Below are 56,403 nucleotides of genomic sequence, written 5' to 3' on the forward strand. Positions count from 1 at the left end.
GGTGCGGTGCCGGGGCCGCCGAGGGGCTGGGGGTCCATCAGGTATTCGATGCCGGCGCCGGTGGTCCAGCTGGCGCCCTTGGCGCCGTCGGGTCCGTCGGACAGGTGCCAGATGGTGTGGTTGTGGGTCTGGTCTTCTTCGTCGAGGAGGGCGCCGGGGGCGATGTCGCCTTCGAGGCCGTCGGCTTGGAGTTCTTCGATGGCGGCGAGCCATTGTTTCTGGTGGACGGTGTCGCGGGCGAGGTTGAACTGGAGCATGGCTTTGACGCCGGGGTCGTCGGTCATGTTGTAGAGGCGGGCGGTTTGGAGGCGGCCTTGGGCTTCGGCGGCGGCGTTGGCGCGGAAGTCGGCGAGGAGGTTGCCGGAGGCGACGATGTATTTGCCGTTCCAGGGGGTGCCGTTGCTGTCGGCGGGCAGGGCGCCGCCGCCGGCGACGATGGCTTGCTGGACGTCCATGCCGCCGATCATGGCGGCCATGACGGGGTCTTTGACGGCGTCGGCGGTGACGGTGGCGGGGGCGCCTTCGAGGAGGCGGGCGACCATGGTGGCGAGCATTTCGACGTGGCCGATTTCTTCGGTCGCGGTGTCCATGATGAGGTCTTTGTACTTGCCTTCGATGCGGCAGTTCCAGCCTTGGAAGAGGTATTGCATGGTGACGGTCATTTCGCCGAAGGCGCCGCCGATGAGTTCTTGGAGTTTGCGGGCGTAGACGGGGTCGGGCTTTTCGGGCTTGGCTTCGAACTGCAGCAGCTTCGTGTGACGGAACACGACATTCCCTCCGTCGTCCGGGGTGGTCCCCAGCGGGGGACCGACGGTCGGAGGGGGCTTTCCCGGTTAGCGGAGGGTTAACCACGTCGATCGGAACGGTCTTTGCCGGGGCAACCGCTCAGCCGAGCTGCTCGCCCGGCGGCATGCTCGCGGACGACGTGGCTCGCCGCGGCGATCACCGACGCCGTCGCCCGCGGCGGGTGAGGATCGACAACGTTGCCTCCACTGTGATAGTTGAACGCGGAACGTTCGAAGGCGAGTGGAGCGATACGTGAGCGATCACCAGGAGCGGGTGCCGGCCTGCCGGCGGTACCAGTGCGACGAGCCGGCCCTCTGGCGGAGGATGTGCGCGGCTCACTGGGCTCGCTGGCAGAACGGGACCGACCCGCTCGAGCAGCCCGGTGACGACGGGCAGGCGCCCGAGGCCAGCGTGTGGCAGCCGCCGTTGCGGGAGACCAGTGTTTCGCAGCGGAAGCCGCCCGGCCGGCCGCTCTGACGGCTCCCGGGCGGCTCCGGCGGCGGTCAGCCGGCGATCTCGGCCACCGTCACGCCGATCGGGGTGCCCGGCCGGCCGGTGCGGGTGCGCAGGTTGCCCGTCGTCTCGGCGAGCAGGCCGTCGCGGATGTCGGCGTCGATCGCCACCAGCATGCCCACCACCGGCTCCGGCAGGCCCGCGCCGGTCAGGGCCTTGGCGTGCTCGTCGGCCGGCAGGTCGACGTAGCCGACCTCGCGGCCGGCCGCCTCGGCGATCTCGGCGGCGAGGTCCGCGTTCGACCACGTCACGTCGCCGGCGCTGCCCACGAAGCTGCCCGTCGCGGCCGCCTGCATGATCGTCTCGGCGTAGTTCTCGTTGTACCAGTTGTTGCGCAGGATCGTGGCGGGCAGGCCGGCCGCCTCGATGACCGCCTGGTGCCGGGCGACCCGTTGCCCGACCTCGCCGCCCGAAACCAGCAGCACCTTTTCGGCGCCCTTGAACGCGGTGACCAGGCTTTCCGGGTCGGTGTAGTCCGCGCGCCGGACCTCCACGCCGCGGGCGGCCAGGCCGGCGGCCTTCTCCGGGGTGCGGACCGCGGCGACGACCCGGTCGGCGGGCACGAGGCCCTGATCGCCGACGTGTTCAGCCCCGCCTGCGCGTCCCGGGCCGTGCTCGAACACGTCACCGGCCGGTGGGTGTGCTCGCCCTCGTCGCGCTCGACGACGGCGTCTTCCGGTTCAACGCGCTGCGCCGCCGCGTGCAGGGGGTCAGCGAGAAGATGCTCGCCCAGACGCTGCGGGCGCTCGAGCGCGACGGCTTCGTCCACCGGGATGCGCGGCCGACGGTCCCGCCGCACGGGGAGTACAGCCTCACGCCCGCCGGGCAGGAGGTCGCCCGGCGGCTGCTGGCGCTGGTCGAGGTGCTCGAAGCCGGGGTGCCCGCCGTCCTGGCGGCGCAGGCGCGCTACGACGAGGCGAAAGCCGGCTGAATCCCGTTGCGGGGCAAAGGGTCTCCGCCGGACATCGAAAGCGTCGAAATAACTCCGGTGCGCGGTTCGCCCGTTGCCTTGGGTCGGTCCCGGAGTTATGTTAGCGCTCACAATCGCTCCGCTTGTGCCGTTCCAGCGTGTCGGTGATCGAGGAGGAGGTTGGCACCGTCGCCGGCCCGCGCACTTGTCGATACGACGATTTCCGCACTGCACCAGGAGATCACCCATGGCACGACAGCCGAGAACTCCCCGCGCCATCGCCTCCGCCGTCCTCGCGGCCGGCACGCTCGTCACCGGCCTGCTCGTCGGTAGCGGCACGTCCCAGGCGGCGACGCAGGGTCCCTGCGACATCTACGCGGCCGGCGGCACGCCGTGCGTGGCCGCGCATTCGACGACCCGCGCGTTGTACGGCGCCTACACCGGCCCGCTGTACCAGGTCCGGCGCGCGTCGGACAGCACCACGCGTGACATCGCGCCGTTGAGCGCGGGCGGGGTCGCCAACGCCGCCACGCAGGATTCGTTCTGCGCCGGGACCACCTGCCTGATCACGGTCATCTACGACCAGTCCGGCCGCAACAACCGCCTCACCCAGGCGCCACCGGGCGGGTTCCAGGGACCGGCCGCGGGCGGGTACGACAACCTCGCCAACGCCACCGCGGCGCCGATCAGCGTCGGCGGTCACAAGGCCTACGGCGTCTACGTGGCGCCCGGTACCGGCTACCGCAACAACAACACCAACGGCGTCGCGACCGGTGACCAGCCCGAGGGCATGTACGCGATCTTCGACGGCACGCACTACAACGGCGGCTGCTGCTTCGACTACGGCAACGCCGAACGCAACAGCCGCGACAACGGCAACGGCACCATGGAGGCCATCTACTTCGGCAACATCAGGGTCTGGGGCTACGGCGCCGGCAACGGCCCGTGGATCATGGCCGACCTGGAGAACGGCCTGTTCTCCGGGGTCAACCAGCACTACAACGCCAACGACCCGAGCATCAGCCACCGCTTCCTGACCGCCATCGTCAAGGGCGGCCCCAACCACTGGGCCATCCGGGGCGGCAACGCCCAATCCGGTGGCGTGTCGACCTTCTACGACGGGGTGCGGCCCAACGTTTCGGGTTACAACCCGATGAAGAAGGAAGGCGCCATCATCCTGGGCATCGGCGGCGACAACAGCGTCGGCGCCCGCGGCACCTTCTACGAAGGCGTGATGACGTCCGGTTATCCCTCCGACGCCACGGAAAGCGCCGTGCAGGCCAACATCACCGCGGCCGGCTACGCGACGAGTTCCTCGGGCACCGGCCTGACGCCGGGGACGTCCGTCTCGCTGCGCGCCACCACCGCGTGCTGCACCGATCGCTACATCCACCACACCGGTTCCACAGTGGACACCGCGGTGATCGGCAGCGGGAGTTCGGCCACCGAAAAGGGCAATGCGTCCTGGACCGTCCGAACCGGACTCGGCAGCGGCTCGTGCGTGTCGTTCGAGTCGAAGAACGTGCCCGGGCAGTACCTGCGGCACCAGAACTACCAGCTGTACCTGCAGGCCAACGACGGGAGTTCGCTGTTCGCCCAGGACGCGACCTTCTGCCCGGAGGCCGGCCGCAACGGGCAGGGTGCCTCGCTGAGGTCGCTCAACTTCTCCGACCGGTACGTGCGGCACTACGCCAACATCGTCTACATCGCGGCCAACGGCGGGTCGAACACCTTCGACAACGCCACTGCCTACAACGACGACGTGAGCTGGCTCGTCAGCTCTCCCTGGGCTTCCTGATCGCCGGCGGGTGGTCGTGCGTCACCCCGGTGGTGACGCACGGCCGCCCGCCCGGCCCCTTCGTGCCGATGGAGGCACCATGACGGCCCCGCGAAAGTCGGTTTTCTTTGCTCTGACCGTATTGCTGGCCGCGGCGCTCACCGCGCCGGCCGCCGCCGCGGCCACCTACCCCAACCCCGGCCGCGTCACCGGCGACGTCGGCGTGCACGACCCGAGCGTGGTGAAGCGCCCGGACGGCAGCTACCTGGTGGCGTATTCGGGGGACGGCGTCGCGCTGAAGACCTCCACCGACCGCACCGCCTTCTCGGGCGCCGGTTCGGTCTTCCCGGGCGGCGCGCCGTGGACCACGTCCTACACCGCGGGCGGGCGCAGCCTGTGGGCGCCGGACATCTCCTACCGCAACGGCCGGTACTACCTGTACTACGCGGCCTCCACGTTCGGCTCCAACCACTCGGCGATCTTCCTGGCCACCAGCGCGTCCGGCGCCTCGGGCACGTGGACGAACCAGGGGCTGGTCGTCGAATCCCGGGCCGGCGACGGCTTCAACGCGATCGACCCGAACCTGGTGGTCGACGACCAGGGCCGGTGGTGGCTGGCCTTCGGCTCGTTCTGGTCGGGCATCGAGCTGATCCGGCTGGATCCGGCGACGGGCCTGCGCCAGGGCACCGGCATCACCGCGATCGCCGGGCGCGGCGGTGGGGCGATCGAGGCGCCCTTCATCGTCGAACGCGGCCAGTACTACTACCAGTACGTGTCGTTCGACCTGTGCTGCCGCGGGGCGTCGAGCACCTACCGGGTGATGGTCGGGCGGTCCACCAGCGTCACCGGGCCCTACGCCGACCGCAACGGCGTGCCGATGACCTCGGGTGGCGGTACCGAAGTCCTGGCCGGCCACGGCAGCATCCACGGGCCGGGCCACGAGGCCGTGCTCGCCGACAACGACGGCGATCTGCTGCTCTACCACTACTACGCCGACAACGGCGCGGCGCTGCTCGGCATCAACCGCCTGACCTACGACGCGGCCGGCTGGCCGGTCGTCACCTGATCCGCACCTCGACGAGAGGACGCCCCGGATGCGCCTTCGCAGAACCGCTGTCGTCCTGGCCGTTGCCGCGTCGCTGCTGAGCCCGGCGGTGGCGGACGCCGCGTCGGCCGACGGCGTCCTGCCGGGGTCGGTCACGCTGACGGAGTCGGCGCTCCAGGGCGTGCACGGCGTCTCGCCCGACGTCACGGTCCGCAACGTGCTCACCGTGACCGCGAGCGGGACGGCCCTGCGCGTCCGGCTGGGCAATCCCTTCGGTGCCACCGCATTGCGGGTGCGGTCGGTGTGGGTCGGGCGGCAGCCGTCGACGGGTTCGCCCGCGCTGGCGCCCGGGTCGAACCGCCGGGCGACGTTCGGTTTCCGGCACGCGGTGACGATCCCGCCGGGCGCGAGCGTGTGGACCGACCCGCTGCCGCTGTCCGTGCGGCGGGGGGATCACGTCGCGGTGAGCGTGTACGCGCCGGGGTCGCCGGTCGACGACCACACGTTCCCGCCGCCGGAGACCGGCACACCGGGGTCGTTCGCCTCGGCCGCGCCGGGTGACGCCGGGTCCGACGAGTCGGGAGGGGCGTACGGCGCCTTCGCGCCGGGCGTCCTGTGGTGGGCGGACGCGATCAGCGCGGTGTCGCCGGCCCGCGGCACGATCGTCGCGCTGGGGGACTCGATCACCGACGGCTACAACGCGTTCGGCGGCGGCCCGCGCTGGACCGACGTGCTCGCCGAGCGCATCGCGACCCGCCCGCCCGCGCGGCGGCTGTCGGTGGCGAACGCCGGGATCAGCGGCAACACCGTCAGCGTGCAGCCGAACCCGTACGACCCGACCGGCCAGTGCTGCGGGCCGCCGGCGCCGGTCCGGCTCGACCGGGACGTGCTGTCCCTGCCCGGCGTGCGGTACGTGCTGCTGCTGGAGGGCACGAACGACCTCGGCGGCGGCGACAACGCGCCCCCGGCGCCGGCCGCGCAGGTCATCGACGCGATGAAGACCATCGCCGGGCGGGTGCACGCGGCGGGCCGCCGGATCGTCGGCGCGACCATCCTGCCGATGTGCAACGCGGCGGGCGGGCCGAAGGAGCAGGCCCGGCTGGCGGTGAACGCGTGGATCCGCACGTCGGGCACGTTCGACGCGGTGCTCGACTTCGACGCGGTGCTGCGCGACCCGGCCGACCCGACGGTGATCCGCGCGGACTGGCGCACGGACTGCTACCACCCCAACGCCGCCGGCGACCGCCTCCTGGGCGACTCGATCGACCTCCGGGTGTTCGGGCTGTGAAGGGTTCAGTGCCGGTCGGTTTTCGGCCGCCGCGGGTCGCGGACGGGCCCCGGCGCGGACCGCGGATCGTGGGCACGCGCCCGGCGCGCACCGAGGACGGTGATGATCAGGTGGTCGTTGGGCGACATCGGAGCCTCTCAGCAACGAGCGATCGAACCGGTTCGATCATAAACCTTAGGATACGCCGGGGGTCGGCGGCACCGGCCGAACCGGAGAAGAGGTTCGGCCGGTAGGGGCAACCTGGGGCGGGCGGCGGGTTCGCGTGAGCCGGCTGTGGTCGGCCGCGCAGCTCGCGCGTGCCGAACACGGCCCCCGCTAGCCGCGAGGGCGGGCCCCCGTGCTCGACCGCAGCGAAATCGGCGGCTCCAGCAGTGCGTGCCGCGGCTCCGCGCCGCCGTCCGCGATCTGCGCCAGGAGGAGGTCCACCGCCAGGCGGCCCAGGTCGACCGCCGGGACGTCGGCCGCCGTCAGCGGGGGGTGGAAGTCCTCCGCCAGCCGCTCCGCGATCACGCCCGTCAGCGAAAAGTCGCGCGGTACCTCCAAGCCCGCCCGGTGCAACGCGCGCTGCACCCCCGGCAGGGCCGCCTCGTTGATCGTGACCGCCGCCGTCACCGCGGGCCACTGCGTCCGGATCTGCTCGAAGCACGCCAGCCCCGCCGCCGCCTCGTCCGCGCAGCACACCGTGCGTGCGGTGAGGCCCCGGGCGGCGGTGGCCTCCAGGAAACCCGTCGCCGAGCGGAGGGCCGGCCCGTACCCGGCCGCGACGAGCTCCGCCGACCGGTTGATCAGCACCACCTCCTCGTGCCCGAGGTCGGCGAGGTGGTGGACGCAGCGGGTGATCAGCCCGCCGTAGTCGACGTCGACCCACCAGGACGCGCCCGGGTGCTCGACGTGGCCGATCGTCACGAACGGCAGGCTCGCCTGGCTCAGCCGCTCCACCCGCGAGTCCTCCAGGAGGATCTCCATCAGGATCACGCCGTCGACGCGCCGGCCCGTCACGATGCGCTCGAACGACCGGTCGTGGTCGCCGCCGCTGGGGGAGAGCAGGACGTCGAGGTCGTGGGCCGCGGCCGCGTCGACGACGCTGCCGACGAACCCCAGCTGGACGTCGGTCAGGCGGCGGCTGGCCGGCGGGACCACCAGGCCCAGCGTGCGCGTGCGGCCCTCGGCCAGGGCGCGGGCGCTCGCGTTGGGCCGGTAGCCGAGCTCGGCGATGACGTCGTTGATGCGCTGCACCGTGGCCGCCGACACCGGGCGCTTGCCGCTGAGCGCGTACGACACCGTGCTGCGTGACACGCCCGCGCGCCGCGCGATCTCCCCGATGTTCATGCCACTCCCGAACGGTCGTCCAGAACCGGTTCGATCGTAGTACACGCAGTATTGCGCAGGAGCGCTCGCGGGGTTTACGGTGACGCGGCCTCGGTCATCGAACCGGTTCGACGACGAATCGACCGTCCTCAGCTCGTCGAAGGTGCCGACAGGAAGGACCCCTCATGCAGCGTCACCCGATCCTCCGGCTGCTGTCGGCGGCCGTCGCCGCGACGACACTGGCCGCGTGCTCCTCGGCGACGGCCCCCGCCGCCGCGGGCCCGTTCGCGGTCTGGGACCCCTACCCCCAGTTCGACGCGAGCTCCGCGTGGGCGAAGGTCGTCGACAAGTGCGGTGCCGAAGCCGGGGTGAAGATCGCGCGGCAGGCGTTCGACACGACCGACCTCACGAACAAGGTGCTGCTCGCCGCCCAGCAGAACACCGCGCCGAACGTCCTGGTCGTGGACAACCCGGTGGTCTCGACCCTGGCCGAGGGCGGGGTGCTCAAGTCCACTGCGGACACCGGGCTGGACACCGCCCAGGTCGCCCCGAACCTGCTCGCCGCCGGCGACGTCAAGGGCCAGGCCTACGGCGTGCCGATCGGCGCGAACACGCTCGCCCTCTACTACAACAAAAACGTGCTGACCGCCGCCGGCGTCGACCCGGCGTCCGTGCGGGACTGGGCGTCGCTCGAAGCCGCGCTGGCCAAGGTGCACGCCGCCGGCAAGAAGGGCATCACGTTCTCCGCCATCGGCACCGAAGAAGGCAGCTTCCAGTTCCTTCCCTGGTTCTGGGGCTCCGGCGCGAACCTGACCGACCTCGCCTCGGCCGACGCGGTGTCCGCGCTCGCGCAGTGGAAGGCGTGGCTGGACAAGGGGTACGCGCCGAACTCGGTGATCGGCAACACGCAGACCACCAGCTGGCAGGAGTTCGCGACCGGGGAGTACGCCTTCGCCGAAAACGGCACCTGGCAGCTGCAGAACGCCAAGAAGGCCGGCTTCCCGTACGGCGTGCTCGCCATCCCGGCCCGCGCCGGGGGACCGGCCCCGGCGCCGACCGGCGGCGAGTTCGTCACCGTGCCCGCGCAGAGCAGCCCGGACGCCGAGCAGACCGCGGGCCGGATCGCGTCCTGCCTGACCAGCCCGGCCAACGTCCTCGACTCCGACACCGCGCTGACCTACGTGTCCGCCGTGCCCTCGGTGCAGGACAAGCAGGTCGCCGCGCAGCCCGAGCTGAAGGTGTGGGCCGACGCGGTGAAGGTCGCGAAGGGCCGCACCGGCGACAACCTCGGTACCCGCTACCCGCGGATCTCGGAGCCGCTCTGGGGCGCCGTGCAGGCCGCGCTCACCGGCGCGAAGGCCCCTGACGCCGCCCTCGCGGCCGCGCAGGCGACCGCCGCGTCGGCGAAGTAGGCGTGCTCGTGCCGGACATCCGGGAGCCGGTCACCGTCCGCCCGGCCGCGCGAGCGCCCGGACGGACGAGGCGACGGCGGCCGCAGCTGCTCGCGTGGGCGTTCCTGCTGCCGCTCGTCGCCTACCTCGTCCTCTGCTACGGCTATCCGCTCGCCACGAACATCGACCTGAGCCTGCGCAGCTACACGGTCCGCACGTTCGTCCACGGCGGGGCGCCGCTGGTCTGGTTCGACAACTACGCCGGGGTGTTCGCCGAGCCGACCTTCCGCACGGCGCTGCTCAACACGCTCGTCTTCACGGCCGCGTCGCTGCTCTTCCAGTACGGCATCGGCCTGGCCATGGCGGTCTTCTTCGCCCGCCACTTCCGCTTGGGCCCGACGCTTCGGGCGCTGTTCCTGGTGCCGTGGCTGCTGCCGCTGATCGTCTCCGGCTCGACCTGGGCGTGGCTGCTCAACAGTGAGTCCGGGGTGGTCAACGCCGTGCTGGGCTGGTTCGGCGCCGGCCGGATCGACTGGCTGACGTCGCCGTCCTGGGCGCTGGTCTCGGTGATCGTGGCCAACATCTGGATCGGCGTGCCGTTCAACCTCGTCGTGCTGCACAGCGGCCTGCAGACCATCCCGGCCGAGGTGTACGAGGCGGCGTCGCTCGACGGCGCCGGGGCGTGGCAGCGGTTCCGGCACATCACGTTCCCGCTCCTGCGCCCGGTCTCGGCGATCACCCTGCTGCTGGGACTGGTCTACACGCTGAAGGTGTTCGACGTCATCTGGATCATGACCAGGGGCGGGCCCGGCGGGGCGTCGACCACCCTGGCCACCTGGTCCTACCAGCTCGGCTTCGGCAGCCTGCTGCCGCGGTTCGGGCCCAGCGCGGCCGTGGGCAACGTGCTCATCCTCTTGGCCCTGGTCGCGGGCCTGCGCTACATCCGCGCGCAGCGCAGGCAGGAGGCCGCGTGATCCGCCGCTGGCGCACCGCGGTGGGGCTGCTCCTCACCGCCGTGATGCTGTTCCCGGTCTACTGGATGGTCAACGTGTCGCTGACCCCGGCCGGGCGGATGCGCAAGTCGCCGCCCGACTGGTTCCCGGCGGCGCCGACGTTCGAGGGCTACGAGCGGGTCCTGCACGAGCAACTCCCGTACTTCGCCACGAGCCTCTTCGTCGCGCTGGGCACCGTTGCGTTGACGCTGGCCTTGGCGGCGCCGTCGGCGTACGCGCTGGCGAAGCTCCGCCCGCGTGGCCACCGGGCGCTGGGGTTCGTGCTGCTCGTCGCCCAGATGATCCCCGGCATCATCATGGCGCTGGGGTTCTACGGCATTTACGTCACCCTCGGCATCACCAACACCGCCTGGGGGCTGGTCCTCGCCGATTCGACGATCGCGGTGCCGTTCGCCGTGCTCATCCTGACCTCCTTCATGGCTTCCGTGCCGGACGAGCTCGTCCAGGCGGCCACGATCGACGGGGCCGGCGCGGTGCGCACGTTCTGGTCGGTGGTGCTGCCCGCCAGCCGCAACGGGGTCGTCACGGCCGGGCTGTTTTCGTTCCTGTGGGCCTGGTCGGACTTCGTCTTCGCGGCGACGCTCGACGGCGGCGGCTCGCTGCGGCCGCTGACCCTGGGCATCTACCGCTACATCGGCAACAACAACCAGGAGTGGAACTCCATCATGGCGACGGCGGTGGTGGCCTCGGTGCCGGCCGCCGTGCTCCTCGTGCTGGCCCAGCGGTTCGTCGCCGCGGGCGTCACCGCGGGCGCCGTGAAGGACTGACCCCCCTCGAAAGGACGGCTTCTGTGCCCACGGGCGAGTTTTCGCTGCGGGAAATCCCGTTCAGCCACCCGGGATCGTGGTTCGACGTCTCCCCGGTGGTGGCCCAGGCCACCTACACCGACGACCTGCACCTGGTGTCCCACCGCCACGGCATGCACGCCGTGCTGGCGCTCGTCCCCGAATCCGGCGGGACGCGCGCGGAGGTCCCGGCCGGCGCCACGCCGGCCGCCCTCACCTGGGGCGCCGGCGACCGGCGGATCACGGCGGCGTACGCGGCCCCGGACGCGCTCCGGATCGCCGGCCGCGGTCTGGACCTGCGGATCCGCGCGGCGGAGCCCACGCTGACGCCGTTCACCGGCACGTACTTCTTCGCCGATCCGGTCGGTGGTGCCGCCGTGTTCACCTCCTACGAAACCGGGCACCGCTACCGCGTCACCGTCCTTTCCGGACACGCGCGGCACGTCGGCGCCGAAGCGCTCGGCACGGCCGAGCGGGCCGTCGTGGTGAGCGGGCAGGTGTGGGAGGTGGTGATCGAGGAACTCCCCGGCGCCCGGGAGCCGTACGTGCCGCCGGCGACGTTCGACGCCGTGGTCGCCGCCGCCGGGGCCGGGTTCACCGCGTTCGCCGATGCGGTGGCGCCGTGGCGCGGCGAGCGGACCCCGGCCGCCGAACTCGCCTGTTACGTGCTCTGGTCGGCCGTCGTGGCGCCCTCGGGGTTCGTCGGCCGTCCGGCCGTGCTGATGTCCAAGCACTGGATGGACAAGGTGTGGAGCTGGGACCACTGCTTCAACGCGCTCGCGCTGGCCGCGGGCCGGCCGGAGCTGGCCTGGCACCAGTTCCAGGTGGTGTTCGACCACCAGGACGACCGGGGCGCGCTGCCCGACTCGGTCACCCACGCCGAGGTGCTGCGCAACTTCGTCAAGCCGCCGATCCACGGCTGGGCGCTGAGCCGCCTGCGCGGCCGGCTGCCCGGCGGCCTGCCGGAACCCGGGCGGGCCTACCGGCAGCTGGCGGCGTGGACGACGTTCTGGCTCGAGCACCGCCGCGTACCCGGCCGGCCGGTCGCCCACTACGAACACGGCAACGACAGCGGCTGGGACAACGCGACGCCGTTCGCCCGGGAGCGGCTCGTGCAGACGCCCGACCTGGCGGCGTTCCTGGTGCTGCAGCTGACCGAGCTGGCCGCGCTGGCCGCCGAACTCGGCGAGGCGGCCGCGGCCGAGCGCTGGCGGGCCGAAGCGGACGGGATGCTGGCGGCGTTGCTGGCCGAACTCTGGGACGGCACCCGGTTCGTCAGCCGCTCGGCGGCGACCGGTGCGGTGCAGGGCGGCGAGAGCCTGCTCGAACTCATGCCGATCGTCCTCGGCGAACACCTGCCGGCCGACGTCCGGGAGAGCCTCGTGGCCGGGCTCGAGGAGCACCTCACCGACATCGGGCTGGCGACCGAGCGGCCGGCGTCGGCGTTCTACGAGGCCGACGGCTACTGGCGCGGGCCGGTGTGGGCGCCCGTCACGGTGCTCGTCGAGGACGGTCTCCGCCGCGCCGGTGCGGTGGACCTCGCCGACCGGGTCAGCGCGCGGTTCCGCGCGGTGTGCGAGAAATCCGGGTTCGCGGAGAACTTCGACGCGCTGACCGGGGACGGCCTGCGCGACCGCGCGTACACGTGGACGGCCGCGGCCTACCTGCTGCTGGCCGGGGCCGCCGAAGCGCGGGAAACGCTTTCCGATTCGTAATAATCGCGTTTGTTCGACCGCATCGACGACCGGTCACCATTGAAATCATCGATGCGATTTGCCGGCGTCGTCGATTGCCGGAGAATCACCCATCGAATCTTGACCGGCGCACAACGTGCCTGCAATAGTCGTCACGTCTCCGGTTCGATTCCCGGGAAAGGACCATTCCCATGCACAACGTCGTGCGTTCCTTGCTCGTTTCGCTGACCGCGGCCGCCGTGGTGGCCACCACCGCCGGGGTGGCCGAAGCGGCCGCCTGGTCGTCTTCGGACCAATGGGGGACATGGTCCACCGGGGGGTACACCGTCCGCAACGACGTCTGGGGCAGCGGCGCCGGTCCGCAGACGATCTGGGCGAACTCCTACAGCAACTGGGGCGTGTGGGCGAACCACCCGAACACCGGCGGCGTCAAGTCGTACCCGCATTCGGCGAAGAACGTCGGCCGCACGCTCAGCTCGCTGCGCCAGGTTTCCAGCAGTTTCAACGTGACCCGCCCCGGCAGCGGGGCGTACGAAACGGCGTATGACATCTGGGCGAACAACAACGCCTACGAGATCATGCTGTGGGTCAACAAGCAGGGCGCGGTCGGCCCGCTGGGCAGCAAACAGACGACGGTGAGCGTCGGCGGCCACACCTGGGACGTCTACAAGGGATCGAACGGCTCGAACGCGGTGTTCTCGTTCCTGCGCACGTCGAACACGAACGCGGGCACGATCGACGTCCTCGCGGTGCTGAACTGGATCAAGGCCCGCGGCTGGTTCGGCGACGTGGCACTGGGCGAGGTGCAGTTCGGGTTCGAAATCACTTCGTCGTCGGGCGGGTTGAACTTCACCTCGAACAGCTATTCCGTTTCCGCCTCCTGACCCCACGCCGGCTGGGCCACTCCGCGGGCGGCGCCGGCGCCCTCCTCGGCTTCCGGCCGGCGGCACCACCCGGGGAACCGGCCACAGATGGCCGGTCGGTGACCTGGTCCGGCCGCGCGGGCGGCGCGACGATGGCCTTCCACAGGCAATCCGGGAGGACCACCGATGAAGAAGCTGCTCACCGCATTCGCCGCTCTCGTGGCCGGCGCCGCTGTCCTGGCCGCGGGCGGGGGCGTGGCCGCCGCCGCGCCGATCCACCCGGACGGGGTGTACCCGTACGACAGCGCACCGGCGGGCACGTACCCCTTCGACAGCGCACCGGCGGGGGCGTACCCCAAGGACAGCGCGCCGGCGGGGACGTATCCATACGACAGCGCGCCGGCCGGGACGTACCCCTTCGACAGCGCGCCGGCCGGGGCATATCCCGTCGACAGCGCGCCGGCGACGCCGGCGTCCTGACCCGCGAACCTTGATACTGGTGCCGGAGCTGCGGGTGACCGGGGCGATGCCGGCATAGGCGGCCAGGTGCCCGGACGAGGCGAAGTGGGAGGCGTCGCCGACCTCGAGCAGTGCACAGGGGCCGGAGCACGCCACATCAGGTTCAGGAAGGGGTACTCCAGCGGCGAACTGGCCGTGCTGCCCGTCCGCGCCCACCTCGCGGCCGGCGAAACCGATGCGGCCGAAGCGGTGTTGCGGGTCACGGCGTCGGCGCCTTCGCTGCTGCCCGCCACCCCGGTCGACCGCTGCCCGGCCGAAACGGCGCCGGCACTGCGTTCGCACCGGCGGACCAAGGCGCTGCACGCCCTCGACCGCGCGCTCGCCCTCGACCGCCCGAACGGGCTGGTGCGGCCGTTCGCCCTCGCCGATGCGCGGGTCGGGGACCCGCTGATCGACCACTCCGGCGAATTCGGTTCCCTGAACCGGTTCGCACAGGCGGTCCGCGGCCGGATCGTGCCGCACGCCCCGCCCAGCGGCCTGACCGACCGCGACACGGTGACGCACGTGCGGGCCAGCTACGGGAAGCGTCGCGGGGACGGCGAGCACTGCGCCGAGCGGGCCCAGCAGCCAGGTCCAGAACACCAGCGCCAGCACGGTGACCGAAGTGGACAGACCGACCGAGCCGGTGACGAACCGGGGCTGGATCAGCGACTGCACCACGAAGTTCAGTGCGGCGTAGACCACGAGCACCACGAGCAGGCTGCGCCGGCCGCCGTCGAGCAGCGCGATCACCGCGGGCGGCGCGAAGCCGATCACGAGGAGGCCGCCGAAGACGGTCGTCACGAGCAGGTGGCTCCGGGTGCCGGTGGCGAAACCTTCTAGCGAAGCGGAAATCCACGGCCGGTCGCGGGCGATCCGGCTGAGCCGTTGTCCCGCCCAGGCCGTCTCGGCGCAGAGGAACAGCAGCAGGGCGAACAGGAACGCGAGGTTGGTGACCAGCCCGCCGACCCCGGCGAGCAGCGAACCCGGCCAGGCCGACCAGCTTCCCGGTGTCGAGGGACGACAGGATGGCGCGCAGCTCGGGTTCGCCGACGCCGAACCGGCCGAGGTAGACGGTGACGACTCGGCCGGCGGCGGTCAGCCGGCGCGGCCGGCGGCGGGTGCGCACCACCACCGCCGAACCGGTCGGCGAGTCCCCGGAAGGGACGACGCACGTTCCGGTTCCCGGCCGCGCCCCGGTGCCGCCGGGGCTTGCGGAACCGGTGGGCCGGGAAATCGGTGAGGGAAGCTCGCACCATGCTGACTCTTCCGGAGACGGTCGGCGGCGGGTGCCACGGTGCCGCGTGGGAGCGCTCGGTCGTCACCCGGCACGGGCGGATGGTGCTTCGGCGGGCTGCCCGGTTCGGATGGACGGGTCCGGTGCGGCATGGGTGTTCGGCCCGGCCCGATGGCCGCGGACGTTCCGGACGGCCTGCGGCTCGAGCGGAACGGGCTAAGGTGGCCGGGTGATCCGGCCGGCGCACGGGCGACCCGCGGTGCTCGTCGAGCTGGGCTTCCTGCTGCTCTGGTTCCTGCTGTTCGCGCGGCTCGACGCCGCGGTCGGCCAGGACCTCTCGGCGGCCGACGCGCACGCGCTGGCCCTGCAGACCGCCGAACACGCGGTGCACATCGACATCGAGCGCAGCGCGAACACCTGGCTGGCCGGGAACCCGGCTCTCGCCCGGTTCGCGGTCGCCGTGTACCGGCTGTACTACGTGGTGGTCGCCGGCGTCCTGCTGTGGGTGTTCGTCCGGCACGCCGGGGTCTACCGCCGGGTCCGCGCGACGATGGTCGCGATGACGGCCCTGGTCCTGCCGGTCTACTGGGCGGTGCCGATGTCGCCACCGCGGTCCGCGCTGCCCGGCGCGGTCGACGTCGTGGCGCGGTACGACATCGTGGACAGTGCGAGCTGGACGCACCCCGGCCACTACACGGCCATGCCCAGCATGCACGTGGGCTGGTCGCTGTGGTGCGCGTATGCCGTGTGGACCGTGCTCCGGGACACCCGTCCCCGGTGGGCGCCGGTGCCGTGGGCGTTCCCGCTGCTCATGGTGGCGGTCGTGCTCACCACCGCGAACCACTACGTGCTCGACGTCGTGGGCAGTGTCGTGCTGCTGGCCGTCTCCATCGGTGCCGCGGCGCTGTGGGGCCGCGTCGTGGCGCGCGGCCGGCCCGGCGGTCCTTGACCGTCCGAAACGCACCGGACGGCCGGAAGGTTGCCCTGCCGCGTTCGCGGAACGTTCCGGCCTCCCCGAACGTCCGGCCCGGTCCTAGATTCGCTGCACAACCACAAGGGGGAAGAAAACCATGCCTACTGGCAGATTCGCGCGGGCCGCCGGTGTGCTCGCCGCGGCACTCGTCATGGCGGGGCTGGCCGCCGCGCCCGCGTCGGCCGCCTCCGGCCCGAACCTCAAGGTCACCGCCGTCGCGCAGCAGGGCAATTGGCTGTCCGGCGACACCGTCGCGCTCGACGTGACGGTGGCCAACATCGGGGACGCCGTCGCCTTCGGCGCGTTCGGGACCGCGTACTCGGAGTCCGGGACGGACTTCTGGACCGACCGGAACCAATGGGGCGACCTCTCCGACGGCGGCAGCGGCGCGAACATCGCGCAGGGGGAGACCCGGACGGTCCACCTGACCGGGCAGCTGGGCACGTTCAACGGCGACTCGATCGTGCACATCGAGGTCTACGCCGGCAACGACGTCGACTACAGCGACAACGTCCTGCGGATCACGCTGCCGATGGCGCGGGGCACCGAGCGCGTCGCGGGCGTGCTGTACGGCGACGCGAACGGCGACGGCAAGCCGTCCCCGGGCGAGGCGCTGGCCGGGGCCGAGGCGCACTTCATCGGCGTCGGGACGACGAACGACCTGGTTTCGGTCACCGATGCGACCGGCCACTTCCACTTCGACAACCTCCCGCTGAGCCGCAACGCCTACGTGTCCTTCCAGAAGGTGCCCGGCGGCTGGGTCGACCAGCCGGTGGGGACGCTGCGGCTGGACGGCCGCGGGGCCTACACGGCGCTCGAGGTCCGGGCCGTCCGCCCGCTGTCCGACGTGCTGCACGAGACGATCGCGCTGGACAGGACGAGCTACGCCGCCGGCGACACCGCCAAGGTGACGGTCACGCTGTCGAACTCCGGCACCAAGGCGCTCACCGGCCTCTACGTCGGCTGCGACGCGGGCGGCTTCGGCTCGGAGCTGGTGATCGCGGACGACCAGTGGGGCGCGTTCGGCTACCAGCGTCGCGAGGGGACGCTGGCCGCGGGGCAGCGGCTCGTGCTCACGGTTTCGGGCAAGGTGCCGGACAAGTCGGCCTACACCGGCTCGACCGGGCTGGACTGCGTGGCCGGCGACGGCCACAGCGGCGGCGCCCCGTACGCGGCCGTCAACGCCAAGGTGCCCGGCCTGCGGGCGGACTCCCGCGGCCAGGTCTGGTTCGACAAGAACGGCAACGGCCTCCTGGACGCCGACGAGGGCATGGCGAACCGCAACCTGGTGCTCCTGGAGAACGGCGCGATCCGCGCCTACGCCCGCACCGACGCCAACGGCTACGCGACGTTCAAGGACATCCCGGTGGGCAACTACCAGCTGCGCGTCCTCGGCCCGTGGAAGCCGGCCCCGTTCGAGGGCGACCTCGCGATCTGGGCACCCCCGTACGGCGGCGCCGGCGATTGGCACCAGCAGTTCGTGGCCGGCTGAGGCGGAGGTAGGACGACGCGCGGTGCGGGTGGCGTCGGCGTCGGCGTCGAGGGCGGGAAGCCGGCGCCGTCGCCGGCGCGGCCGCGGCGCCGGTGGTCACGGTGGGGCGGCCGGGCCACCGGTACCTGATCAGCCCGGCGGTTCGGGAGGATGTCGAACACCTTCGGCTTGCGCGTGGGGTCCGGTTCGCCCGCGTTGAATTCGGCCCGGACCTCCAGTCTGGTGAACGCCCAGCTTCGGGGGGAACAACAGCAGCGGAAGCCGGATCCACCAGAACGTGAATTCCGCTTCGCGTACGGCAAGCCGAGCGGCCGACGTCCGATCGCGTCCGGCAGTTCCAGCAGGGGGACGGGGTAGACGTCCGGGTAATCACCGAATTCGACGACATCCTCGACGAGGCCGCGCACCAGGTCGCCGAAGGCGAAGTCCGGATCGACGCGTATCGGCAAGTGTGGCGGAGGATTCGTACTGATCTGGCGGACAACGTCGCAGGACAACGCCGATCGGCCGACGCCGCCCGCGTTTTCGCCTCGACGGCGGGCCCCGGCGGGGAATCATCGCCTTTCATGGCCCGTCCGGGTACCAGGGGCTGTGTGAATATCAGTCGCCCCGTGCCCGGTCGCCGTTACGGCACGCCCTCGGCACGCACGAATCCGCGCCTGCCGGCCGGAAAGACTTTTCGAGGGCGGCGTGCACTGGAAGGCCGGCGCGAAACTGCGTCCCCGGTTACCACCGGCGTAAGGCGTCCTTCACGACCTTGCCGGTCTCGTTGCGGGGCAGTTCGCCGACGAACGCGACGTCCCGGGGCACCGCGAACCGTGCGAGGTGCCGGCGGACGTGGGCGCGCACCGTGTCGGCGTCGAGGCGGGCGCCGCGGGTGAGTACGACGTACGCCGCGAGGCGCTGTCCGTAGCGGGCGTCGGGCACGCCGACCACGGCGGCTTCCCGGACGCCGTCGAGTCTCAGCAGGACTTCCTCGACCGACGCCGGGGCCACGTTTTCCCCGCCCGACACGACCATGTCGTCCGCGCGGCCCTCGACGAACAGGCGGCCGTCCGCGTCGAAGTAGCCGCGGTCGCCGGTGTCCATGAGGCCCTCGTGGGCGGCCGGCGGCGCCCCTTCGGTGTACCCGTCGAACAGCATCTTGTTGCCGACGTAGAGCCGTCCGGTCGCGCCGGGCGGCACCGGGGTGCCCGCGTCGTCCAGGATCCGGAGGCGCGTGCCGAGCGGGGGCCGGCCCGCCGTGCTCCGGGCCGCCCGCAGGTCGGCGGGGGTGGCGATGGCCGCCCAGGACACTTCGGTGGAACCGTAGAGGTTGTAGAGGATGTCACCGAAGGCGTCCATGAACTCCTCGGCCAGCCGGCCCGGCAGCGCCGCGCCGGAGCTGGCGACGATCCGCAGCGACGACAGGTCGTAGCGCGCGCGGACCCGTTCGGGCACGTCCAGCAGGCGCCGCAGCATGGTCGGCACCGCGAACAGCACCGTGCACCGGTGCTTTTCGACCAGCTGCAACGTCGTTTCCGCGTCGAAGCGCCGGCGCAGCACCAGGCCGGCCCGCAAGGCCATGCCGAGCTGGAGCGCGGCGAGGCCCCAGGTGTGGAACAGCGGGGCGGCGACCAAGATGCGCGCTTCGGCGCGCAAGGGGATCGCCGACAGGACCGCGGCCGCGTCCACCGGACCACGGGGTGTCGGCCGGCGGGCGCCCTTGGGCAGGCCGGACGTGCCCGAGGTGAGCACGACGATCCGGCCCTGGTTCTCCGGGGGCGCGATCCGCTCCGCCTCCGTGGCGTCGATCAGCGCTTCCGCGGTGGGGCCGGACTGCTCGCCCGAAGACCAGGCGCGGATGCGCGGGAGGTGGACCGGCAGGTGCCGGCCGAGCTCGGCGAACTCGTCGTCGGCCAGGACCAGCGTGCACCGGTGCCGGTGGACGAAGTCGGCCACGGTGGCCGGTGCCAGCCCGGTGTTCATCAGCACGACGTCGGCGCCGAGCTTGCCGCACGCGATCATCGCCTCGACCATCGCGTTGTGGTTGCGGCACATCAGGAGCACCCGCGACCCCTCGCCGACGTCGTACCGCCGCAACGCCGTCGCCAGCCGGCTGGTGCGCTCGTCGAGCTCGCCGAAGGTCCGGCCGGACCGCTCGTCCCACAGCGCCGGCGAGTCCGCGGCCCGGCGGGCGCCGGCGGCGAACCCGCCCGCCAAGGTCGGTCCCCACCGGCTCACGGCCTTCAGCTGCCGCAGCATCCCGGCGGGCTGGGCCGGGGTGAGCACCCCCGCCTTGATCAGGGAACGCCCGATTTCGAGCGGCGACGGGTCCGGCGCCGGCCGCTCTTGCGCCGGTACGCCACCGAGGTGGTCGCTCACGGCCTCGATCGCGTCGGCGATCCGCCGCCGGATCTCCGACGTCCCCAGCGCCGGCGCGCCGAGCAGCGCGAGCCAGACGATGACCGTGCAGCCGCCGGGGGCCGGACGCAGCGTGACGGACATCCGGTGGTGCCCGGCCTGGACGCTGGACCAGGTCAGCTGCTCGTTCCGGCGGTGGGTCAGGATTTCCGCCACGTCTTCGCCGCCGGCGAGGTACTGGTACCTCGCCCCGCGGCCCCCGCTCGCGGTCACCCGTTCGCACCAGGTGATGCCCCGGACAAATCGTGAATATAATTCAGGTCTTTCGATGATCGTCCACAAGGCGGCCGGTGTTCGGGGAACGGTGACGCTGACCTCGATGAATTCCGGCTCCATTGCCACCTTCTGCGCGGGGAAAGGAGTCGCAGTTTAGCTTTTCCGCGTCACCGCCGGTGGTTCAGCCGCCGATCCGGGCGCCGGCCGCGGCGAGGGCGGTGGTCACCGGCTGGAAGAACGTCACGCCGCCGGTGCGGCAGTCGCCGCTGCCGCCGGAGGTGATGCCGATCGCGCTGCCGTCCCCGGTGAACAGCCGGCCGCCGCTGAGCAGCGAGAAGTCACCGTTGCCGGGGAACGTCGCCTGCTCGACGGTGGCGACCGGCCGGCCGCCCTGGGTGAGCGACCACCGCCGGCCGGCGGCGGCGCAGCGGCCGGCGGTCAGGATGCCCGGGCTGCCGTTGCTCGTGGTCACGGTGAAGCCGAGCGAGCAGCGGGCCCGCCGGTGAAGATCGCGTCGCCGCCTTCGGCGAACAACCTGAGCACCCTGGGCGTCCGCACGACGCGGACGGCGCTCCCGCGGGTGGCCGCCAGCAGGCTGTCCCACTCGGCGTCCTGCACGGTGCTGTCGGCGGTGACGACCGTTTCCCCGGTCCGGGCGTCGACCGCCCAGGCCGTCCCGGTGATGGACCGCGCCGCCGCGTCGGTGCCGGCGGCGTCCGCATGGGGGAGGGCGATGGCCGCGGTGCCGGCCGCGGCCAGGACCTTGCCTCGGCTGATTTCCCGTGCCGGGAGCGCATCGATGACCTCCGTAGCCGTTGATCACGTCCTGCTTGATCCACGGCCCGTGGCGGGGGCGGGTTCGAACTGCGCGGGGAAGTCAGGACGAGAGGCCGATCGTCCCGATTTCCGTCTGCCGACGGGCAGTTCACGATTCTTCGAGGCGGGTGCCGCGGCGCCAGATCGCGCGGGTGTTGAGCGTGTCGCCGATGTCCGTCGTCGGATCGCCGTCGACGAGCAGGAGGTCGGCGCGGAGCCCTTCGGCGATGCGGCCGCGGTCGCCGAGGCGGAAGCGGCGGGCCGTGGTCGCGGTGGCGGCGCGCAGGGCTTGCGCGGGGGTCAGGCCGGCGGCGACGAGGTACTGCAGTTCGTGGTGCAGGCTGGCGCCGTGGGCGAGGCCGCCGAAGAAGGTCTCGGCCATGGAGGCGTCGGTGCCGGCCAGGACGTCCACGCCCGCGGCGCTCAGCGCCCGGACCGTGGCCAGGACGTCGTCGAGCCGGCCCTGCGGGTAGCGGTCATAGCTCGAGCGCAGGGTTTTGTCCCACCGGTCGTCGAGACGGCGGGCGACGCGCGGGTCGTCGGCGAGTTCGCTGCCGGTGATGCCCATCATCGACGCGTCGAGGCAGACGCACGGCACGACGAACATGTCCGCCTCGGCGATCACGTCGATGATCTCGGCCGTGTGCGGCTGGTCCATGAAGACGTGGACCAGGCCGTCGATGCCGGCTTCGGCGGCCATCCGGGTGGCGTCGAGGGTGAGCGTGTGGGCGACGGTGAGGGCGCCGAGCTTCCGGGCTTCGGCGACGCCGGCGTCGAGCGTGGCCTGGTCGAGCATCGGCAGCCCGGGGTGTCCTTCGACGCTGCCGTCGTCGATCATGAACTTGATGTAGTCGGAGCCGCGGGCCAGCAGCTGCGGGACGAACGCGGCGGCCTGCTCCGGCGTGGTGGAGAACGGCATCAGCGGCATGACCGGCGGCAGGTTGCCCGCCGGCCGGAACCCCTCGGGCATCAGTTCGCTGGGGTGCCCGCCGGGCGGCGTGATGGCGAAGCCGGATGACCGGACGTCGGCGACCGTGTCGTCTTCGGTGATGTGGGCGCGGTTTTCGCGGGTGTTCAGGCCCTGCATCTCCAGTTCGGTGGTGACGCCGAACCGCAGCGCCAGGGCGAGGGAGCCGGGGCTGGAGTGGACGTGCGCGTCGATCAGCCCGGGCAGCAGGGTGGCCCCGCGGCCGTCGACGACCCCGGCGCCCTCGGGCACGTCGCCGCCGACCCGGCGGATCTTCCGGCCGTCGAGGACGACGGTCTGCACGCCCAGGTCCTTCTCCCCGTCGAAGACGCGGGCGCCGGTGATGGCGGTGGTGGCGGTGGTGGCCATGTCGGCCTCTCTTTCTCGCTCTCGGTTACATACCTGATGCTATGCAATTTGCGACTGGTATGCAAATGCTCCGAGTACTACGATCCGGGAGGTGAGCAGTGCCGCCGAAAATCCCGCGCTGGACCAGATCGGCCCGGCCCTGTCCCGCCTGCGCCGGCGCACTCCGGCCGCGAGCCGGGACCTGACCCGGAACCTGGTGCTCAACGTGGTCGCCGACGCCCCGGGGGAGATGACGGTCGGCGGCCTGGCGGCGGAGATGGGCGTGGTGCAGCCGGTGGCCAGCCGCACGGTGGCGGCCTGCATCGCCGACGGCCTGCTGCGGCGGGCGGCATCCCAGGCGGACGGCCGCCGGACGGTGCTCGAGCTGACCGAGCACGGCGAGGCCGAGCGAGCCCGGTTCGCGGCCGAGCAACGCGCGGTGTTCGAAGACATCACCGCGGATTGGCCGCCGGAGGAGCGCATCGAGTTCGCGCGGCTGCTCGTCCGCTACACCACGGACGCCGCCGCCTGGTCCCGTCGCCGAGCCTGACCGGCGGAAGGGGATTTGCCGAGGCGAGCCGGCCGTTCGGCGTCCCCGAGAACGCGGCCGACCGTACCGACCGGATGGTATGTTGACCGCGTGATCGACGTGGCGCGCCGGACCTGGCGATTTCTCGAGCCCTACCACGGGATGATCTACTTCGCGCCGGAGGCCGCGGCCGCCTACGCGGAGCTCGGCCTGACCGGCCGGGCCGGCTACTTCGCGTCGCGGTCGGCGGCGCTCGGCGCGGCCCCGGCGCCGGTCGTGGTCGCGACCTTCTACAACTTCAACCCCGTCCTCGTCCGGGAGTCGATCACGGCTGCCTGGTCGGCCACCGACCCGGGCGCGGTGCTGGCCGCACGTTACGCGGCGGCGGACCGGGTGTTGCGCCGCATCCTCGGCGACGCGGTGACTTCGCCGGAGATGGACCGGGCCGCGGCGCTGCTGCGTGAGGCCGCCGAAACGATCACCGGCGACGTCACCGGCCGCCCGCTCTTCGCCGCCCACGCGGCCCTGCCGTGGCCCGCCGAGCCGCACCTGGTGCTGTGGCACGCGCAGACCCTCCTGCGCGAGTACCGCGGTGACGCGCACGTCGCCGCCCTGTTGACGGCCGGCCTGGACGGCATCGAAGCCCTCGTCACCCACGCCGCTTCCGGCGCGGTCCCCGCCGAAACGCTGCGCACTTCCCGGTCATGGTCCGAAGAGGACTGGAACCGGGCCGTCACCGGCCTCCGCGAACGGAATTGGCTCACCGCAGACGACGACCTGACGTTCACCCCCACGGGCGCGGCCCGCCGAGCGGAAATCGAGAAGGCGACGGACGAAAACAGCGTCACGCCGTACGCGCACATCGGCGAGGCCGCCTGCGCCGAACTGCAGGCCCTGGTCCGCCCGTTCAGCCGGGCGCTCTCCGAAGAACTCATGCCGTGGGTGCTCGCGCGGCCGTGACCCGTGGTGCTACTCGCCGGGCCGCAGGCCGGTCAGCGGGGAAGCTCGGGTTTCCGGCGGAAGGATTCGATCAGTTCCCGGGTCGGTGAACCGAGCCCGGTGATCGTGTCGTAGCCGGGGGCGTGGCCGTCGACTTGCCGTCCGCGGACCGGGACGTTTCGTCGGTCGCCCAGCCGATTTCCCGCCGGTAGGCGTTCCCGGGGCCGATGGCGAGGGTGTGGCCGCCCACCGCGGCGTCCGGGACGGAGCCGATTGGTGTCGGGCAGGGGCCGGTGGGTGCCGCATTCCGCGCTGTGATGCGGGATTCCGGCCCGGTCGGCCGGCAGCCGGTGACGGTCAGGACCTCACGCCCCACCGCCGCGGGCACCGAGACCGGCACCCGCGAGGAACACCCGCTCGGTGACCTCGCCGGCCGGATCGGCCGGCCCGGTGTCCGTCCCGTCGTGGACCACGCGGGTGGACCGGGTGCCCTCCGGCGCTCTGACCGGCGTGTTCGCGAACGCCGGCGAGGCGGGCACGAGCACGGCCGCGACCAGCAGGCCCACCAGCAGGAATCGACGGGTCAGCACGCGACCTCCTTGATGTGCACGCGGAGGACGCCGAGCCCCGGGAAATGTGGCTGCGGACCGTGCCGACGGCGCACCCGAGCACCTCGGCGATCTCGTCGTCGCTCCGGTCTTCGTAGAAGCGCAGCACGATTGCGGCGCGCTGCGCCCGCGAAAGGGCCGACAGCAGTTCAGCGAGCTGCCCGGCGTCGGCGATCCGGTCCGCGTGATCGGGCACGGCGGTGTCGCCGTACCTCGTGGCGTCCGCGGTGGGCTGCACGGAACGCTGGTACCAGCGGCGGCGCCACGAGAGGTAGCCGTTGACCACCATCTTCCGCAGGTAGAGGTCCGGCCGTTCGGCGGCGGTCACCCGCCGCCAGTGCTGGTGGGCGCGCACGAGCGCGTCCTGCACGACGTCCTGCGCCAGTTCGCGGTCCCCCGTCAGGACGGCCGCGAACCGCACCAGGTCGGGCAGCTCCTTGCGCGCGAACTCATCGAAGTGCACATGAAGTAGATGCCTGGACCCCGCCGGGCCGTTGCGCCGCGGCCCGGAAAAAATCCCGGGCACAACCGCAACAGAGCCGTGGCGCGGCGGCATCTTCAGGGTGTGCAGGTCGAAGGCTGCACAGTGAGAACCGGCCCAGGAGAGTGCGATGACCGACGTCGACGAGCTGCGCCACGCGCTGCGCGCCCAGGAGTCCATGGCGCCGGATCCCGGCGCCGTGCTGACCGCGGCCACCCGCCGGATCCGCCGTCGCCGGACGGCCGGAGTGACGGCGATGGCCCTCGCCGTGGCCGCAGTGGCCGCGGCGGCGGTCGGCGTGCCGGACCGAAGCGTGCCCCCGGCCGCGCACGTGAACCTCCCACCGGCCGAGCTGCCGGTCACCGACCGGGTCCCCCCGCCGGCCCCCGCGGTGAGCCTCGAGGACAGCGCCTGGGACCTGATGGTCTGGGCCGTCCAGCCCCACTACGCCGGCGTGCACTACGGCCAGGCGCACCGCTACGCGTTCGAGATCGAGCTCCGCGACGGACCGGCGCCGCACAGCGCATTGCCGGAGAAACCGTCGGCCGCCGCCCAGCTCACCCACCCGCAAACGGTGCTGTGGCAGGACGGCCCGGCCCGCTGGATCCGCGTCCAGACGTCGAAGCCGGTGACGGCCGCGGAAATGCTGGCCCTGCTGGCGAAGATCCGCACGACGCCCCCGGTGATCCACTCCCCGCTGAAGGCGGTGCAGGTCCCCGCGGGCCAGAAGGTCACGACGTTCACCAGCGAGCCGGAGACGAACACCCTGGTCCTCTGCCCCGACCCGGAGGCCCCGAGGGCCCTGCTCGACACCCGCTGTTTCTCCCTGACGGCGGGAGCGGGGCCGCCGGTCACGCGGTCAGTTGACGTACACCGAGTAGCCGATGCCACCCGACCTGGTGCCGTCGGCCGTGCTGCCCCGCACGATGACCGAGAAGGTGCCTCGGTCCGGTGGGGTCCACGTCATCGTCCCCTGTTCTCCTGCGAGAAGACGTTGCCGGCCGTCACCGTGCGTACCCGCAGGTCGTGGGAGGCCGAGCCTTCCGGTGGCAGCGGGGGTGTCCACGCCAGCACCGAGGTCCGTGCTGCGCGGCTGTCTGCTGAAACGGACCCCAGTCGAACGACTACTCGAACGCCGCCGCGCCCGGCTGGCGGGCATCGAAGGTGAAGGTGCCGGGGAAGACCCGCCCGTTCGCCTGGAACTCCTTCGAGCTCACCGTGGGGTCGTTCGTCACCGTCCAGGTGATGTTGTCCGTCGACGACCACACGCCCGCCGTGTTCTTCGCGCGCACCAGCATTCCGTAGTCGCCGGTTCTCGGCGGGGTGCAGCTCACCGTCGCGGTGTTCCCGCTGACCGGCACGGTCCACTTGGTCGCCGGGTCCGCCGTCAGCCAGTACTCGAACTCCACGGCGTCCGGCATCGGGTTGGTGAACGTGAACGTGGCGGCTCTGCCTTCCGTTCCGATGTCCCCCCGGGTAGCCGATCTCCGGTCGCCAGGTGTTGAGCAACAACCGTTTCTCCGTCACCGGGGAAAGGCCACCGGAAGCGTCGCGGGCCTGGACCCGCAGCAGGTTCTGGTCGGCCGAGGTGAACCCGACCGGTAGCGTGGCGGTTCCGTCGGCGTTGGCCTTGACCGTCCACTTCGTACTCTCGGCACTCGCGAACCGGTAGGCGTACGTCACGACGTCCGGCATCCCCGGCGCGAACCGGAACACGCCCGGCACGCCGATGCCGCCGTCCGGGCCGCCCTGCGGCGGGTGGCGGTCGGACGTGACCGCCGGCCGCGTCTCCTTGACGATGAACGAGGAGTAGGTGGTGAGCGAGAGGTTGCCCGCCCGGTCTTACGCCCGCACGACCACCGACTGCCAGCCGTCGGCCGTCGGCCGTCGGCGTGAAGCTGACCGTGGCCGTGCCGTCGGGGCCTGCGGCGATCTCCCGCGTGCCCGCGCCGAAGTTGTAGTCGTACCGCACGACGTCGGTGGAACCGTTGGGGAAGAGGGTGAACTGGCCCGCGACACCGATCCCGCCGCCCTCGGCGCCCGCCGGGTACGTCGCCGAGACGACGCCAGGCGCGTTCGGATCGGTGCGGTCGACGGTGAACCGGCACGGGCCTGCCGTGGACGACTTCGCACCCCTCACCGCCGCGGCGCGGCATCGTGCTCCGCTTGTCCCCGTCGTTCGGCGGCGCGAAGTGACCGTGGTCCGGGCCGGTGTCCACCACCCGTCCCGGCGGCGGTGTCGCGGGACGTCACTGCTGAGCCTCGACGGTGAACTCCAGGGCCCAGCGGCCGTTGGTCACGGGGGTCGCGCTGCGGAGGGACAGGCCGCTTTCGGTGGCCAGTTCGGTCAGCTCCTCGATGGTTCGTTCCTTGCTGCCGAAGCACATCAGCATGAACAGGTCGATCGCCGTGTCGGCCCCGTGTCCCCGCACCGGTTCGATCAGGATGACGGTGGTGTCCGGTGCAGCGGCGCGGCGGCAGCCGGCCAGGATTTTGCGGGCGTGCTCGTCGTCCCAGTCGTGCAGGATGTCGGACAGCAAGTACGCGTCGGCTCCGGTCGGCAGCGGGTCGAAGAAGCTGCCGGGCACCGCGCTCGCCCGGTCGTCGAGCCCGGCCGCCTTCAGCCGTTCGCCGGCGGCCGCGGCCGTCGGCGGCAGGTCGAGGATGCGGCCGCGGACGGCCGGGTGCGCCCGCAGGATCTCGACGAGCAGCGGCCCGTCGCCGCCGCCGACGTCGACGATGTCGGGGAACCGGCTCCAGTCGAAGTTGCGGGCGATCAGCGGCGCCTGTTCCCGGAACCGCCAGTTCATCTGCGCGTCGAACGAAGTCCGCAATTTCGGCTCGGCGTCGAGATCGGCCCAGAAATCGCGGCCGTACCGGCGTGGATAGGCGGGCGCGCCGTCGGTCATCACGTCGAGGAGTTCGACGAAGGCGAGTTCGGCCCGGCCCCCGGCGCAGGTGATGTCGAGCAGTGGTTTGACGCCTTCGGGCGCGTCTTCCCGCAGCTGCGCGCCGAGCTCGGTCGGCCGGTAACTCCCCTCGGCGGTCAGCTGGAAGACATCCACGGCGACCAGGTGGTCGAGCAGCCGGCGCAGCGGCGCCTCCGAAGTTCCGCTCAGCGACGCGAGCCGCTCCGCCGTCGCACCTTCGGTTCCGGCGTGTTCGGCCAACCCGAGCGTCGCGGCCACCCGTACGGCCATCGGAGTGGCCAGATCGGCCAAGGGCATGATCGACTGCTTCGCAGCGGGGCGGTCCATTTCGCCAGGCTAGCAAAGCGTGCTTCAGTGGTATAGACCGGTGCAACTGCGGAAGTTCCGCACTTGACAGGCCGCATTCCCGGCCGCCCGTGCCGAGGTTTGCCGCCGCGCAGCACGGCTCATATGGTGGCCGGAGCAATCCGTCGAAAAGCCTTTCCCTTCGGAAGCGGGCCGAGCGATGAACGGACGTGATCTCCATTTCTCGTCGAAATCTTGAGTTGCCGGACTGGCCGCAGTACGACGATTCCGAAAAAGCCGCTCTCCTGCGTGCGCTCGACCAGAGCGGGTGGTGGCGCTTCGGCGGGCAGGAGGTGTCGGAGTTCGAGCGGGAGTTCGCCGAGTACCACGGCGCGCGCAACGCGCTGGCGGTGACGAGCGGAACCCACGCGCTGGAACTCGCCCTCCAGGTGATCGGCGTGGGACCGGGGACCGAGGTCATCGTCCCGGCGTTCACCTTCATCTCCTCGTCCCAGGCCGTGCAGCGGCTGGGCGCGGTGGCCGTGCCGGTCGACGTCGACCCGGACACCTACAACATCGACGTCGCCGCGGCCACCGCCGCGGTGACCGGGAGGACCCGCGCGATCATGCCGGTCCACATGGCGGGCCTGCTCGCCGACCTCGACGCGCTGGGCAAGCTGTCCGGCGACGCCGGGGTACCGCTGGTGCACGACGCCGCGCACGCCCAGGGCGCCGAATGGCGCGGAGTGCGGCTCGGCGAACTCGCGGCCATCGCCGCCTACAGCTTCCAGAACGGCAAGCTGATGACGGCGGGGGAGGGCGGCGCCCTCCTGTTCGCCGATTCGCTGGAGTACGAGACCGCGTTCCTGCGGCACAGCTGCGGCCGTCCGCCGTCCGATCGCGCCTACGAGCACAAGGTGTCCGGCTCCAACTTCCGGATGAACGAGTTTTCGGCGAGCGTCCTGCGTGCTCAGCTCGCCCGCCTCGGCGGGCAGATCGACGTGCGCGAACAGCGCTGGCCGCTGCTTTCCGCGCTGCTGGCCCGGATTCCGGGCGTGGTACCGCAGGGAACGGACGACCGGTGCACCCGCAACCCGCACTACATGGCGATGTTCCGGGTGCCGGGGATCACCGACGGCCAGCGGCGGCGGGTGGTCGACGAGCTCATCGCGCACGGCGTTCCGGCGTTCGCGGCCTTCCGGGCGATCTACCGCACCGACGCCTTCTGGGAACTGGCCGCCCCGGCCGGAGGTGTCGAGGCCATCGCCGCCCGGTGCCCGAACGCCGAAGCGATTTCCGGGGACTGCGTCTGGCTGCACCACCGGACCCTGCTCGGCACCGAGGACCAGATGGCCACGGTCGCCGAGATCGTCGCGGACGTGGTGGCGAAGGTGGTCGGCTCCCGGTGACCCGGGAGAACCTGGCCGGTCCGGTCGTGGCCCACCGGGCCGCCGGGACCGCGCTGAACGCCGTGGTCTTCGACCTCGACGGCGTGCTCGTGAACTCGTTCGAGGTGATGCGCTCGGCGTTCGCGCACGCGTTCCGGGAAGTGGCCGGTGCCGGGGAGCCGCCGTTCGAGGTGTACCTGCGCCACCTCGGCGGGTACTTCCCCGAGATCATGCGGAAGATGGGGCTGCCGCGCGAAATGGAAGGCCCGTTCGTCCGCGAAAGCTACCGGCTCGCGGACCGGATCGAGCTCTACCCCGGGGTGCGGGAACTGCTCGCCGGGCTGGCGGAGTGCGGCATCCCGTGCGCGGTCGCGACCGGCAAGGCGGGGGATCGCGCCCGCTCGCTGCTCGCCGGGCTCGGGGTGCTGGACCGGTTCACGCACGTGATCGGCTCGGACGAGGTCGGCCGCCCCAAGCCGGCCCCCGACATCGTGCGCAAAGCCCTCACATCGATGGACGTCGACGCGAGCGAAGCCGTGATGATCGGTGACGCCGCCTACGACATGGCGGCCGCGCGGGCCGCCGGCGTCACCGCGGTGGCGGCCCTGTGGGGCGAGGGCGACCGCGACGTGCTTCTGGCCGCCGGTCCTGACGCGTGCCTGGAGAGCGCCGGCGAAGTCCTCGAGTTCGTGCTCGCGACGAGAAGGCAGGCACCCGGATGACCACGACCATCGAGCAGGCCCTGGTCGGCGGCGGGACCGCCCGGCTCGTCGTGAACGACGTCGAATGGCCGGCCGAAAGCCTGCTGGGCGCCGGAATCCGGCTGGCCGGCGAGATTTCCCGGCGGTTCGGCGACGTCCGGATGCTGACGACGTCCACCGCCGACGCGGCCCTGATCGTCGCCGCGGTGACCGCGGCCGGCCGGTTGGGCGTTCCCATGCTGCTGCGGGATCCGGCGGCCACCGGCACCTTCGACGCGGCCGATGTGCTGATCGGCGACCGGCCGCCCGGCGATCCGGTGCTGCTGGGCGAAAGCCTCGGCTGCCACCTCGAGCAGCTCGCGACGGCGCGGCCGGTGCCGCTGCCGGGCGGCTCGATCCTGTTCCAGACCTCGGGGTCGACCGCCGCGCCCAAGGCGGTGGTGAAGCCGGTCGACGCCGTGCTGCGCGACGCCGCGCGGATCGCCACCGCGTTGCACGGCGAGGGCGCTTCGGACCCCGTCGTCTGCGCCGCCCCGGTGTTCCACTCCTACGGGTTCACGCACGGGCTGCTCGCCGGGCTGCTGGCCGGCGCGGAAACCACGTATCGCCCGCCGTCGTCGCTGCCCCAGTCCCTCGTGAAGACCGTGGCGAGCACCGGTGCCGGCACCCTCGTCGCGCTGCCGAACCACATCCACATGATCGCGGACGCCGGCTCGCTCGATTTCGGCGGAGTGCGGCAGGTGGTGTCGGCCGGTGCCCCGCTGCGGCCGGACGCGGTGGCCCGGATCTGCGGCGGTCACGGGTTCCGGCTCCTCAACGCCTACGGGGCGTCCGAGGTGGGCACGATGGCGATCTCGGCCCTGGCGGGGACGTCGGCCCCGGGCAGCATCGGCTTGCCGCTGGCCGGCGTCGACCTCCGGATCGGGCCGGGGGAGGGCGAGCTGCTCGCCCGGAACGACTCGTTCGCCACCGGCTACTTCACCGAAGGGCGGCTGCGCCCGCTGCCCGCCGAGGACGGCTGGTACCGCACCGGCGATCTCGCCGAACGGGACGCGGACGGCCTGCGCATCACCGGACGGCTCGGCGACCTGATCAACATCGCCGGCCGGAAGACCCGCCGCTCCCGGCTGGAAGCCGTCCTCTCGGCGCACCCGGACGTGGCCGAGGTGCAGGTGATCGTCGCCGAAGACGCGGTGCGCGGGGAGTTCCCGGTGGCGCGGGCCGTGGTCGCACCCGGGCGCGAGCGCCCGGACCTGCTGGGCTGGAGCCGGACCCGGCTCGACGCCTTCGAAGTGCCGCGGCAGGTCGAGTGGGTGGACCGGCTGCCGCGGACCTCCACCGGGAAAGTGAGCTACGCACGCCGCCGTGCCGACGGCGACCGTTGACGTTGGGAAGGACGAAGCATGTCGAGCATCGATGAGGCTGCGGCCCGGGGCGACGTCGTCGACCTCTACGAGGCCAAGGACGAGTTCTACCGCGACCCGCACGCGGTGATGAAGTCCCTGCGGGACGCCGGCCCGGTGCACCGGGTGCGGCTGCCGTTCGACCTGCCCGCCTGGGTGGTCGTCGAAACCGAAGCGATCCGGGACCTCTTGGCCGACCCGACGCTGGCGGCCGGCCCGCGCTTCCTCGGCGTCGCGCACCCGGACGGGGGCGGCAATTCGACACTGGGGATGCTGACCTGCGACGAGCCGCGGCACGGGCAGCTGCGCCAGACCGTCGCCGGGGCGTTCAAGCCGAAGGTCATCGCGCAGCTGGCCCCCCGGCTGAAGGAGATCGCCGACGACCTGCTGGGCAACCTCCACGAGGGGGACGAGGTCGACATCGTCGACGCGTTCGCGTACCGGTTCGCGCTGGAGATGATCATCGAGATCGTCGGGGTGCCGCTGGTCGACCGCACGCTGTTCCGGCACTGGACCAACGAAACCGTGACCGACGGCGACGACTCGCACGCCATCACCGCGGCGCGGGAACACCTGGAGGACGTGCTGCGCCGGACCTTGCGCGACGGCGCCGGCAGTACCCTCGTCGAGCGCATGGCGACGGCGGAAGGGCCCGACGGCGAGCCTCCGATGTCCTTCGACGAGCTGGTTTCGATGGTGTACCTGCTGCTGATCGCCGGGCACGAAAGCTCGACCAACCTGATCGCCAACACCCTGGTGACGGTGCTCGAATCGGAGGAGCTGTCCGGCAAGGTGCTGGCCGGCCGCATCGACTACGAGACGCTCGTCGAGGAATCGCTGCGGTTCGACACGCCGCTGATGATCTCGACCAGCCGGATCACGACGTGCCCGGTGTCGGTCGGCGGGAAGACGATCCCGGGCGACGGCGAGATGATCTTCTTCTCGTGGGCCGCCGCCGAGCGGGATGCGTCCACAATGGACAAGCCGGACGAGTTCGACCCCCACCGCAAGCGCAGCCGGACGCTGGCGTTCGGCGCCGGTACGCACTACTGCCTCGGGGCGAACCTCGCCCGGCTGGAGGCGGTGGTGGCGTTGCGGGAACTGTTCTCGCGGTTCCCCGGTATGCGGCTGGCCAAGCCGCCGAAGCGGTGGGCCAGCACGGTGACCCGCGGGATCGAAAGCCTGTTCATCCGCCTGTAGCCACGACGGAGGCAACCGATGGTGGAGACCGAGCGGCGGCCGCTCGGCCGGACCGGGCTGACCGTGTCGCCGGTGACGGTGGGTGCGGCGGGCTGGCGGCACTGGGCGGACGGCTCCGGGCCCACTCGCACGCAGAGCGCGGAGCTGCTGCGGCGTCTGGTGCGCGACGGCCGGATCAGCGTGGTGGACACGTCGAACAACTACGGCGAAGGGGAAAGCGAACGGCGGATCGGCGGTGTGCTGGCCGAACTGGGCGGGCCGCCACCGGGCTTCCTGGTGCAGACCAAGGCGGACCGGCACTTCACCGGGGACTTCTCCGGTGCCCGGATGCGGGAGTCGCTCCGGGAAAGCCTGGACCGGCTGGGCGTCGACCGGCTGCCGGTGTGCTACCTGCACGACCCGGAACACGCCGCGCCCGAGGAGCTCCTCGGGCGCGGCGGGGCGGTCGAAGCCCTGCTCGAAGCCCGGGACGAAGGCCTCATCGAACACCTCGGCGTCGCCGGCGGCCCGGTCCCGCTGCTGTGCGACCTGGTGCGCACCGGCCACTTCGCCACCCTGATCACCCACAACCGCTGGACGCTGGTGGACCGGTCCGCGGACGAACTGCTCGACCTGGCCGCCGAGCGCGGTCTCGGGGTGTTCAACGCCGCGCCCTACGGCGGGGGCCTGTTGACCTCTTGGCCGTCGGAACACACCCACTACGCCTACCGGGCGGCCCCGCCGGCGCTGCTCGCGACCGCCGACGAGATCGGACGGCTGTGCGCCGCCGCCGGGGTGCCGTTCGCCGCGGCGGCGCTGCACTGGTCGCTTCGCGATCCGAGGATCACGTCGACGATCGTCGGCGCGGCCGGTGCGGACAGCTACGAGCGGACACTGGCGTTGAGCGATGTGGTGGTCGAAGACGCGCTGATGGCGGCGATCGAAGCGGTCCCGCTCGACGAACGCACCTGGCAGGACCCGAGGAAGGGACGAGGATGACTGACCGGCCACGAGCCCGGACCGCCACGGGATCGGTCGAGGGCGAAGTACAGGACGAGGTTTTCGCGTTCCGGGGAATCCCGTTCGCCGCTCCGCCGGTCGGCGCGAACCGGTTCGCCGAGCCCCGTCCGGCGGCGCCGTGGGACGGCGTCCGCGACGTTTCCGCGTTCGGCACCGCGCCGCCCGGCCCCCAGGCCCCGACGACCGGCGACGACTGGCTGACCCTGGCGGTCTGGACGCCGGATCCCGGCGCGGCCCGGCTGCCGGTGCTCGTCTGGATCACCGGCGGGGCGTACCTGCAGTGCAGCACCGCGAACCCGCATTTCGACGGGGCGCGGCTCGCGGCCGGCGGCGCGGTGGTGGTCAGCGTCAACTACCGCGTCGGCGCCGAAGGGTGGGCCCACCTCGACGGCCACCCGGACAACCGCGGGCTCCTCGACCAGATCGCCGCGCTGCGCTGGGTGAAGGACAACATCGCCGCGTTCGGGGGCGACCCCGGCAACGTCACGGTGTACGGCCAGTCGGCGGGCGCCGGTTCGTGCGCCGCCCTGCTGGTGATGCCGAGGGCGGCCGGGCTGATCGACCGCGCCATCCTGCAGAGCGTGCCGGGCACGTACTTCACGCCGGCGCTGGCCGCCGCGGTGACCGGGCACATCCGCGCCGAGGCGGGTACAGCCGAGCTTGCCGACGTCGCTCCGCCGCGGCTGCTGGCGGCCGTGATGGCGGTGAGCGAACGCATGGACCCGAGGTGGGGCCCGGTCGTCCACACACCGACCCCGTTCTCTCCGGTGGTCGACGGCGAGATCCTGCCCGTCGCCCCCTGGGCGGGCCTGGCCGCGGGCGCCGCGAAGGGCGTGCCCCTCCTGCTCGGGCACACCCGTGACGACGCCCGGATGCTCGCCGCCCGGCTCGGGCCGGCCGAAGACGCCGAAGTGACGGCGCTGGTCGCCGGCCTCGCACCGACCGTGGACGCGGACCGCTACCGCGCGGAGTTCCCCGGATTGAACGCGACGGCGTTGCGCGAGCTCGCCCTGGGGGACTGGCTGCTGCGGATGCCGACGTTGCGCCTGGCCGAAGCCGCGCAGGCGGGCGGGTCGCCGGTGTGGCTGTCCGAGCTGTGCTGGGGATACGGGCCGGAGGGTGCCTGCCACATGCTGGACGCGTCGCTGGTCTTCGGCACCACGGACCTGGGCGGTGCCGTCACGGGCGCCGGCCCGGAGGCGGTCGAGCAGCACGGGGTGCTTTCGGAACTGATGCGTCGCGAGTACCTGGCCTTCGCCGCAACCGGTGACCCCGGCTGGGCCGCGTTCGAACCGCCCGGGCGCGCCACCCGGGTCTACGACGTCGTGTCCACGGTGGAGCGGTACCCGGAGGAACGATCGGCGGCGGTGTGGCGTGACCACCGGTTCGGCGTGGTGGACCCGCTCGGGATCGATGCCTGAGCCCGGCTTCACCCGGCCGGCCGGGGAGTCCCGGCCGACCGGTAGAGCCGCTCGATCATGTCGATCGTCCGGATCACCTCGGCCGCGGCCGCACCCTGCTGTGCCGGATCGCGCAGCAGCGCCGGGAGGTGGTCCAGCTGGCGCCGGTACTCCGCCCCCCGTGCGTCGGGCGCCGGCTCGACCGGCTCGGCCCGGCCGTCGCGGTGCAGGACCAGCGAACTGCGCACCCCGTTCGGGCTGAGACCGAACGTGCACGTCAGTTCGGCACGGGCGTCGGCGCCCTCGAGCACCACGCGGGTCACATCGCGGGCCGCGTGCGACGCCCAAGCCGCGGTGATGCCCACCAGCGGCCCGCCGTCGAGGGCCAGGACGCCGCGAACGGTGTCTTCGACGTCCTTCGGCGCGAGTTCACGCTCCGGACCGCCGGGCGACCCCCGCCAGGTCGCTCCGGCGTCCGACCGGGCGAGGAAGTCCGCCGACACCGCGCCGATCACCTGCGTCACCCGCGGCCACGACACCAGCCGCAGGCCGACGGTGATCAGGTGCCAGCCCAGGTCGACGAGGGCCCCGCCGCCCGCCCGGCGGCGTTCGGTGAACCAGCCGCCGGGCGCGGGGACTCCGGCGGCCCGGACCCACGACAGCTCCATCGACCGGAGCGGGCCGAGCTCCGGCAGGAGCTCGCGCAAGGCCGTGACGTCGGCGCGGTACCAGGCCGCGGTGCCCGACAGCAGCAGGGCCCCGCCCGCGCGCTCCGCGGCCGCCAGCGCCGCCGCCTCTTCCGCGCTCAGGCAGACCGGCTTCTCGACGAACGTGGCGATTCCCCGTTCCAACAGCGGGATCGCGGTGGTGGCGTGCAGGTGGTTGGGCGTCGCGACCACGGCCAAGTCGACGTCGCCGCCGTGCAGGTCGCCGGGGTCGCTCAGGGACCGCGCGGCCGGGAACCGGGCGGCGGCCCAGGCGGTGGCGGCCGGGTCCGGGTCGTGCACGGCGACGACCGTGAACCCCGGGTGCGCCAGGATCCTCGGTGCCCAGAGCTCGCGGACGGCCCAGCCGAGGCCGATCAGGGCGAGGCGGATCTCCATCGTGGCTCAGCGCAGCCGGAGGATGGTGTCCGCCAGCGAGCCGATCGTGCTCGCGCTGGCGATCGCCTGGTCCTGGTCGGCCAGATCGACGCCGAACTCCGCCTCGGCCTTGGCGAGCAGCTGGACGATGGCGATCGAGTCGAACCCGGCGAAGTCCGTGAGCGAGGTGTCCTCCGCCGGCGCGGACTCCTCGCAACCGGGCACCAGCTCCACCACCCACGCGGTCAGCCGCCGCGCCACCTCGGCGCGCTCGGGGGTTCCCGTCTCGTTGCTCATCGCGGTGCCTCTCGGTCGGTTTCGGTGGCTTGGGCAAGGGCGAGCTTGAACGCTTCGACGGCGGGGACGTCCCGGTGCGCGGAAAGCTGCGCCAGCGCGAAGACCTCCATCGCGACGAGGACTTCCCGCGGCTCGGCGGCGGGCACGCAGCAGCGGTCGAGCATCAGCTGGGGAGCGGGGCCGTCCCCGCCGTTGCGGATCTCGACGTGGAACTTGTCGTCGTAGTACTGCAGGACCTGCGGTGGCCCGACGACGGTCCGCGGCCGAAGCGCATGGATCTCGGAGTCGGACAGGGGTGCCTTCTTGGCGACCGCGGTGTCGCGGAAGTCGTTGTGCATGGCGTCGAACCGGCCCGGCGGGATGATTTCCGCCAGCTGTTCCATCCGGTACCGGCCCATCGAGTACCCGCGGATGCTCGCGGCCATGGTGCGCCGGACGACCTCGTCGAACACCGCGTCGCCGACTTCGACGTCGAAGGCGCCCGACTGCGCCATGTTGCCGATGTAGTACTTCTCGGCTTCGGTGAACCGGTTGGAGATCATGCAGCGGAGCGCAGTGCCGGACCGGCCGGACAGCATCGACACCACCGTCGCCGACATGGCCGCGAACACGGCGGGCGAAGTGACCTTGACCCGGTCGGCGATCCGGTCGAACGCGGCGCCGAGCGCGGGCGAGCACATGGCGACGCGCACCCAGCGCGGCTCGCGGACGGCGGACGGCGCCGGGAAGTTCGTCACGTCGACCCGGTCCCGGAACCGCCGCCACCGCTCGATCGTGCGCTCGTTGAGCCGGATCCCGCTCGGGCCGTTCTCCGCCCGGGCCTGCGCCACCGGGGTCAGCAGCGGCCGGTCCTCGCCGTAGCCGCGCTCGCCCGCCAGCCGCGCGGTGAACTCCTCGTGGAGCCGGTTGCGCGCGAGGCCGTCGATGGACAGGTGCGACACGACGACCAGCAGCCAGGCCGGCCGCTGTCCGGAGCAGACGATCGCGAACCGGGCGGGCAGTCCGCGGTCGACGTCGAACGAGCGGTCGGCGAACCGGGCGAGCAGGTCGTCGAGCGGCTCCTCCGGGTCGTGCTCCAGCCGGACCTCGTATTCGCCGGAACCGAGCACCTCCTGCCGGCCCGACCCGTCGGCCGCGTCGAAGTACCGGGTCCGCAGCGATTCGTGCCGCACGACGACGTCGTGGAGCACGGCGAGGACGTCGTCGAGCGCCCGGCCGTCCGGGATCTCGACCCGGCAGCTGACGTTCAGGTAGGCGTCGTGCGGGCGGAACATCTTGACCGCGCCCCAGATCCCGAACTGGGACCAGGTCATCGGCGCGACGGCCCCGGCCGGACCGGAGAACCGGACCGGCGCCGATGTGGTTGTCGAAGGAGCCATGGATCGACCTCCTAGCGGGTGGTGAGGACGTCGGTGAACAGTTCGACGAGCGCGCCGGCTTGAGCGGGGTTGAGCCGGGGGTCGCAAGCCGAGCGGTACCGGGCGGGCTGCGGCCCGGTCGCCAGGTCCGCGACGTCGTCCACGCATTCGCCGACGTCGTCGGGGGTGATCTCCAGGTGCAGCCCGCCCGGGTGCCGCCCATGCCGGTGGAGCACCGCGCAGAACTGCTCGACCTCGTCGGCCAGCCGGCGCACCACCCGGGTCTTGAGTCCGTGTGCCGAGCGGACCGTGTTGCCGTGCATGGGATCGCTGAGCCAGACGACGTCCGCCGCGTGGTCGCCGAGCGCCCGGACGATCGGCGGCAGCCGCTCGCCGATCCGGTCGGCGCCCATCCGGACGATCAGGCTCAGCCGGCCCGGCGGCCGGTGCCACGTCAGCCGTTCGGCCAGCGCCAGCACCTCGGCCGGATCGGCGTCCGGGCCGACCTTCACCCCGACGGGGTTGGCGATCTCATCGGCGAAGGCGATGTGCGGCCCGGCCACCGCGCGGGTGCGCTCGCCGATCCACATCGTGTGCGCCGACGACGCGAACACTTCGTCCCGGAGCGGGTCCCTCCGGCGCAACGCGTGCTCGTAGTCCAGCAGCAGGGCTTCGTGGCTGGTGTACACCGCCGGCCCGGACGCGAGGGTCCGCAGGCCGCGCGCGGCGTGCGCGTAGGCGAGCAACAGCCGCCGCGGGTCGGGCCGCCGGTCCGCCGCGGTCGGCCTCAGGTCGTTGACCGCGTCCCCGAGGTAGACGGGGACCTCGACGTCGCCGGCCCCGAGCTCGGCACGGTGCGACCGCGGCTTGGCGTACTGGCCCGCCATCCGCCCGATCAGGACCGGCGTCCGCCCCGCGCGGCGCACGCGCTCGCCGAGCCCGGCCAGCTGCGCGGTCTTGGCGCGGATCGCCCGCGGCGCCGAGTCGGCGAACAGCTCGGCGCAGTCGCCCGCCTGCAGCACGACGCGTTCTCCGCGCGTCACGGCCGCGAGCTCCTCGGAGAGCTGGGCACACTCGCCGGCCTCCACCAGCGGCGGCAGGTCGCGCACCAGCTCGACCGTCTCCCGCAGCACCGCCGGGTCCGGCCAAGGGGGCTGGTGCGCCGCGCCGACGAGGTCCGAAACCGCGGTCACGAGCCCGCTCCGCCGGCCTCGCCGGAGAACTTCATGGTGAGCACGCCTTCGACCTCCAGGAGCAGTTCGCGACGGCAGATGTCCACGGTGAACAGCGCCAGCGGGACCAGCGGCCCGACCTCGTCGCGCAGCCGTCGCCGCACGTGCGGGACATCGCGTTCGTGCCGCACATACGCCTTGAGCATGGTGAACGAATCCGGTTCCACCTTGCCGCCGGTCTTCTCCGAGACGTCGGCGAGGAGGACGCGGATGTTTTCGAGGGTCGTGTCGCATTGCCCGTCGAGATCGCCGGCGTGCGTCGACCGGTGCCCGACGATGCTGGCCGTGCCGGAGAGGAAGAGCTTTTCCGATGCCGGCAGCAAAGTGGCACGGGCGAAACTCGGCGAGCGCGGGCCGTATTCGCGCGGATAGCGGTGGGCCGGTACCTGCCGGGGGTTCTCGAAATGGACGGGCGCGCCGGACCGCTCGGCGATGAAGTAGACCGTCACGCCGTCGCCGTGGGAGCCGATCCCGGTGGCGGCGGGCAGGCCGGCGGCCATGTCCGTGCCGGCCTCTTCGAACCCTTCGGCCCGCCCCTGGCAGAAGTCCCGGTAGACCTCCATGCCGCCGGCGTTGGTGTGGTTGATCCCGCCGATGTGGTTCCACATGCGGACCAGGTGGGGGTAGCCGAGGTCGTGGAGCAGTGCCACCATCCGGCGGTAGGCCGACCGGGTCGCCGCGCGGTAGCTCGCCGCGCCGGGCAGCCGGAACGCGCCGAACAGGTGCACGCCGTCGTGGCCGTAGACGATGTCGTCACGAACGCCGCTCGTCACCGCGGAAGCGCTCGTCCACACTTCGCGAACGGGTTTGCGTCCCCGTTCGCGCATCGCTATTCCGATCGTCGGGTGGCCCACGGCAAGGTCCGGATTCCGGGATTGACCGCCGAATTCGACGACGCCCAGTACTCCGCCGTGGTTCCGCGGAGGCTCATCCATCGAAACGGCAACATCGATCATCGGCGTCACTTTCGTCACGAGCATCTCACAGTGGCTTGTCGGAGCATGGGAAGATTTGCGCTCCACGAGTGCGAAAACCATCTCGCAGAACATTCTTCGGGGCAAATGCCGCCGGTGCGGGTCATGGCGCCGGGCTCAGGGGACCCGGTCCAGGAGGGCACGCGCGGCGAGGCGGTAGCCGAACGCGCCGAGGCCGGCGATGACGCCGCCGGCCAGCGGCGCGAGCACCGATTCGTGCCGGAACCGCTCGCGGGCCCACACGTTCGACAGGTGCACTTCGATCCATGGCCGGGGGTAGGCGGCGAGCGCGTCCCGCAGGCTCCACCCGGCGATCATCAGCGCGCCGGGGTTCACGATCGCCCCGACCGTCCCGTGGGCCTCGTGCAGGGACCGCACCAGTGCGCCTTCGCAGTCGTGCTGGACTCCGGCCACCCGCCAGCCCCGTGCGGCCACTTCCGCCTCGACGGCGGCCTGGATGTCCGCCAGCGTGTCCGTGCCGTAGATCGCCGGTTCCCGCCGCCCGAGGATGCCCAGGTTCGGTCCGTTGAGCAGCAGCAGTTCGGCCGTCATCGCCGCACCGCCCGCGGCCGCGGGCGGAGCCTGCCGATTTCCCCGCCACCGGGCCGGGTGCCTTGCAGGTGCTCGTTGAACATGGTCCCGTCGTCGCGGGTGGCCGGTGGCCGCACGTGGTTCTGGTGGGCCATGACGAAGTCGCCGCGGCCGGTCCGGCCGTGCGCCGCCGCGAGCTCGTGGAACGCGTTGTCCTCGCCGCCCCAGCCCGTGTAGCGCTCGTCGTGGCCGCCGATCGCGAGGTAGAAATCGCGCCGCACGGCGAAGCAGCCGCCGTAGAGGCCGTCGATGCTCAGGCCTCGGGCGGCTGCCCCGTCGAGCCGGTACGGGCCGCTCGCCGCGGTGACGGCCGCGATGGTGCGCGTCGTCGACACCTCGTCCATCCAGGTCACGCGGCGGTAGGGGACGAACAGGTCGGCGTCGTCGAGGCCCCGGAGCATCGCGGCCAGCACGGCCCGGTCGACGAGCAGGTCCGCGTCGAGCACGCAGATCCGCTCGTGCGCGGACCGGCGCACCCCGGCGTTGACACTCCACGACTTGTTGAACGGACCGCTGTCGGCCACGAGGACGTGCGAGTCGTAGAGGGTTCGCGGCACGCCGTTCAGCCGGGTGCCGGAGTCCTGCTCGACCAGGGTCACTTCGACGTCGGGTACATCCCGGGCGGCGTCCCGCACCGCGCGCAGGGTGACCGCGAGGTTCCGGGTCCGGTCTTCGGTCGACGCGCGGAACGGCACGATCACCGTCAGCGCGCCCCGGCCGGTCGCCGGTGAGGGCGCGGGGTCCGCGACGAACGCCCCGGTGGCCGTCCCGTGCCCGGGGGAGAGCCGGGTGCGGAAGACCAGCCGGTCGAGCTCCCGGAACGCCGCGGTCGAGCCGGGCGGGGTGCCGACGTCCGCCAGCAGCAGCTCGAGCCGGTCGAGGGCGACGCGGTCGCCCTCCTCTCCGGCGGCCGCCGTCGCCGCGGCCGCCACCTCGGTCCGTTCGCCGGGGGACAGCGGGGCGAGCCGGGCGTCGACGGCGCGTTCCAGGAGCGCGCGTTCGGCCGGCCAGCTGTGGTCGTTGAGCCGTCGGCCCGGGTGGGCGAGCAGGACGAGGGCCTCGGCGAGCTCGCTCACCGCGGTGGTCCCGGTCGGCCTCGGCGCAGTTCTTCCGGTCATTTGTTCCTTCTTCGATGCGGAGTTTCCGACGTGCCGGGCGTGTGGTTTCCGGCACGGGATCAGTGGTGATTCCGCGTTCGGGAAAGCCGATCCGCGGGACGTTTCGCGCATTGCCGGCGACCGGCGCCGGAGTTTCTCTTCTACCAGCCGGGCCCGCCCGGCCCAACCGGGCGAGGAGCCGCCGGGCAACTGCCGCGAGGCTGCAGTTGACGACCGGTACTCCGCCATCCGGGTGGCGTTGAGCAGGTCATTTCGCGATCACCCTGGGCAAAGATCCAGACCGGTTCGAGAGGTCCAGACCAGCTGTCCGCTGCGGCTTGATCATCACGGATGGCGCGCGGTAAGGTGCAAAAGCGACATGAGCTGTTCTGAGTGGGGGGAACGCTGACAGTGCATTCATGTGCCGATGAACGGGCGCAGTCGCCCGATTCGCAGTCTTCGGAGGGTAGGCCGGAGACTGCGCAAACCGCTGTTGTCGATGTGAAATCATTGCTTCCGGGTGAATCGCCCCGGCTTTCCGGTGAAGACCTCGGCTACGTCCGAATGCTGGCCGAACTCGATGCGAAGCTGCCGCCGATCCTGGTCCACCGGCAGACCGGAAGAGTGATCGACGGGATGCACCGCCTCCGCGCGGCCGAGCTGCGCGGCGACGCCACCATCGAGGTGACGTTCTACGACGGCGGACCCGAATCCGCGTTCGTCCACGCGGTCGAAGCGAACACCAAGCACGGTCTGCCGCTGAACAGGGCCGAACGCGAATCGGCCGCGGAACGGATCATCCGGTTCTTCCCGCACTGGTCGGACCGCTCGATCTCGAAGATCGCCGGCCTGTCCGCGAAGAAGATCAGCACCATCCGCTGCCGGGTGTCCCCGGATTCCGGGCGCACCACGGCGGTGCGGATCGGCAAGGACGGCCGCGCGCGGCCGCTCGACCCGTCCGCCGGGCGGCTCCGGGCGGCCGAGCTGATCTCGGCGCGCCCGGACGCCTCGCTCAGCGAGGTCGCGAGGTCGTCGGGGATCGCCGTCGGCACCGTCCGCGACGTGCGGGACCGGCTCCGGCGCGGCGAGGACCCGATCCCCAAGGCGTACAGCAAGAACGCACCCGAAGAGGAGAAGCCGGCTGCCTCCGTGGAACGGCGGATCGCCGCCGCGGCGGAGGCGTTGCAGGCAAAACTGGAGTCCGCCGGCGCGCTGCAGGCCCTGGAGCGCGACCCGTCGCTGCGGCTCAGCGTCACCGGCAGGCGGATTCTCCGCCTGATCGGCGCGACGCATTCGATGTCGGCGCACCTGAACGGCCTGGTCGACTTCCTGCCGTCACACTGCACGAACGTCGTCGCCGACCTGGCCCGCAATTGCGCCGAAACCTGGGAACTGCTCGCCGGTGAGCTGGAAAAGCGCGGCGACGACCAGCTCGAAGCCAACGGATAACCGAACCCCGCCGTCCACCTTTCCGGCCGCGGTACACCCGTGCCCGCAACCGGCGCTTCGCACGTGAACTGGAGAACGCCATGAAAGAAACCGCCGGCATCGGGCGACGCAGATTCCTGACGGGCACGGTCGCGGCGAGCACCGCCACCGTACTGGGACCCGCGGCCCTCGTCCCCGCCCAGGCGGCGCCGGTCGCGGGGACGGAGACCACGGCGTTCGGGCCGGTCGCGATCACCGCGGCGGACGGCCGGTACCGCGACCTGGTCCGCGGCCTCAACCCGCGGTACGTGGCCGCTCCCGACGCGATCTACGTCGCCGATTCGACGGCCTCGGTGATCGAGGTCGTGCGCAAGGCGGTCGCCGAGGGCAAGCGGCTCACCGTGCGCAGCGGCGGTCACTGCGTCGAGGACTTCGTGTTCAACCCGGATGTCCAGGTGGTGCTGGACCTGTCCGAGATGAACCGGGTGTACTTCGACGCCGAGCGCGGCGCGGTCGCCGTGGAACCCGGCGCCATCCTGATGGACGTGTACGACCGGCTCTACAAGGCCTGGGGTGTCACGATTCCCGCCGGCATCATCTACTCGATCGGCGCGGGCGGCCATTTCGCCGGCGGCGGGCACGGGTTCCTGTCCCGCCTCCACGGAATGGGGGTCGACCACCTCCACGCGGTCGAGGTGGTCGTGGTCGACGCCCGCGGCGGTGTCCGCAAGGTGGTGGCGACGCGGGAGCCCGGTGACCCCCACCGCGACCTGTGGTGGGCCCACACCGGCGGGGGCGGCGGCAACTTCGGCGTGGTCACCCGCTACTGGTTCCGCTCGCCGGGGGCGAAGGGGAACGACCCGCGCAGGATCCTGCCCCAGCCGCCCGCCGAAGTGCTCTTCGCCGGCCTCGGGCTGCCGTGGGCGGACTTCACGAAGGAGAAGTTCGCCCGGCTGCTGAAGAACTACAGCGCCTTCCACGAAAAGCACAAGCACCCCGGCTCGCCGTACCTGGCGCTGACCGGGGGACTGGGGCTCCCGCTCCGGTCGGCGGGCCCGATCGGCCTGGGCACCCAGGTGGCCGCGACCCACCCGGACGCCGAGCGGCTGCTCGAGCGCTACCACGCGGAGATCCTCGACGGCGTCGCGCCGGACGCGAAGCCCCACGTGACGCGGATGCCGTGGCTGCAGTCGACCCTGCAGCGCGCGACGACGAACAGCCAGGCGAACGACCCGGCCCTGCGCAGCGACTTCAAGTCGGCCATGATGCGGGGGACCATGCCGGACGCGCAGATCGACGCGCTCTACCGGTACCTCACCCGCACCGACGTCGACAACCCGACGATCGGGGTGTCGTTCCTGTCCTTCGGCGGCCGGATCAACGCGGTCGGCCGGAACGACACCGCCTTCCCGCACCGCGACTGCTCGCTGAACCTGCTGTGGACGGTGATCTGGACCGATCCGGCCGACGACGCCAGGTACGTCGGCTGGAACCGGGACTTCTACCGGGCGGTGTACGCGGAGACCGGTGGCGTCCCGGTGCCCGACGGCGTCACAGGCGGGTGCTACGTCAACGACGCCGACACCGACGTCGCCGACCCGCACTTCAACACCTCGGCCGCCGCGTGGCACGACCTGTACTACCGGGACAACTACCCGCGCCTGCAGCAGGTCAAGGCGAAGTGGGATCCCCGGGACTTCTTCCGGCACCAGCTGTCCGTCCGGCTTCCCTGACCGTGGCGAAAGGTGTGACACCCATGACCCGCGCCGCGTCCTCCTGGCTGGCCGATTCCGTGCTGTACCACGTCTACCCGCCGTCGTTCGCCGATTCCGACGGCGACGGCATCGGCGACCTGGCCGGGCTGACCGCACGGCTGGACTACCTGAAGTGGCTGGGCGTCGACGCCGTCTGGCTGAGCCCCTGCTTCGCGTCGGAGTTCGCCGACGGCGGGTACGACGTGGTGGACTACCTGACCATCGCGCCGCGGTACGGCACCGGTGAAGACGCCGTGGCGCTGATCGAGGCCGCGCGCGAACGCGGTATCCGCGTGCTCTTCGACCTCGTGGCCGGGCACACTTCCCACCGGCACCCGTGGTTCCGGGAGTCGGCCGGAACGCCGGGCGACGACCGGTACATCTGGTCCGACCGGATCTCCTCGCCGGTCCGGGAGTGGGTGCCCAACCTGGGCCGCCGCGGCGGGTTCTACCGCGCCAACTTCTACCCGGCCCAGCCGGCGCTGAACTTCGGGTACGCCCGGCCCGACCCGGCCGAGCCCTGGCGGCAACCCGTGGACGCCCCCGGCCCGCGTGCCAACCGGGCGGCGCTGCGGGAGATCATGGGCCACTGGTTCGACCGCGGAATTTCGGGGTTCCGCATCGACATGGCCTACTCGCTGGTCAAGGACGACCCCGGCTGGGTGGAGACGGCCAAGCTGTGGGGCGAGCTGCGCGAGTGGGCCGACCGCGAGTACCCGCACTGTGCGTTGCTGTCGGAATGGGGAGTGCCGCAGACGGCCGTCCCCGCCGGGTTCCACGCCGACTTCTTCCTGCACTTCGTCGGTCCGGCGGTGCATTCGCTGTGGGACAACGACTCCGGCACCCAGGGGCCGTGGACCGACGGGAGGCCCTGCTACTTCGACGAGGCCGGCCGGGGCTCGATGAAGCCGTTCCTGACCGAATGGCAGGGGTTCGAAGCCGCGACGGCCGGGCGCGGGCTGGCGGCGCTGCCGACGTCCAACCACGACTTCTCCCGGCTCGTCTGCGGGCCTCGCACCCGGGACATGGTCCCGCCGGCATTCGCCTTCCAGCTCACCTGGCCGACGTTGCCGGTCGTCTACTACGGCGACGAGATCGGGATGCGGTACGTCCCGGGCCTGCCGGACAAGGAGGGCAGCCAGGCCGACATCACCGCGCGCCAGGGTTCGCGCACCCCGATGCAGTGGGACGACGGCCCGAACGCCGGCTTCTCCACCGCCCCCGCGGCGGACCTGTACCTCCCGGTCGACCCCGATCCGGGCCGCCCCACCGCCGCGGCCGCCCGTGCGGACGACGCCTCCCTGCTCCACCACGTCCGGCGGCTGATCGAACTGCGCAGGCGGATCCCCGAGCTCGGCACCGCGGCGCCGGTGCGGGTGCTCTTCCAGGACTACCCCTTCGGCTACCTCCGGGGCGAGCGGTACCTGGTGGTCGTCAACGGACGGCGGGAGCCGGCGACCGCCCCGCTGGAGCTCGAGGTCGTCGGCCCGCTCGCCGTCCACGGGGTGGCGTGCGGCGACGGGGAGGTCCGGGCGGACGGCTTCTCCTACGGCGTCTTCGAAGTACGCGGATGAGCGACACGGAAGCCGCCGCGGTGGGTTCGTCGGTCCGTGCCGTCCGCACCGAGACGAAGAACGTCGTCCTCACCTACGACGACGGGCCCGAGCCGGGCGGCACCGAACGGGTGCTCGAAGCCTTGCGTGAACACGGTGTGACCGCCACGTTCTTCGTCCTCATGGGCCGGGTCCGCCGGTTCCCGCGGCTGTTCGCCGAGATGGCGGACGAGGGCCACGAAGTCGGGCTGCACGGCGTCGACCACCGGAGGCTGACGTCGATCGATCCGCGCGAGGTCCGCCGGCGCACCGGGGACGCGCGCCGCGAGCTGGAGGACCGGCTCGGGAGCGAGGTGCGGTGGTTCCGGCCGCCGTACGGCCTGCACTCCCGGGACAGCTGGACCGCGGTGGCCGCCACCGGCCTGACCACGGTGCTCTGGACGGACGCCCTGCGCGACTGGTGGGACCGGCCGACGGACACGCACCTCGAACCGGTGCTCACCGCGGCCCGGCCGGGCACGATCATGCTCGCGCACGACGGGTTCGCGTCCTGGGTGGACGGTGTCGACGACGGGCGCCCGCCGACGCTCGACCGCGGCCGCCTGACGGACCTGGTGATCGGCGCCTACCGGGACCAGGGCCTCGCCTGCTGTTCCCTCACCGAAGCTCTCGACGCCGGCGAACCCGTCATCGACGTGCGGCTGGCCCCGTGACAACCGGAGGAAGATGATGGACATCCGTTTCTTGGCGGCCGAGGATCATGCGGAGCTCGCCGCGCTGTGCGCGGCCGGGCTCCCGCTGGACCCGTACGCCGCGGACTACCCGGAGATGCTGCTGCGCCGCGAAGCCATCGGCCTCGTCGCCACCGAGGAGGGCCGGCTCGTGGGTGCCGCGCTGGGTTCGGCCCGGGGCACGGACGAGGGTTCGCTCGACCTCCTGGTCGTCGCCGACGACTTCCGGCGCCGGGGTACCGCCCGGCAGCTGGTGACGACCATGGAGAGCCGGCTGGCCGAGCGGGGCGCCACCGCCATCGTGGTCGAGGGCAACGCGCCCTACTACGTGTGGCCCGGCGTCGACCTGCACTACACCCCGGCCATCTGCTTCTTCGAGGACAGCGGGTACGAACGCGGGCGGTCCGTGGTCAACATGGACGTCGACCTGCGGGCGATTCCCCTGGACACGGCGGACGACGAGAAGCGCCTGCTGGGCGAGGGGATCGAGCTGCGCGAGGCGACCACGGCCGACCGGGACGAGCTGCACGCCTGGCTGTCCGCCGGATCCGGGTGGCCGCCCGACGGCTGGCCGCCCGGCTGGGCGGACGAGGCCGTGGCCGCCCTCGGCCGGGAGAACGCGGGGTGCCACCTCGCGGTGTCGGCGGGGAAACCGGTCGCGTTCTGCGCGTACGGAGTGAACCAGCCGCACATCATCGGCCCGATGGCCACCGGCCACGCGGTGCGCAGCCGGGGCATCGGCATGACCCTGATGAAGCGGTGTTACGCCGATCAACGCGACCGGGGCATCACCGTCGCCGAGATCTCGTGGGTGGGACCGCTGTCCCTGTTCTCCGACCGGCTGCGGGCCCGCATCCGCCGGTGCTTCTGGCAGTACCGCAAGCCGCTGAAAGCCGAGGTCTCCGATGGCGGGGCGTGAACCGCAGGTCCCCTTGCCGACGATCGTCTGCGCGGTGGACGACAACTTCGAGCTCCCGGCGAGGGTCGCGCTGCACTCGCTGGCCGCCGCGCACGAAGACTGCCTCGGCGACCTCAGGGTCGTGCTCCTCTACGACACCTTGAGCGCCGACGCGCGGACCCGCATCCGGACGCACGGCGATCGGCTCGGCCTGAAGCTGGAGCTGGTGGAGAGCCCGCCGGTCGATCCCCGCCTGCCCGTGCTGCGGCGCTACACCGCGGCCATCTACCTGCGGCTCAACGTGCACCACGTGCTGGCCGACGAGTCGCGGGTCCTGTACCTGGACTCGGATCTGGTCGTCCTGCAGGACCTGCGCGAGCTGCTGACGCTGCCCATGGACGGCCACGCCATCGGCGCCGTCCGCGACTCGGCGCGGCCGACGATGAGCCGCGGCGGCGCGCTGCCCTCGTGGGGAGAGCGCGAGTTCCCGGCGGACCGCGAGTACTTCAACTCGGGCGTGCTCCTGCTCGACCTCGACGCATGCCGGTCGACCGGGGTGCTCGACCGGGCGAGCGACATCCTCCTGCGGCAACCCGACATGGCGCGCTTCCCCGATCAGGACGCGCTGAACTGGGCCGCCGCGGACCACTGGCTCCGCCTGGACCGCAAGTGGAACACCTTCGCCATGTCGATCATGGCCGCCCGCAGCGACTACGTCCACGTGGCCGAGGACCTCGCCGGTCTGGACTCGCTCGTGCGCGCCGAGCGGACCGCGTCGATCCTGCACTTCAGCGGCCGCGACAAACCGTGGCAGGACACCTGCCCGCCGAGCTGGTCCCGCGACCGGTACCGGGAGTTCCTGCGCGCGGTGGAGGGCCCGCTCCGGTGACGGAGGCCTGCTACCTCGGCGTGGACATCGGCGGCACCAAGGTGTCGTTCCGGCTGGTGCGCGGTGCGGACGGCGAGGTGCTGTGGAGTTCGTTCGCCCGCTGGCCGGAGGTGCCGTCGGACGTCGGGGACGACCTGGCCGTCTTGCGGACGCGGGTGCGGGACCTGCGGGAGGCCACCCGGGTGTGGCCGGCCGGGGTGGGCGTCGCCGTCGCGGCCACCGTGGACGCCGCGGGCCGGGTGGTGTCGTGGCCGAACCGGGGCACGTGGCGCGGACTCGACCTGCTGGGTGAGCTGCGCTCGCTGTTCCCGGGGTCGGAGGTCGCCTGGGCCGACGACGGCGCGCTCGCCACCGTCGCGGAAGCCGCGGCGGCGGAGGTTCCGAACCTGGTCTACGCGGGCGTCGGCACGGGCATCGGGGGAGGGGTGGTCGTCGGCGGCCGCCTGCTGTCCGCGATGTCCGGCGGCGCATGCGAGCTCGGCCACGTGGTGGTGAACCACGACGGCCCGCCGTGCACCTGCGGCCGGCGGGGCTGCGTGCAGGCGGAGGCGTCGGGCCCGGCCACCCTGCGGCGGGCGTCCGCGGAGTGCCGGCAGACCGTGGCCTTCGATCGGCTCCGCGTCGGCTACCGAGACCGCGAGCCGTGGGCGGCGGCCGCGATCGAGCACAGCTGTGCGGCCCTGGCGGCCGCGCTGGCCGGCGTCGGCGAGCTGGTGGCCCCGGCGGTCCACGTGGTGGGCGGCGGGTTCGCGGCGGGCATCCCCGGCTACGTGGCGGAGGTCGGCCGGCACCTGGCTGCCTTGTCACGCCCGGGCCACCCGGCGGCCCCGGTGGTGCCGGCCCGGTTCGGCGGCGAATCGTCGTTGCGCGGCGCTGTCCTGGCCGCGATGGGCGCGTTGTCCGGTCCGGACGTGCCACGCCGCCCGGATCAAAGGGCGCGCGAGAGGTAGCCGGCGTCCGCGCCGTAACCGGGTACCGGTACCTCGGGATGCGGCCGGAAGCCGTTGGCGGACCAGAAGGCCGTGCTGCCCGCGACGGCGATCAGCGACATCCGGTCGTACCGCCTCGACCGGGCGGTCACGATGAGCCGGTCCAGCAGGACCTTCGCCAGCCCCCGGCCGCGCCGGTCGCGGGCGATGACGAGATCGTGCAGGTGCAGGTTGCCCGACGTGTATGCGGGACCTTCCGGCCGGTCGAAGGCGGGGAACCGGAACAGCGGATAGGGCAACGCCAGCACGTATCCCGCGAGGTGCCGGCCGGTCCGCAGGACGAAGCACGTCTCCGGGGAGGCTCGCACCCGTGACTCGAGTACGCTTCGCCGCTCGGACAACCCCTTCGCCGCGTACGACTCGGTTTCCAGCCGGACGATGCCGGGCCAGTCGCCGGACGACACGGCCTCGATCCGCACCCCGCCGGTCACGGCCGGTGCACCGCGATCGGCAGGGGCGAGAACCCGTTGAAGCCCCGCGTGGTGTAGCTCATGGAGTACGCCCCGCACGAGAGCAGCCACACCGGATCTCCCGACTTCGCCGCCTTCGGCACCGGCGCGAAGGTGAGACCGTCGCTGAACACGTCGTCGCTGTCGCAGGTGGGGCCGGCGATGATCGCCGGCACGTACTCGCCGCCGGGGTGACCGGGGAACACCAGCCGGTAACGCAGCATGTCGGTCTCGTAGAGCCCGTTGAACTTCCCGCAGCTCAGGTACAGCCACCGTTCGCGGGTCCCGCTCAGCTGCCGCCGGGACGACAGCCGGGAGACGTGGGCCCGGATCACGCCGTGCTCGGCGACCAGGTGCCGGCCCGGCTCCACGACGAACGCCAGGGGGCGCCCCGCCAGCCGCCGGAGCCGGCGCATGCCGTCGCGGAGGGCGGCGAACATCCGCCCGACCGGGGGACGCAGGGGCCGGCCCGCCTTGTCGAGGTAGCCGGCCGCGGGCAGGCCGCCGCCCAGGTTGACGTGGTCGATGGCCAGTCCCTGGAGGGAGAGCGCGACGAGGACGTCGGCGATGCGGTCGAAGGCGTCGTGCCAGGCTTCGACCGTCATCTGCTGGGAACCCACGTGGACCGAAAGCCCCGACGGGACCAGGCCGTGCTGCCGGGCGGTGCGCAGGACACGCGCCGCGTCGGTGCCCGCGCAGCCGTACTTGCGCCCGAGGCCCCACAGGGCGCCGGCACCGGTCGTCGCCAGCCGGCAGAACACCCGGGCGCCGGGGGCGTGGGCCGCGATGGCCAGCACGTCCTCGACGCTGTCCGTGGCGAAGTCGCGCACGCCGAGCCGGTGCGCCGCGGCGATGTTTTCGTCGGACTTCACCGTGTTGCCGTAGTGGACGAGCCCGGGCGGGATGCCGGTGGCGAGGGCCTGGCCGATCTCGTCGGGACCGGCGGCGTCGAAGCCCGCGCCCCGGCGCGCCAGGCCGGCCAGGACCTCGTCGACCGGGCACGCCTTCATCGCGAACCGAACGGCCACGTCGGGGAGTTCGCGGGTGAGCGCGTCGTAGGCGTGTTCGATCCCGGCGAGGTCGAGGACGAGCTGATCGTGCTCCGCGGCGGCGAGCGCGGTTCGGATCCGGCCGGTCGGGAACCCGGTCCGGTCGGTTTCCGCGAGTGTCATGCTCGATCGAGTCCCTGTGCCGCGCTCGCCGTCATCAGCCGCTCCCACGCGTCGATCAGGGTGGCGAAGTCGCCGATGTCCCGGCGGGCCGCGGCGAGCAGTTCTTCCCGGCGTGGCGCGAGGAACTCCGCGAACCCGGCGTACCGGCCGCCCAGCCCGCGGTAGGTCTTGTCGATGCGGTCGAGCCGCTCGACGTTCGCGTCGTCGGCCAGCCCGGTGCTCTCCCGGGCGAAGCCGGCGACCAGCGCGGGACGCACGCGGTGGCGGTGGTCCAGCAGCGCCGCCCCGGCCGCGGCCAGCCGGCCGTAGATGTGGTGGAAGTACAGCATGGACAGGAAGAACTTGGTCAGCCGCAGCTGGTAGGCCGAGAACCCCGCGTCGGTTTTCCGTTCCCCGGTGTGGAAGTTGACGATGTGGCGGTTGTGCACGATGCCCGGCAGCCGGGCGCTGTGCGCGAGGTGGAACAGGAAGTAGTCGCTGCCGATCGTGTCGGTCGCGGGCGGCAACGGCACCTGCTCCTGGATCCCGTGGAAGGCGACGTTGCACATGTCGACGCGCATCGGGTCGGCGAAGCCGGCTTCCGACCGGTCTTCGGTGAACGGTTCGATGCCCGCCCCGGTGAAGGATTGCTCCACCAGCTCGGCCTTCCGATCGTCCGTCCAGTCGTGGGGCGCCCACAGGCTCACGATGTCGTGGTAGGCGGCCCGGTCCCGCGATCGCAGGTCGCCGAGGTCGACCGAAAGGTCGCCGATGAACGAACCGCCCACCAGCACCACGGGTTTGTCCCCGTGTTCCGGGGCGAGCGACGAGGAAGTCACGTGTCCTCGCACGTCCGCGGCCCGGCGGCCGATCGAGGCGAGTTCGTGGTGCACCGGGAACACCTTCCGGCCGTTCGAAAGCTGGTAGCGGCTGTCGGAATCCCGGCGGTGCACGGAATCGCACCGGAGCGCGCGGGCGATGAGGAACGCGCGGTCGGTGCAGGCACCGTAGGAAATTTCCCGGGGAAGCAGGAGACCGAGCGCCGGTTCGCCGGCGTCGGCGGCCTCGGTCACCCGGTGCAGGAACGCTCGCTGCTCGGTTTCGCCCAGGTGCAGCACGACGATGTTCCGGCTTCGCCGCCGGCCGGCGACGATCCCGGCGTGTTCGCCGTAGGCCGGTTCCGGGGCGGAATCCAGGATTACCGCGAACACTTCGACATCGAAGTTCGCGGCCGCGAACTCGCCTTCTTCGAGGAAGTCCGACAGGGTTCCGGCACAGGCACGATTGGTGGGAAGAGCCAGGCAGATCCGGCGCATTCCTCCAGGCTACCGACGGGGCCGGGTACGTCAACCACCGTCAACCGCCGAAAATCCGCAGTTGCCCGCCCGCGTTCCGCCGAGGCGACAGGGGAGCCGATATCCGGCCAAGATGACGGTACCCACACGAAGGCTTTTCACCGCCGAGCCACCGCTGGAAAAAGGAACGGGTAATGACCGATTCGGGGAAGAAGTCGGCCTCTTGGCTTGTTCGCGCCCAGAAAAGCGTCAGCTACGAGGTGCGGTTCTGTGAGGATGTCTTCCGCTCCGACCGCACGGACCTGCTGGAAAAGGGCGGCGACGAAGGTAGGCCACGGCGGTTCGTCGTGATCGACGCCAACGTCGACCGCCACCACGGCGCCCGGATCCGCGCCTATTTCGAAGACCACGGCGTGGAGTACGCGATGCTGGCGGTGTCCGTGGACGAGACGGTCAAGGACTTCGAGACGGCCGCGCGGATCGTGGAAGCATTCGACCGGTTCGGGATCGCGCGGCGCCGCGAGCCCATCATCGTCATCGGTGGCGGCGTCCTGACGGACATCGCCGGCCTCGCCGCGAGCCTGTACCGGCGCGGCACCCCGTTCCTGCGCGTGCCGACCACGCTCATCGGCCTGGTCGACGCGGGCGTCGGCGTCAAGACGGGCGTGAACTTCAACGGGCACAAGAACCGGCTGGGCACCTACGCCCCCGCGGAGCTGACGCTGCTCGACCGGACCTTCCTGGCCACCCTGGACCGGCGGCAGATCAGCAACGGACTCGCGGAAATCCTCAAGATCGCGTTGATCAAGGACTTCGCGTTGTTCAAGCTGCTGGAGGAACACGGCGCGCGCCTGCTGTCGGAGAAGTTCCAGGGCCACAGCCCGCAGAGCGACCGGGCCGCGGTGGCCGTGCTGCACGCCGCCACGCACGGGATGCTCGAGGAGCTCGAACCGAACCTGTGGGAAGCCGAGCTGGAGCGGTGCGTCGACTACGGACACACGTTCAGCCCGGCGATCGAGATGCGGGCCCTGCCCGCGCTGCTGCACGGCGAGGCCGTGTGTGTCGACATGGCGCTTTCCACCATCCTCGCCCACCGCCGCGGACTGCTCACCGAAGCCCAGCGCGACCGCGTTTTCGCCGTGATGACGCTGCTCGAACTGCCCGTCTGGGACGCGCTGCTCGAGCCGGCCGTGCTCGCCCAGGCCCTGCGTGACGTCGTCCGGCACCGCGACGGGCGGCAGCGGTTGCCGCTGCCGGTCGGCATCGGCGGCGTCACGTTCGTCGACGACGTCAGCCCGGAGGAACTGGGCGCGGCACTGGAGATCCACCGCGGTCTTCGGCGCCTGCCGGTGGGGTGAACCACCGCGCGCGGCGGCGTGCCCAGGCGAGGTCGGTGGCGAGCCGGCCGGGATCGCCGTCGCGGTAGTCGTTCTCCAGGACGAGGGCCCGCACCGGTACCGCGTGCTCGCGCAGGGCTTCGAGGGTGCTGTCCACCCGTCCGGTCCCGGCGCCGAGCGCGGGCGTGGCCCCGACGTCGGGCGGGCCGTCCTTGAGGTGGACCTGGTCGGCGAGGAGAGGCCCGGCACCGGCGACGAGCGCCTCGGGCCGGAGCCCGGCCTTGACGGGGTTGAAGGTGTCCAGGACGAGCCGGAACGCCGGGGAACCGACCCGCTCGGCCAGCTGGGCCGCCCGGTGGGCGCCGAGGACGTTCTCACTGGCCAGCCGCAGCCCCCGCGCCTCGGCTTCGGCGGCGGCCCAGGCGAGCACCCGGGCGGTGCGCTCGAAGGCGGCGGGTCCGTCGATGGCGCTGCGCCGGAAGCTCGGCAGGAAGACGAGCGGCACTTCGAGCGCGTGCGCGGCGTCGAGCAGGCGCTCGACGACCGGCCGCGCCGGCGCGGTGGTCAGGCCGACGTCGTTGAGGTGGTTGCCGGCCACGGCGAGCAACCGGACGCCGGCTGCCGCGGCAGCGTCACGCACGGCTCGCACCCGCCCGGGCGTGTCGAGCCACTCTCCGCGGCCGGGGCCGCCGAAGTCGAGCTGCAGTCCGTCGGCCCCGGCGGCCGCGGTCCGGCGGACGGCCTCGGGGCCGGCGGCGGGAAGCCGCCACTCGGCCAGGCCGAGCAGGCAGGGTGTCACCTCCCGGCTCCGATGTGGACGGACAATTTGATCAGGCGCCGCCCGTCGATCATCCGCTCGCGTGAGCCGGTCAGGGTGCGCATGACCCGGGCCGCCCCTTCGAGGTCGGTTTCGTGGGTGATCAGGTCGCGGTACCGCTCGGGCACGGCGGTGAGTTCGGCCGCGGCGTCGAGCAGGTGCCGGGCGGCCACCCCGCGGTGGCCGAACACGTGGACCCGGTGGCCGCCGGCGGACCCGGTCGTCACGACGCGCGCGGGATCCGGGCGTCCGCCGCAGTTCGCGGCGCGGGCCGCGGTGAGGTCGACGCTGGGCAGCAGCGGTGTCGTGGCGGCCGGAGGCAGGCCGCCCACGATGTCGACGGCCAGCTCGCCGGCGCCGAGCGACAGCACCGCCTCCAACGCGGACACCGTCGCGTCGCGCGGCGTGGCGAGCAGCGCGCCGACCGCACCGGGGCCGAGGTGGGCCCGGTCCAACCGGGTGCACAGCACGTCCGCGCGGTACGGCGCCGCCTCGCTGAAGGCGAGCCCGGCTGCGGTGTGGTGCACCAGGACCACCCGGGTCGCCGAACCGAGCACACGGCGGGCCGTGCGGACGGCGAGGTGCCCGATGACGCCGTCGCCGTAGACGATCAGGGTGCGGGGCGCGAACGCGCGGAGTTCCCCCAGCGCGTACCGGACGACGGCGAGCGGCTCCAGCAGGGGCCCGAGCGTCCGGTCCGTGTCCGCGGGCAGCGGAAGGACCATGCCGCCTCCGACGGCCGAGGCGGGCAGCAGGGTGCGCTCCTGCAACAGGCCGTCGACGTTGTGTCCCAGGAGGAAATCCCGATCGGCCGGGTGCGTGGGGTTGACCGCAACCAACGTCCCCACGGCGAACCCGGCCGGGACTCCGGCACCCGCGGCCACGACCGTCGCGATTCCTTCGTGGCCGATCACCGGCGCCGGATCGTCCCGCAGCCCGCGCAGCATCTGGATGTCCGTCCCGCACAACCCCGCGTACTCGGTCGCCACGACGAGCTCGCCCGGACCGGGCTCGCTCGTCGCCCGCGCCTGGACCGACACCGACCCGCCCGCGCGGACGACCGCGCGGTGCGTGGTGCGGGCGTGCGCGGCGAGCCCGGCGCCGACCAGGCCGTTCGCCTCGTCCGGGCCGCAGACCAGGATCCGGTCGAGGACCCAGCCGGGGTCGCGTTCGCCGGTGAGGTAGAGGCCGTCCGCGGTCAGGTGACGGGTCAGTGCGTCCCGGTAGTGCCGGCCGAGCCCGGTCGCGACACCGCCGGTGAAGGCGACCAGGTCGATCTCCGGATCAAGGCACAG

At 72.3% G+C, this 56,403-nt stretch carries 51 protein-coding genes and 4 pseudogenes (1 of these 55 only partly in view); 30 read left to right on the plus strand and 25 right to left on the minus strand.

Annotated elements, in window-relative coordinates:
• On the minus strand, positions 1–767 hold a 767-nt coding region (locus C2L59_RS13960; RefSeq protein ID WP_103349938.1), incomplete at its 3' end, for a manganese catalase family protein.
• 271 nt (positions 768–1,038) lie between these two features.
• On the opposite strand from C2L59_RS13960, the gene C2L59_RS13965 reads away from it, so the two are divergent.
• Positions 1,039–1,263, plus strand: a complete 225-nt coding sequence (locus tag C2L59_RS13965) for a hypothetical protein (RefSeq protein ID WP_233223488.1) — start codon at positions 1,039–1,041, stop codon at positions 1,261–1,263.
• Positions 1,264–1,289: 26 nt separating this feature from the next.
• Here C2L59_RS13965 and C2L59_RS13970 read toward each other — a convergent pair whose 3' ends face one another.
• Complete coding sequence (locus C2L59_RS13970) at positions 1,290–1,862, minus strand: NAD(P)H-binding protein (protein ID WP_233223489.1); 573 nt, start codon at positions 1,860–1,862, stop codon at positions 1,290–1,292.
• A 6-nt stretch (positions 1,863–1,868) separates the two neighbouring features.
• Here C2L59_RS13970 and C2L59_RS13975 point away from each other — a divergent pair.
• From C2L59_RS13975 to C2L59_RS13990, 4 genes and pseudogenes are all read left to right on the plus strand, one after another.
• Positions 1,869–2,230, plus strand: a pseudogene (locus tag C2L59_RS13975) (winged helix-turn-helix transcriptional regulator).
• A gap of 226 nt (positions 2,231–2,456) precedes the next feature.
• Positions 2,457–4,007 carry an alpha-L-arabinofuranosidase B gene (locus C2L59_RS13980; RefSeq protein WP_103349940.1) on the plus strand — a complete coding sequence of 517 codons (1,551 nt, stop codon included), beginning with the start codon at positions 2,457–2,459 and terminating at the stop codon, positions 4,005–4,007.
• 79 nt (positions 4,008–4,086) lie between these two features.
• Entirely contained in the window at positions 4,087–5,052 is a 966-nt protein-coding gene (locus tag C2L59_RS13985; RefSeq protein WP_103349941.1) for an arabinan endo-1,5-alpha-L-arabinosidase, read from the plus strand.
• A 28-nt stretch (positions 5,053–5,080) separates the two neighbouring features.
• Positions 5,081–6,319 carry a GDSL-type esterase/lipase family protein gene (locus C2L59_RS13990; RefSeq protein WP_103349942.1) on the plus strand — a complete coding sequence of 413 codons (1,239 nt, stop codon included), beginning with the start codon at positions 5,081–5,083 and terminating at the stop codon, positions 6,317–6,319.
• A 315-nt stretch (positions 6,320–6,634) separates the two neighbouring features.
• On the opposite strand, the gene C2L59_RS13995 is transcribed toward C2L59_RS13990, so the two are convergent.
• Positions 6,635–7,648: a LacI family DNA-binding transcriptional regulator gene (locus C2L59_RS13995; RefSeq protein WP_103349943.1), complete on the minus strand. Its 1,014-nt coding sequence runs from the start codon at positions 7,646–7,648 to the stop codon at positions 6,635–6,637.
• 164 nt (positions 7,649–7,812) lie between these two features.
• On the opposite strand from C2L59_RS13995, the gene C2L59_RS14000 reads away from it, so the two are divergent.
• The 6 genes from C2L59_RS14000 (at position 7,813) to C2L59_RS14025 (ending at position 13,853) form a co-directional block, all read left to right on the plus strand.
• Entirely contained in the window at positions 7,813–9,039 is a 1,227-nt protein-coding gene (locus tag C2L59_RS14000) for an ABC transporter substrate-binding protein (RefSeq protein WP_103349944.1), read from the plus strand.
• 8 nt (positions 9,040–9,047) lie between these two features.
• Complete coding sequence (locus tag C2L59_RS14005) at positions 9,048–9,992, plus strand: carbohydrate ABC transporter permease (RefSeq protein WP_103350068.1); 945 nt, start codon at positions 9,048–9,050, stop codon at positions 9,990–9,992.
• The gene (locus C2L59_RS14010) at positions 9,989–10,798 is read left to right on the plus strand and encodes a carbohydrate ABC transporter permease (protein WP_103349945.1); all 810 of its coding nucleotides are present in this window, start codon (positions 9,989–9,991) and stop codon (positions 10,796–10,798) included. Before C2L59_RS14005 ends, C2L59_RS14010 begins: the two co-directional genes overlap by 4 nt.
• Positions 10,799–10,821: 23 nt before the next feature.
• Positions 10,822–12,531, plus strand: coding sequence for a trehalase family glycosidase (locus C2L59_RS14015; RefSeq protein WP_103349946.1), 1,710 nt, complete (start codon positions 10,822–10,824; stop codon positions 12,529–12,531).
• Between the two features lie 170 nt (positions 12,532–12,701).
• Positions 12,702–13,394, plus strand: coding sequence for a hypothetical protein (locus C2L59_RS14020; protein WP_103349947.1), 693 nt, complete (start codon positions 12,702–12,704; stop codon positions 13,392–13,394).
• Between the two features lie 165 nt (positions 13,395–13,559).
• Positions 13,560–13,853, plus strand: coding sequence for a hypothetical protein (locus C2L59_RS14025; RefSeq protein WP_103349948.1), 294 nt, complete (start codon positions 13,560–13,562; stop codon positions 13,851–13,853).
• A gap of 11 nt (positions 13,854–13,864) precedes the next feature.
• Here C2L59_RS14025 and C2L59_RS14030 read toward each other — a convergent pair.
• Positions 13,865–13,964, minus strand: a pseudogene (locus C2L59_RS14030) (transposase); the annotation flags it as partial.
• A gap of 513 nt (positions 13,965–14,477) precedes the next feature.
• A pseudogene (locus C2L59_RS50360) lies at positions 14,478–14,675 on the minus strand (hypothetical protein); the annotation flags it as partial.
• A gap of 662 nt (positions 14,676–15,337) precedes the next feature.
• Between C2L59_RS50360 and C2L59_RS14045 the strand changes: the two are divergent.
• Together C2L59_RS14045 and C2L59_RS14050 are read left to right on the plus strand one after the other, a co-directional pair.
• Entirely contained in the window at positions 15,338–16,057 is a 720-nt protein-coding gene (locus C2L59_RS14045; protein ID WP_103349949.1) for a phosphatase PAP2 family protein, read from the plus strand.
• Between the two features lie 121 nt (positions 16,058–16,178).
• Complete coding sequence (locus tag C2L59_RS14050) at positions 16,179–17,573, plus strand: hypothetical protein (protein WP_103349950.1); 1,395 nt, start codon at positions 16,179–16,181, stop codon at positions 17,571–17,573.
• A 726-nt stretch (positions 17,574–18,299) separates the two neighbouring features.
• On the opposite strand, the gene C2L59_RS14055 is transcribed toward C2L59_RS14050, so the two are convergent.
• The 4 genes from C2L59_RS14055 to C2L59_RS14065 all read right to left on the minus strand — a co-directional run bounded on the left by C2L59_RS14055 (position 18,300) and on the right by C2L59_RS14065 (position 22,344).
• A complete protein-coding gene (locus C2L59_RS14055; RefSeq protein ID WP_103349951.1) occupies positions 18,300–20,312 on the minus strand; it encodes an AMP-binding protein in 2,013 nt (670 codons plus the stop codon).
• 61 nt (positions 20,313–20,373) lie between these two features.
• The gene (locus tag C2L59_RS48100; protein ID WP_199199069.1) at positions 20,374–20,664 is read right to left on the minus strand and encodes a hypothetical protein; all 291 of its coding nucleotides are present in this window, start codon (positions 20,662–20,664) and stop codon (positions 20,374–20,376) included.
• Complete coding sequence (locus C2L59_RS49840; RefSeq protein WP_199199076.1) at positions 20,661–20,993, minus strand: alpha-lytic protease prodomain-containing protein; 333 nt, start codon at positions 20,991–20,993, stop codon at positions 20,661–20,663. The genes C2L59_RS48100 and C2L59_RS49840 overlap by 4 nt, the downstream gene beginning before the upstream one ends.
• Positions 20,994–21,117: 124 nt before the next feature.
• A complete protein-coding gene (locus C2L59_RS14065) occupies positions 21,118–22,344 on the minus strand; it encodes an amidohydrolase family protein (RefSeq protein ID WP_103349952.1) in 1,227 nt (408 codons plus the stop codon).
• 91 nt (positions 22,345–22,435) lie between these two features.
• On the opposite strand from C2L59_RS14065, the gene C2L59_RS14070 reads away from it, so the two are divergent.
• Together C2L59_RS14070 and C2L59_RS14075 are read left to right on the plus strand one after the other, a co-directional pair.
• Positions 22,436–22,873: a MarR family winged helix-turn-helix transcriptional regulator gene (locus C2L59_RS14070; RefSeq protein WP_103349953.1), complete on the plus strand. Its 438-nt coding sequence runs from the start codon at positions 22,436–22,438 to the stop codon at positions 22,871–22,873.
• Positions 22,874–22,963: 90 nt separating this feature from the next.
• Positions 22,964–23,812: a hypothetical protein gene (locus tag C2L59_RS14075; RefSeq protein WP_103349954.1), complete on the plus strand. Its 849-nt coding sequence runs from the start codon at positions 22,964–22,966 to the stop codon at positions 23,810–23,812.
• A 344-nt stretch (positions 23,813–24,156) separates the two neighbouring features.
• On the opposite strand, the gene C2L59_RS14080 is transcribed toward C2L59_RS14075, so the two are convergent.
• Both C2L59_RS14080 and C2L59_RS14085 read right to left on the minus strand, forming a co-directional pair.
• The gene (locus C2L59_RS14080; RefSeq protein ID WP_233223503.1) at positions 24,157–24,381 is read right to left on the minus strand and encodes a hypothetical protein; all 225 of its coding nucleotides are present in this window, start codon (positions 24,379–24,381) and stop codon (positions 24,157–24,159) included.
• An 88-nt stretch (positions 24,382–24,469) separates the two neighbouring features.
• Positions 24,470–25,060 (minus strand): annotated as a pseudogene (locus C2L59_RS14085) (sigma factor); the annotation flags it as partial.
• Here C2L59_RS14085 and C2L59_RS14090 point away from each other — a divergent pair.
• A complete protein-coding gene (locus C2L59_RS14090) occupies positions 25,011–26,048 on the plus strand; it encodes a hypothetical protein (RefSeq protein ID WP_103349955.1) in 1,038 nt (345 codons plus the stop codon). The pseudogene C2L59_RS14085 and the gene C2L59_RS14090 overlap by 50 nt on opposite strands.
• On the opposite strand, the gene C2L59_RS14095 is transcribed toward C2L59_RS14090, so the two are convergent.
• Together C2L59_RS14095 and C2L59_RS14100 are read right to left on the minus strand one after the other, a co-directional pair.
• Positions 26,005–26,301, minus strand: a complete 297-nt coding sequence (locus C2L59_RS14095) for a hypothetical protein (RefSeq protein WP_103349956.1) — start codon at positions 26,299–26,301, stop codon at positions 26,005–26,007. The genes C2L59_RS14090 and C2L59_RS14095 overlap by 44 nt on opposite strands.
• A gap of 828 nt (positions 26,302–27,129) precedes the next feature.
• The gene (locus C2L59_RS14100; RefSeq protein ID WP_103349957.1) at positions 27,130–28,137 is read right to left on the minus strand and encodes a methyltransferase; all 1,008 of its coding nucleotides are present in this window, start codon (positions 28,135–28,137) and stop codon (positions 27,130–27,132) included.
• 191 nt (positions 28,138–28,328) lie between these two features.
• Between C2L59_RS14100 and C2L59_RS14105 the strand changes: the two genes are divergently transcribed.
• Genes C2L59_RS14105 through C2L59_RS14130 form a run of 6 tightly spaced genes read left to right on the plus strand, consistent with a single transcriptional unit; the run spans position 28,329 to position 35,207 of the window.
• Entirely contained in the window at positions 28,329–29,504 is a 1,176-nt protein-coding gene (locus tag C2L59_RS14105) for an aminotransferase class I/II-fold pyridoxal phosphate-dependent enzyme (RefSeq protein WP_370444743.1), read from the plus strand.
• On the plus strand, positions 29,501–30,205 hold the full coding sequence (locus tag C2L59_RS14110) for an HAD-IA family hydrolase (protein WP_103349959.1): 705 nt from the start codon (positions 29,501–29,503) through the stop codon (positions 30,203–30,205). Before C2L59_RS14105 ends, C2L59_RS14110 begins: the two co-directional genes overlap by 4 nt.
• A complete protein-coding gene (locus C2L59_RS14115) occupies positions 30,202–31,569 on the plus strand; it encodes a class I adenylate-forming enzyme family protein (protein ID WP_103349960.1) in 1,368 nt (455 codons plus the stop codon). Before C2L59_RS14110 ends, C2L59_RS14115 begins: the two co-directional genes overlap by 4 nt.
• 18 nt (positions 31,570–31,587) lie before the next feature.
• Positions 31,588–32,787, plus strand: a complete 1,200-nt coding sequence (locus tag C2L59_RS14120) for a cytochrome P450 (RefSeq protein WP_103349961.1) — start codon at positions 31,588–31,590, stop codon at positions 32,785–32,787.
• 18 nt (positions 32,788–32,805) lie between these two features.
• Positions 32,806–33,765: an aldo/keto reductase gene (locus tag C2L59_RS14125; RefSeq protein ID WP_103349962.1), complete on the plus strand. Its 960-nt coding sequence runs from the start codon at positions 32,806–32,808 to the stop codon at positions 33,763–33,765.
• A complete protein-coding gene (locus C2L59_RS14130) occupies positions 33,762–35,207 on the plus strand; it encodes a carboxylesterase/lipase family protein (RefSeq protein WP_103349963.1) in 1,446 nt (481 codons plus the stop codon). The genes C2L59_RS14125 and C2L59_RS14130 overlap by 4 nt, the downstream gene beginning before the upstream one ends.
• An 8-nt stretch (positions 35,208–35,215) precedes the next feature.
• Here the strand turns inward: C2L59_RS14130 and C2L59_RS14135 are convergent, their stop codons facing one another.
• Genes C2L59_RS14135 through C2L59_RS14165 form a run of 7 tightly spaced genes read right to left on the minus strand, consistent with a single transcriptional unit; the run spans position 35,216 to position 41,838 of the window.
• Positions 35,216–36,289: a Gfo/Idh/MocA family protein gene (locus C2L59_RS14135; RefSeq protein ID WP_103349964.1), complete on the minus strand. Its 1,074-nt coding sequence runs from the start codon at positions 36,287–36,289 to the stop codon at positions 35,216–35,218.
• A 6-nt stretch (positions 36,290–36,295) separates the two neighbouring features.
• Entirely contained in the window at positions 36,296–36,565 is a 270-nt protein-coding gene (locus C2L59_RS14140) for an acyl carrier protein (protein ID WP_103349965.1), read from the minus strand.
• Positions 36,562–37,944 carry a condensation domain-containing protein gene (locus C2L59_RS14145; RefSeq protein ID WP_103349966.1) on the minus strand — a complete coding sequence of 461 codons (1,383 nt, stop codon included), beginning with the start codon at positions 37,942–37,944 and terminating at the stop codon, positions 36,562–36,564. The genes C2L59_RS14140 and C2L59_RS14145 overlap by 4 nt, the downstream gene beginning before the upstream one ends.
• A gap of 11 nt (positions 37,945–37,955) precedes the next feature.
• Positions 37,956–39,116 carry a 3-deoxy-7-phosphoheptulonate synthase gene (locus tag C2L59_RS14150; protein WP_103349967.1) on the minus strand — a complete coding sequence of 387 codons (1,161 nt, stop codon included), beginning with the start codon at positions 39,114–39,116 and terminating at the stop codon, positions 37,956–37,958.
• Complete coding sequence (locus C2L59_RS14155; RefSeq protein WP_103349968.1) at positions 39,113–40,204, minus strand: FkbO/Hyg5 family chorismatase; 1,092 nt, start codon at positions 40,202–40,204, stop codon at positions 39,113–39,115. The genes C2L59_RS14150 and C2L59_RS14155 overlap by 4 nt, the downstream gene beginning before the upstream one ends.
• 42 nt (positions 40,205–40,246) lie before the next feature.
• Positions 40,247–40,681 carry a type II 3-dehydroquinate dehydratase gene (locus tag C2L59_RS14160; RefSeq protein ID WP_103349969.1) on the minus strand — a complete coding sequence of 145 codons (435 nt, stop codon included), beginning with the start codon at positions 40,679–40,681 and terminating at the stop codon, positions 40,247–40,249.
• Positions 40,678–41,838 carry a galactosyltransferase-related protein gene (locus C2L59_RS14165; protein ID WP_146060383.1) on the minus strand — a complete coding sequence of 387 codons (1,161 nt, stop codon included), beginning with the start codon at positions 41,836–41,838 and terminating at the stop codon, positions 40,678–40,680. Before C2L59_RS14165 ends, C2L59_RS14160 begins: the two co-directional genes overlap by 4 nt.
• Before the next feature lie 543 nt (positions 41,839–42,381).
• Between C2L59_RS14165 and C2L59_RS14170 the strand changes: the two genes are divergently transcribed.
• The 7 genes from C2L59_RS14170 (at position 42,382) to C2L59_RS14200 (ending at position 50,020) form a co-directional block, all read left to right on the plus strand.
• Positions 42,382–43,266 carry a ParB/RepB/Spo0J family partition protein gene (locus C2L59_RS14170; protein WP_103349971.1) on the plus strand — a complete coding sequence of 295 codons (885 nt, stop codon included), beginning with the start codon at positions 42,382–42,384 and terminating at the stop codon, positions 43,264–43,266.
• Between the two features lie 80 nt (positions 43,267–43,346).
• Positions 43,347–44,978, plus strand: coding sequence for an FAD-binding oxidoreductase (locus tag C2L59_RS14175; RefSeq protein WP_103349972.1), 1,632 nt, complete (start codon positions 43,347–43,349; stop codon positions 44,976–44,978).
• 23 nt (positions 44,979–45,001) lie between these two features.
• Positions 45,002–46,573, plus strand: coding sequence for an alpha-amylase family glycosyl hydrolase (locus C2L59_RS14180; protein WP_103349973.1), 1,572 nt, complete (start codon positions 45,002–45,004; stop codon positions 46,571–46,573).
• Complete coding sequence (locus tag C2L59_RS14185) at positions 46,570–47,265, plus strand: polysaccharide deacetylase family protein (protein ID WP_103349974.1); 696 nt, start codon at positions 46,570–46,572, stop codon at positions 47,263–47,265. Before C2L59_RS14180 ends, C2L59_RS14185 begins: the two co-directional genes overlap by 4 nt.
• A 16-nt stretch (positions 47,266–47,281) precedes the next feature.
• Positions 47,282–48,202: a GNAT family N-acetyltransferase gene (locus C2L59_RS14190; protein ID WP_158263083.1), complete on the plus strand. Its 921-nt coding sequence runs from the start codon at positions 47,282–47,284 to the stop codon at positions 48,200–48,202.
• Positions 48,189–49,070 carry a glycosyltransferase family 8 protein gene (locus C2L59_RS14195; protein WP_103349976.1) on the plus strand — a complete coding sequence of 294 codons (882 nt, stop codon included), beginning with the start codon at positions 48,189–48,191 and terminating at the stop codon, positions 49,068–49,070. Before C2L59_RS14190 ends, C2L59_RS14195 begins: the two co-directional genes overlap by 14 nt.
• The gene (locus C2L59_RS14200) at positions 49,067–50,020 is read left to right on the plus strand and encodes an ROK family protein (protein WP_103349977.1); all 954 of its coding nucleotides are present in this window, start codon (positions 49,067–49,069) and stop codon (positions 50,018–50,020) included. The genes C2L59_RS14195 and C2L59_RS14200 overlap by 4 nt, the downstream gene beginning before the upstream one ends.
• Here the strand turns inward: C2L59_RS14200 and C2L59_RS14205 are convergent.
• Genes C2L59_RS14205 through C2L59_RS14215 form a run of 3 tightly spaced genes read right to left on the minus strand, consistent with a single transcriptional unit; the run spans position 49,999 to position 52,975 of the window.
• Positions 49,999–50,490 (minus strand): GNAT family N-acetyltransferase, encoded by a 492-nt coding sequence (locus C2L59_RS14205; RefSeq protein ID WP_233223492.1) that lies wholly within the window; start codon positions 50,488–50,490, stop codon positions 49,999–50,001. The genes C2L59_RS14200 and C2L59_RS14205 overlap by 22 nt on opposite strands.
• Complete coding sequence (locus C2L59_RS14210) at positions 50,487–51,680, minus strand: type III PLP-dependent enzyme (RefSeq protein ID WP_103349978.1); 1,194 nt, start codon at positions 51,678–51,680, stop codon at positions 50,487–50,489. The genes C2L59_RS14205 and C2L59_RS14210 overlap by 4 nt, the downstream gene beginning before the upstream one ends.
• Positions 51,677–52,975, minus strand: a complete 1,299-nt coding sequence (locus tag C2L59_RS14215; protein ID WP_103349979.1) for a DUF6271 family protein — start codon at positions 52,973–52,975, stop codon at positions 51,677–51,679. Before C2L59_RS14215 ends, C2L59_RS14210 begins: the two co-directional genes overlap by 4 nt.
• Positions 52,976–53,148: 173 nt before the next feature.
• Here C2L59_RS14215 and C2L59_RS14220 point away from each other — a divergent pair, with 173 nt between their 5' ends.
• A complete protein-coding gene (locus C2L59_RS14220; RefSeq protein WP_103349980.1) occupies positions 53,149–54,312 on the plus strand; it encodes a sedoheptulose 7-phosphate cyclase in 1,164 nt (387 codons plus the stop codon).
• Here C2L59_RS14220 and C2L59_RS47490 read toward each other — a convergent pair.
• Together C2L59_RS47490 and C2L59_RS50085 are read right to left on the minus strand one after the other, a co-directional pair.
• Positions 54,245–55,090, minus strand: a complete 846-nt coding sequence (locus tag C2L59_RS47490) for a sugar phosphate isomerase/epimerase (RefSeq protein ID WP_158263084.1) — start codon at positions 55,088–55,090, stop codon at positions 54,245–54,247. The two genes, C2L59_RS14220 and C2L59_RS47490, sit on opposite strands and share 68 nt — an antisense overlap.
• A protein-coding gene (locus C2L59_RS50085) for an ROK family protein (RefSeq protein ID WP_158263085.1) crosses the window boundary here: on the minus strand, positions 55,087–56,403 show its 3' portion. 765 nt of this gene lie beyond the right edge of the window; 1,317 of the gene's 2,082 nt are visible here — the last part of the coding sequence; the start codon falls outside the window, past its right edge — the gene reads right to left on this strand; it ends in the stop codon at positions 55,087–55,089. The genes C2L59_RS47490 and C2L59_RS50085 overlap by 4 nt, the downstream gene beginning before the upstream one ends.

It is taken from the genome of Amycolatopsis sp. CA-128772, assembly GCF_002904295.1.
Taxonomy (GTDB): domain Bacteria; phylum Actinomycetota; class Actinomycetes; order Mycobacteriales; family Pseudonocardiaceae; genus Amycolatopsis.

Bases quoted from the DNA above. Each gene is read 5' to 3' on its own strand.
- C2L59_RS14175 (WP_103349972.1), top strand. From the start codon at position 43,347: ATGAAAGAAACCGCCGGCATCGGGCGACGCAGATTCCTGACGGGCACG.
- C2L59_RS14190 (WP_158263083.1), top strand. From the start codon at position 47,282: ATGGACATCCGTTTCTTGGCGGCCGAGGATCATGCGGAGCTCGCCGCG.
- C2L59_RS13995 (WP_103349943.1), bottom strand. From the start codon at position 7,648: ATGAACATCGGGGAGATCGCGCGGCGCGCGGGCGTGTCACGCAGCACG.
- C2L59_RS14195 (WP_103349976.1), top strand. From the start codon at position 48,189: ATGGCGGGGCGTGAACCGCAGGTCCCCTTGCCGACGATCGTCTGCGCG.
- C2L59_RS14100 (WP_103349957.1), bottom strand. From the start codon at position 28,137: ATGGACCGCCCCGCTGCGAAGCAGTCGATCATGCCCTTGGCCGATCTG.
- C2L59_RS14025 (WP_103349948.1), top strand. From the start codon at position 13,560: ATGAAGAAGCTGCTCACCGCATTCGCCGCTCTCGTGGCCGGCGCCGCT.
- C2L59_RS13990 (WP_103349942.1), top strand. From the start codon at position 5,081: ATGCGCCTTCGCAGAACCGCTGTCGTCCTGGCCGTTGCCGCGTCGCTG.
- C2L59_RS14170 (WP_103349971.1), top strand. From the start codon at position 42,382: ATGCTGGCCGAACTCGATGCGAAGCTGCCGCCGATCCTGGTCCACCGG.
- C2L59_RS14125 (WP_103349962.1), top strand. From the start codon at position 32,806: ATGGTGGAGACCGAGCGGCGGCCGCTCGGCCGGACCGGGCTGACCGTG.
- C2L59_RS14055 (WP_103349951.1), bottom strand. From the start codon at position 20,312: ATGGAGCCGGAATTCATCGAGGTCAGCGTCACCGTTCCCCGAACACCG.
- C2L59_RS14065 (WP_103349952.1), bottom strand. From the start codon at position 22,344: ATGGCCACCACCGCCACCACCGCCATCACCGGCGCCCGCGTCTTCGAC.
- C2L59_RS14160 (WP_103349969.1), bottom strand. From the start codon at position 40,681: ATGACGGCCGAACTGCTGCTGCTCAACGGACCGAACCTGGGCATCCTC.
- C2L59_RS13980 (WP_103349940.1), top strand. From the start codon at position 2,457: ATGGCACGACAGCCGAGAACTCCCCGCGCCATCGCCTCCGCCGTCCTC.
- C2L59_RS14130 (WP_103349963.1), top strand. From the start codon at position 33,762: ATGACTGACCGGCCACGAGCCCGGACCGCCACGGGATCGGTCGAGGGC.
- C2L59_RS14050 (WP_103349950.1), top strand. From the start codon at position 16,179: ATGCCTACTGGCAGATTCGCGCGGGCCGCCGGTGTGCTCGCCGCGGCA.
- C2L59_RS14180 (WP_103349973.1), top strand. From the start codon at position 45,002: ATGACCCGCGCCGCGTCCTCCTGGCTGGCCGATTCCGTGCTGTACCAC.
- C2L59_RS14140 (WP_103349965.1), bottom strand. From the start codon at position 36,565: ATGAGCAACGAGACGGGAACCCCCGAGCGCGCCGAGGTGGCGCGGCGG.
- C2L59_RS14155 (WP_103349968.1), bottom strand. From the start codon at position 40,204: ATGTTCTGCGAGATGGTTTTCGCACTCGTGGAGCGCAAATCTTCCCAT.
- C2L59_RS14220 (WP_103349980.1), top strand. From the start codon at position 53,149: ATGACCGATTCGGGGAAGAAGTCGGCCTCTTGGCTTGTTCGCGCCCAG.
- C2L59_RS14090 (WP_103349955.1), top strand. From the start codon at position 25,011: ATGACCGACGTCGACGAGCTGCGCCACGCGCTGCGCGCCCAGGAGTCC.
- C2L59_RS14135 (WP_103349964.1), bottom strand. From the start codon at position 36,289: ATGGAGATCCGCCTCGCCCTGATCGGCCTCGGCTGGGCCGTCCGCGAG.
- C2L59_RS14145 (WP_103349966.1), bottom strand. From the start codon at position 37,944: ATGGCTCCTTCGACAACCACATCGGCGCCGGTCCGGTTCTCCGGTCCG.
- C2L59_RS13985 (WP_103349941.1), top strand. From the start codon at position 4,087: ATGACGGCCCCGCGAAAGTCGGTTTTCTTTGCTCTGACCGTATTGCTG.
- C2L59_RS14185 (WP_103349974.1), top strand. From the start codon at position 46,570: ATGAGCGACACGGAAGCCGCCGCGGTGGGTTCGTCGGTCCGTGCCGTC.
- C2L59_RS14165 (WP_146060383.1), bottom strand. From the start codon at position 41,838: ATGACCGGAAGAACTGCGCCGAGGCCGACCGGGACCACCGCGGTGAGC.
- C2L59_RS14095 (WP_103349956.1), bottom strand. From the start codon at position 26,301: ATGCCGGACGCCGTGGAGTTCGAGTACTGGCTGACGGCGGACCCGGCG.
- C2L59_RS14120 (WP_103349961.1), top strand. From the start codon at position 31,588: ATGTCGAGCATCGATGAGGCTGCGGCCCGGGGCGACGTCGTCGACCTC.
- C2L59_RS14020 (WP_103349947.1), top strand. From the start codon at position 12,702: ATGCACAACGTCGTGCGTTCCTTGCTCGTTTCGCTGACCGCGGCCGCC.
- C2L59_RS14215 (WP_103349979.1), bottom strand. From the start codon at position 52,975: ATGCGCCGGATCTGCCTGGCTCTTCCCACCAATCGTGCCTGTGCCGGA.
- C2L59_RS14115 (WP_103349960.1), top strand. From the start codon at position 30,202: ATGACCACGACCATCGAGCAGGCCCTGGTCGGCGGCGGGACCGCCCGG.
- C2L59_RS14210 (WP_103349978.1), bottom strand. From the start codon at position 51,680: ATGACACTCGCGGAAACCGACCGGACCGGGTTCCCGACCGGCCGGATC.
- C2L59_RS14000 (WP_103349944.1), top strand. From the start codon at position 7,813: ATGCAGCGTCACCCGATCCTCCGGCTGCTGTCGGCGGCCGTCGCCGCG.